The following is a 57,671-nucleotide window of genomic DNA, read 5'->3' on the forward strand; positions in this document are numbered from 1 at the left end:
TCTCTGCGCGCCGTGCGCTCCGGCGGCTTAACGCGCCCTCGCGCGGTCGAACAATCCGAGGGTTCGCCGTGATTTTTGGGAGGCTCCCACGGGCCTCCTGGGGGTCATGGGAGTAGTCGTCTCTGCAGTTTCTGACGGTTCGTCAACATTCATCCACCCGTCACTCGAACGTTGTCGTGTGCCCGCGTGCGGACGGCCAGACTTCCAAGTGGTGGGGTGCCCGTGCGCATCCGACCGGCATTTGATAGGAATCCGGGTATGCCTGTCTTCCCCGAGGAGCCGGAGATTCACGAGACGATCCCGGGCCCCGGCGTTCCCCTTCCCCACAAGTCGGACGCACCTGCCCCCCGTATGCCTTCCTCCACCGCCGTCGCCGCTCCGGTCCCGGGCCCTCGCCCCGGTCCGCCGCGCCCCACGCCGCCCCGTGCGGACCGCCCGATTCCCGGTCAGCGGCCCGCACCCCGACCCAAGCCCGGCCCCGCGTCGCGCCCGGGCCGGCCGACCGTCCAACTCCTGTCCGTCGCCGCGGCCGAGGCACTGGACCGTGCCGACGAAGCGGTCGACGCGCTGCTGGAGTCCGGCCGCCGCCCCGGCGACGTGCTGGTCCTGACGGTCGGTGCCGCGCACCCTTGGCAGGAACACGAGCTGAGCTTCGGCGAGGAGAGCTACTGGGCTCAACTCGCCGACGGCGGCGACGTGTTCTACGCCGACGCCGCCACCACCCGGACGCTGCGCCGGGACGTGGTGGTGCTGGTGGTCAACGAGAACCACACAGGGCGGGTGACCGCTGCGGCGCGCAAGGCGCTGGAGCGGGCCGCGAAGCTGCTGGTGGTCTGCGGCGAGACGGACACCGTCGCCCCGCTGTTCGCCTGACCGCCCGTCCGTCGTACCGATCCGGCTCCGCCTACGGGCGGGGCCGGGGCGTAGCCGTGTCCTGATGCCGTCGTGCCGCGGCGTCGCAATTGCCTTGGCGCCTACAGAGCGTTGGGGTGTTCGTGCTGCGGGCCTGGAGGCCTGGAGGCGTGGCCGTCCGGTTCGGTGAGTGGTCGCTGTGGACGAACGACTGCTCAGCGGGCGGCGGTTCGGCGGATCGCCCGGTTGTCGCGGGCGGTCTCCAGGGCGCGGATCGCCTCCAGCGACGTGACCGGGGCGACCGGCGGCTCCGACGGTGCTGATGGCGCTGACGGTATCGCCGCGAGTGACGATGCGGATCGTTCGGACTCGGACTCCGTGTCGGACGTGACCCGCGGCGGCAGTTCGGTGACGGTGTGGACCGGGCCGAGTGCCCACGACCCGGAGTGCGGGTTGCGCCCGCGTCGGCCGTCGCCGAGGGACCGCCAACCGGCGGGAGTCAGCGTCAGGTAGGAGCCGCAGCGCAGCCCGTGCAGTTCGGCGGCGGCGCGCAGGGCCCACATCCAGGCCCCGTCCTGTTCGGTCCAGTCCGGCCCGCCCTCCCGGCAGCGCAGCAGGACGGCGGTGCGACTCGGGGATATGCGCTTCAGGTCGTGCGGGGTGACCCGGCGGAGGTGGCCGAGCAGGGCGTTGCGGTGGTCCCAGCCGTCGCTGAACTGCGGACGGACGCCGAAGGAAGCGGAAGCCACCACCCGGTGCTCGGGGTCGAGCACCGCGACCACGGTGGTGCCCGGTTGCGGGAGGTGTCGCTGGTGAAGTTCGGTGACGAACTCTCGCGGTGTGCGAAGGAGGGGTACGCCGAGGCGCTCCCACTCCTGCAACGTGATGGTCCGGCGGCCGTCGTAGTGGGAAGGACCTCGGTCGATGCCGTTGATCACGATCCTCCTTCCCGTGCCCGCGTTCCCGAAGGTGTGCGGGCGTACGCCGAAGGCCGGGTCCGACGGACCGGGCGCTGGATACCTTCCAATTCTCGGGCGAGAGCGGCCGAGCGGCAATGATGAAATGACAAACGCCGCCCGGAACCCGCCTAACTGCCGGATATGTCCCGACCTTGAGGTGGAGCCATCCGGCTGACCTTGCAGTGGACGTGGCGTGTACGAGCAGAAAACGTCCAGTGAACGGGACCTGGCGTCCAAGCCTGCCTGTGCGCCGCGCCTGGCACTGAGCTCGGCCGAATCGCCCTCACCCCCGGACGGCCAGGACGAGGGGGAGCACTGCGGTGGCACCGGCCTGGCGGAGCAGGTGGGCCGCGACCGTCAGCGTCCAGCCCGAATCCACCAGGTCGTCGACCAGGAGGACCGGGCCGGGAGCCGCGGCCAGCGCGTCGGCCAGCCCTGGGGCGAGCACGAGAGCTCCGGCGACCGAGCGCAGTCGCTGGGCGCTGTTGCTGCGCGGCCCGTGCGGGGGCTCCCCGGTGGCGTACTGGACCCGGCCGAGCAGCGGCATCCGGCCGATCGAGGCGAGGCCGCCGGCGAGGTCGGACAGCAACTGCGGGCGGGTGGAGGACTCGAGGGCGACCACGCCGACCGGGCGCTCCAACCGGGTGCCGTCCGGACCGGCCGGGCCGGCCCAGCCGCCCGGGCCGCGTGCCCAGTCCGCCACCACGCCGACCACGGCGTCCAGCACCTCGCGCGGCAGCGGGCCGTCCGGGGAGCGTTCGTCGAGGAGGGTGCGCAGCCGGCTGCCCCAGCCGATGTCGGAGAGCCGGCCCAACGCGCGCCCCGGCTCTGCCTGCTGAGTGGCAGGGATGCGTCCCCTCAGCGGGATGCCGAGGGACTCCATGCCGGTCGGCCACATCCGCCTGGTCTCGAAGGAGACTCCGGGGCGGCCGAGGGCGGCGCGGGCCGCGCCGGTGGCTTCGGCCGACACCTCGGTCGAGTGCCGGGCATGGGTGCACCGGTCGCAACGGCCGCACGGGGCCGCCTCCGGGTCGTCGAGCTGGCGGCGCAGGAACTCCATCCGGCAGCCCTCGGTCGCGACGTACTCCCGCATCGCCTGCTGCTCGGCCTCGCGGGCCCGGGCGACCTTGGCGTACCGCTCGGCGTCGTACCGCCATGGCTGGCCGGTGGACTCCCAGCCGCCGCGCACCCGGCGGACCGCGCCGTCCACGTCGAGCACCTTGAGCATGGTCTCCAGCCGGGTGCGGCGGAGGTCGACCGAGGTCTCCAGCGCCGCCGTGGAGAGCGGGCGGCCGGCCTCGGCCAGTGCGGTCAGAGTGCGACGGACCTGCTCCTCGGCGGGGAAGCCGACCGAGGCGAAGTACCGCCAGATCGCCTCGTCCTCCCGGCCCGGGAGCAGCAGCACCTCGGCGCGGTCGACGCCACGGCCGGCACGGCCAACCTGCTGGTAGTAGGCGATCGGGGAGCTCGGCGAGCCGAGGTGGACCACGAAGCCGAGATCCGGCTTGTCGAAGCCCATGCCGAGCGCGGAGGTGGCGACCAAGGCCTTGACCCGGTTGCCCAGCAGGGCGGCCTCGGCCTCGCGGCGTTCGGCGTCCTCGGTCCGGCCGGAGTAGGAGGCGACCGGATAGCCGCGCTCGCGCAGGAACTCGGTGATTTCCTCGGCGGCGGCGACCGTCAGGGTGTAGATGATGCCGGAGCCGGGGAGATCGGCCAGGTGGTCGGCCAGCCAGGCCAGGCGCTGCGCCGGGTCGGGCAGCGACAGCACCGAGAGGCTGAGGCTCTCCCGGTCCAGCGGGCCGCGCAGCACCAGGGCCTGCGCGTTGCCGACGCCGGTGCCGAGCTGCTCCGCGACGTCCGCGGTGACCCGGGCGTTCGCGGTCGCCGTGGTCGCCAGCACCGGGACGCCGGGGGAGAGCTCGGCGAGCATGGTGCGCAGCCGTCGGTAGTCGGGCCGGAAGTCGTGGCCCCAGTCGGAGATGCAGTGCGCCTCGTCCACCACCAGCAGGCCGGTGGAGGCGGCCAGTTTGGGCAGCACGTGGTCGCGGAAGTCGGGGTTGTTGAGCCGCTCCGGGCTGACCAGCAGGACATCGACGCGGCTGTCGGCGACCTCCTGCTGGATCTCCTCCCACTCCTCCGGGTTGGCCGAGTTGATCGTCCGGGCGTGGATGCCCGCCCGGGCGGCCGATTCGACCTGGTTGCGCATCAGCGCCAACAGGGGCGAGACGATCACCGTCGGGCCGGCGCCGCGCGCGCGGAGCAGCGCCGTGGCGATGAAGTAGACGGCGGACTTGCCCCAGCCGGTGCGCTGCACCACCAAGGCGCGGCGACTGTCCACCACCAGGGCCTCGATCGCCTTCCACTGGTCCTCGCGCAGCCTCGCGGCGGGCCCGGCGAGGTCGTGCAGCACCGCTTCCGCGGCGGCCCGGACGGCGTCGCGGTCGGCTGGAGTGGTCGGGTGGAGTTCGCGCGTCTGCATGAGGTCATGGATACCGTGCTCCACGGACGGACCGCGAATGCCAGGCTGTGGACAACCTGGCTTTGATCCGGTGATATGCCTCCGGATCGCACTGTTCGGGCCGAAATTGTCCGCCATTCGGGGGAGCTGATGCTGAACCCCCCGGTTTATCCACAGGCCAGACGAAATATCCGTAGTCGTGGCGGAATCGGGTCCAGGCTTTCCGCCATGACCGCAGACGACCGCACCACCAAGCACTCCCCGCTCCCCGGCCACCTCCCGGTCCGGCTGCGCGGCCCCGCCGACATGGCGGAGATGCTCCCCTACCTGCTGGGCTTCTTCCCCGACGACAGCATCGTCGCGGTGGGCCTGCAGGGCCCCGCGCTCGACCAAGGCGGGGTGATCCGGATCGACATTCCGGCCGATCCGGAGTCCTGGGAGCGCACCGCCGAGGAATCCGCCCGGCTACTGGTCGAGCTGTCCGAACAGCGCGACCGCCGCCCCGTCCAAGTCCTGCTCTATCTGTGCCGGGATCCCGCCGACGGCACACCCGCGCCCGAGGGCGCTCAGGCCGTACTGGCGGAGCTCCGCCCGCTGGCGGCCGCACTCACTCAGGCCTTCCAGAACGAGCAGGTGATCGTCAAGGAGGCGCTGTGCGTCTCCGCGAGCCGCTGGTGGTCCTTCCTGTGCACCGGAGTCGACTGCTGTCCGCCGGACGGCACTCCGGTCCGCGCCGCCCACCAGCCCAGCCCGCTCGCCGTCGCGGCCACCTTCGCGGGCCTGGCCCCACGGGGCAGCCGCAAGGCAATCGTGGCCGGCCTGGCACCGGTGGGCCCGCCGCTCCGCGAGGTGCAGCGTCGCGCCTTGGAGGACGCCGGGCCGCCGTTCATCCGTGAGCTGGCCGGCCCCGACGGCCGCCATGCGGCGGTCGAGCGCACGGACGAGCTGCTGGCCAGCGCGATGGCCGAGTTCCGCAACGGCGCCCGGGAGCTCGACACCAAGCGCACGGCCCGTCTCCTGATCGGCCTGCAGGACAAACTGGGCCGTGATCGCGCCGCCGAATACGCCGAACCGCACGAACTCGCCACCGCCCAGAAGCTGTGGCGCTATCTCATCCAACGCTGCGTCGACCCGTTCGAGCACCTGGCCGCCCCGCCGATGACGTTGTTGGCCTGGACGTCCTGGCTGGCCGGCGACCCCGCCACGGCAAGGGTCGTGCTGGCCAGAGCACTGGAACTGGATCCCGGTTACACCCTGGCCCAGCTGCTCTACGAATCGTTGAACTCCGGAATCGCCCCGGAGGCCCTGCTCCGGGTGGTCCGGAGCGAACGCACCACCCGGTTGCGCGGAGCGGGGCTCCCGCCGGCCCCCGAACTCCCGCCGCCCGGCGGGCGGACAGGAGCCGAACGGCCCGGCGGCCCCTCAGGAGCCCCCGCTGTCCGGCCCGGGCCCACACCCCGGGACGGCACCGAGCCGGTGCGAGCCGCCGAGGCGGGGCTGGGCGAACCCGGGCCGGGCCGGGAGTGCTCCGAGCCCGGGCCGGGCAATTCCGAGCCCGGCGAGGACGGCAGCCCAGACGGCGGTCAGCCGACCTCCGCGCCTGGCGAAGCGTCAGCCGCTGCCGGCCGACCGGGCGGTGAGCACCGACGGCGCGCGCTCGGGGCCGCACCGCCACGAATCCCCAGGCCCCGCAGCAGAGCACCCCGACACCAGCAGTTCCTCGGAGGCTGATATGCGTACGTTCATCCCCCGCCCGCGCGGCGAGCGGCTAGATCTCGCCCCGCGCCATTCGCATCAGACGGTCCAGCACCCGGCGGCCGCTCACCCGCACCCCGTCGTGCTCCCACTCGTTGGTGATCCACGTCCGCACACCGGCCACCGCGTCCGCGGTCTCCAGCGAATGCGCCGTGTCCACGTACATGTCGTCGTGGTACACCGCCGCGTACACCGGTACCTGGTTCGTAGCCAGGCGCTGCGGGTCGTACAGGTCGGGCCAGTCGGTGCGCTCGGCCAGCAGCTGAGCCGTCTCGCGCAGCGGCTGCAGCGACGGGTCGGTCTCGAACATCCAGGGGTAGATCATCTCGCCGGTGAGCAGCACCGGTCGGTCCGCGGCCAGCGCCGCCGCGGCGTCGAACTCGGGAAACTCCTTGCGCACCCGCTCCGCCGACCAGTCGGTGGCACCGGAATCGACCGAGCGCTGCCCGTAGATCGACTCGTGCAGCACGGCGTACAGCGGCCCCTGGGCGAAGGACAGGTGCGTCTGCGCCCCCGCCAGGAAGGTGTCGGAGAGTTCCGACCCGTCCGGCCCCTCCACCCAGGCTTCCTCCAGCAGGTAGTGCAGGACGTAGGAACCGGTGCCGCTGCCCAGCATCATGCCCAGCGCCTGGAAGGCCTGGACGGTGAGCACCCCGCCGTCCGGAAGGGTCGCGGGCTGCTCGATCAGGTGCGTCGCGATTCGCCGTACCGCCGCCACGTCCTGGGGGAATCGCGCGTAGTGTCCGGCGTTCTTGCGGGCGACGCGAGGGTACGCCGCGCGGTAGACCTCGTCCGCCGAGCGGCGGAGATCGGCGAGGCCACCGGTGACGAACGCCTCGCGCAGGCCCTCCGGGGCCAGCGAGAGGTAGGTGAGGGTGCAGAAGCCGCCGAAGCTCTGTCCCAGCAGGCTCCACCGGCCGTCCTCGCCCAGCAGTTGGCGGCGGATCAGCTCGGCGTCCCGGACGATCGAGTCGGCGCGGAAGTGCGCCAGGTAGTCGGCCTGCCGGCGGGCGTCGCCGCGCCGGGCCAGCGTCTGCCGGTTGGCGGGGGTGGAACGGCCGGTACCGCGCTGGTCCAGCAGCAGCACCCGGTGGTCGTCGAGCGCCCGGTCCAGCCAACCGTCCCGGCCGAGCGGCCGGTTGGCCTTGCCGCCCGGTCCGCCCTGCAGGTACAGCATCCACGGAAGGTCGTCGTGCTCGCGTCCGGCTGCGACCACCTCGCGGGCGTAGACCTTGATCGCCTCGCCACTCGGAGTGCCGTGGTCCAGCGGCACCCGGAAGACATGGTCCGTGGTGACGATCCCGGGGATGCGGCTGAGGGAGGACATGCAACTCCTAGGTGTGAGCTGGTCACAGGCTGGTTGCGGCGCAGATCACCGAGGTCACCGGTGGTTCCGTCGTCGTGCTCGCACCGTATCCTGACGGCGGACAGGAGCCGCCGGGGGCTGTCCGTCACATGCGGAGAACCCCGAACGGCGCCACGACACAGCGGGCACCCCGGGTGTCGGCCGCAGACCGCCGAAGGGACGGCGGTGCGTGGCCGCATTCGACCGGAGGTCCGCCGGACAGGCGTGACCTGGGACAGGTGTGCTGCGTTCAACTTGCGGAACGCCGCCACTCGACCCGGCACCGCCGGGCCAGTAGCGGCCAGGGCGACCGTGTCGGGCACCGGTCACGTGTCGCTCGACCCGGCGCGACCGGGCCACGGGCGACCTTGGCGTCCGGGCCGGGACACCACCCCGGCCGGGGCGGGGCACCAGCAGTCGGGTCCTGCCCAGGTCAGAGCCGCGTGTTCCGGCGGCAGAGCAGCACAGTCCGCGATCGAGCACGCTCGCGGCCGGCCGGGCCCGCAGCCGTCGGCCGGCCGAGGGGAGGAGAGCCTGGTGACCGATTCAAGGCCACCCCACGCAGCGTCCCACCCGCTGCCGCCCACCAACCCGCCCGCACCGGGCGGCACTCCGGCACCCGTCGGAGCATCGGCTCCCCCTGTTCCCCCACACCCGGCCGGCCCATCGAACCCCCGTCAGGCCACGCCCCCGTACGGCACTCCCATCGGTGCGCCGACACCCGCCGGTTACGCCCCTGGGACGCCCGGCGCGGGCCCGGTGGTGTCCGGTGCCGCTGCCCCCGGCGTCCATGGGCCCGGAACCCCGGCGTACGGCACACCACTTGCGGGCTCCGCTGCCCAGCCGCAGGGAGTGCTGCTGAGCACACCTCCGTACGGCACGCCCACCGAGCCCACGCCGTACGCACCGGGGGCCACCCCGCCGTACGGCACCCTCACCACCCCCACGCCGTATGCGCCAGGGGCGGCTCCGTCCCACGGCACCCCGACTCCGCCGTATGGCACCCCGACCCCGCCCTACGGGACTGCCACGCCGCCCTACGGCACCCCGACCAGGCCGGGCCCAGGGGCCCCGGCTCCGGGGCGGGGCGGGGCGGCGCCACGCGCCGACTTCCCGTCAGCTCCGCTAGGTGCGTCGCCCGGTGGGCCGGGTGCTAGGTCGGAGCAGGTGGCCGGTGCGGCCGCGCCGGTGACGGCCCGTCAAGCGGCTCCGGCGGTGGTGCCTCGGCCGCAGCCCTCGGCGGCGCACGACATCCTGTGCGTCAACGCCCCGGGAATGGCGGCGTCCGGCCCGGACGGGCAGCTGCGGGGCCAGAGCCTCCACGGCTTCTTCCGGCACGGAGTGCGGACTCTGGCCAGGATGGAACTGCGGCTCGGTGGCATGGAACCGGTTCCGCTCCAGGGCACCTTGACGTCCGCGGCGGCGGCGCGCTTCCTCGGCTCGGTCCGGGTGCCGGGCGACCTCGACCCGGATCCGGCGCTGACGGTCGAACGGCTGCGGCACGCGGACGGTGCGGAGACAGTGACGGTTCGGAACACCGGTGCCCGGCCGGCCCGGATCCCGCTGGAGATCGCCCTGGGCACCGACCTGGGCCAGCTCACCGACATCGCGGCGGGCCGACGTTCGGCCGACCTGCCGGGCCAGGTCCAGTCCTCGGGCCTGCGTTGGGCCGGGCAGGGTCGCGCGGCCACCGTCAGCGCTCGCCCGTCGCCGCACGCGGTGCTGGCCGGCGCGGGCGTGCTCCGGTGGGACTTGGAGGTTCAGCCCGGAGCCCGCTGGTCCGTGGACCTGCAGGTGGAGCTGGAGACTCCGTCGACGGGCCGTCCACCGACGGGGCGCGGCCCGGGTGTGCCGCTGCCCTGGTCGGAGCCCGAGGTCCGGGCAGACGACCGTCGCGCTGCCCGCCTGGTCGGCCGTGCCCTGGACACACTGGGCGGGCTGCTGCTGGCGGACGCGGACCGTCCGACCGATCTCTACACCGCCTCGGGCGCACCATGGCGTTTCGGCCTCACCGCCGCGGATGCGCTCTGGGCGGCCCGGATGACGCTGCCGCTCGGCACCCGGCTCGCCGCCGGAACGCTCCGCGCGACGGCTCGCCGCCAGCACCTCGCACCCCAGCAGTCGGCGGGTGCCGCCCGGACGGCCGAGGGCAGCGCCGGTGCTGATGGTGCGTCAAGTCCGCCGCCGGTCGGCCCGCCCCAGGTCGGGAGCCCGGCGGGAGCCGGTGGTTCGTCCGGCCTCTCGGGCGGCGCTTCGGCAGCGCAGCCCGGTTCGGCCCAGGGCGCGGGCAGTTCGTCCGCTCCCGGCGCGGAGAGCGGCACGGCGGCGCAGGCGATGGACGGCGTGATCCCTGGGCCGTTGCGGCACGGCGGTCCCGAGCTGCCGGCGAGTTGCACGGCCACGGAGGCGACCCTGCTGTTCGTCACCGTGCTGGCGGAGGCTTGGCGTTGGGGACTGCCCCGGGCCGAGGTCGCCGAGCTGCTGCCGGCTGCGGAGCGCGCCCTCGGGGCGCTGCGCGCGGCGGTGGCGGAGGAGCCGGACGGACCGGTCGGGTTCGTCACCGACCTCGGCCGTTCGGCGGAGGAGCGGGCCGCGCGGCCCGGTCCGGCCAGGTGCGAGGTCCAGGCGCAGGCGCACCGTGCGGCGCTTCAGGGTGCGGACCTGCTGGAGGCGTTCGACCGTCCCGGAGCGGCGGAGTGGCGGGCCTGGGCGGCCGAGTTGAGGGAACGGTTCCGCGCGCAGTTCTGGATCGACGACCTGTCAGGAGGCCGCCCGGCGGCCGCGCTGCTGGCGTCGGACCGGCCGGTGCCGGCCCTCGCCTCCACTCTGGTGCACCTGTTCGACGTCGGTCTGGCCGCCGAGGGCGAGTTGCACGAGGGCCTGCTCGACCGGGAGCAGACCAGGCTGCTCGCACAGCGGCTGGTGGCACCCGAGCTCGACTGCGGGTGGGGCCTGCGGGCGTTGAGCGCGAAGTCCCCACGGTTCAACCCGCTCGGCCACCGCAGCGGCGTGGTGCGGGTGCAGGAGACCGCGCTCGCGGTGAGCGGGCTGGTGGACGCGGGCTTCGAGCGGGAGGCCGAGATCCTCCTGGAAGGCCTGCTGGAGGCGTCCGCGCACTTCGACTACCGGCTGCCGGAGATGTACGCAGGTGAGCAGAAGGTCACTGACTGCCCACCGGTGCCGCACCCGGCGGCCTGCCGTCCGGCCGCCATGTCGGCGGCCGCCGCCGTCCACCTGGTGCTCTCGCTGGCCGGTGTCCGGCCCGACGTCCCGTCCGGGCGGGTGGCCACCCGCCCGGCGAGCACCGCACCCCTGGGCGCACTGGAACTGACCGGCCTGCGGGTGGCCGGCGAGCCGTTCTCGGTCCGGGTCAGCCGGATCGGTGTCGCAGTGGTGGAGGAGGCTCCGTCGTTCCTGCAACTGGCCGCCAGCTGACGATCTGCGGGCGGTCTACAGGCCGCCTACGGGCGGTCTGTGGGTGCTCCGGCGGGCGGGAACGGGGACGGGAAGGAACGCCGGAGGAGACGGGAGCAGGGCTGTGGTCTGTGTTTATCGTCAAAGAGACGACTAAGATCGGCGGCATGTCGCGTTATGACCCGTCGGCCTTCCCCCCGTTCGCAGTCACGGTTGACCTGGTGGTGCTGACGGTGCGCGACCATGAGCTGTGCGCTCTGCTGGTGAAGCGTGGCGAGGCGCCGTTCAAGGGCTACTGGGCGCTGCCCGGTGGGTTCGTGCGGCCGGACGAGGGTCTGGCCGAGGCGGCGTCCCGGGAGCTGGCGGAGGAGACCGGGCTGCGGGCACAGTCCGCGCCGGGCCAAGTGCTGGCCGGGCAGAATCCGTTCGGTGCGCACCTGGAACAGCTGGCCACGTACGGCCACCCGCAGCGTGACCCTCGGATGCGGGTGGTGAGTGTCGCGTACCTGGTGCTCGCCCCGGACCTGCCCTCGCCCCGTGCGGGCGGTGACGCCAGCAGTGCCCGGTGGGCACCGGTCAGCGAGCTGTTCGGTGTGGACCGGAACGACGGCGAGCTGCTGGCGTTCGACCACGGCCAGATCCTCGCGGACGGCGTGGAGCGGGCCAGGTCGAAGATCGAGTACTCCTCGCTGGCGACGGCCTTCTGCCCGCCGGAGTTCACCGTCGGCGAGCTGCGCCGGGTGTACGAGGCGGTCTGGGGCGTGGTGTTGGACCCGCGGAACTTCCACCGCAAGGTCACCGGCACCCCGGGCTTCCTGCTGCCCTCCGGCGGCACGACGACCCGTCAGGGCGGCCGTCCCGCCCAGCTGTTCACCGCCGGCGGGGCGACGGTGCTCAACCCGCCGATGCTCCGCCCCGAGGCCTGACGCCCGAGTTCGGCGGGGCCGTACCCGCCGTCGCCGAGGACGAGTTGCTCGCGAGATGAGATGGGCCGGTTCCGTGCGGGCGGGACGGCGACGGCTCGTGGGGGAGGCGTCAGTGGCGTGAGATCACTGTCCCCTGTTCGGGTGAGCTAGGCGCTAACACCGTCCACGATGCATCCGGAATGCCTGGTTTCAACGCTTCCGCGTCCTACTGTGCAGGCTCAGGCCTGGCGGACGAACCCCGGTCTGTCGGCGGGCGAGGGAGCGGGCGGCGATGATCCAAATCACCGGACTGACCAAGACGTACCGAAGGGGCCACCCCCCGGCGGTGCTGGACCTGACCTTCGAGGCCCGGCCGGGGACGGTCACCACGCTGCTGGGGGACGAGGGGGCGGGCAAGTCCACTGCCTTCCGGCTGATGGTGGAGCTCGAACGCGGCCGCGGTTTGGCCCTGTTCGGCGGCCGCACCTACCGGCGGATCCGGCGTCCGGAGCGGGAGATCGGCGTGCTGGTCCCGTCCGGCAGGCCGGAGGCCGGGCACCCCGGCCAGCGGGCCCGGGCGCACCTTCGGATGTTGGCGGGGGCGGTCGGCGTCCCGGTGCGGCGGGCCGACGACCTGTTGGAGCAGGTCCGTCTGGCCCCCGTCGCCGACCACCGGATCGGCACCTTCTCGCCCGGCATGCACCGCCGGCTCGCCCTGGCTGCCGCCCTGCTCGGCGATCCCACGACGCTGCTCCTGGACGCCCCGACCGAGGGCCTTTCGCCGCGCAGCGAGGAGTGGTTGCACGGCTACCTGCGGTCCTTCGCGCTGACGGGCGGCACCGTGCTGATGTCCACCCGCAGCCCGGAGGAGGCCGCAGCGCTCGCCGACCGGGTGGTCACCCTGGACGCCGGTCGACTGGCCGCCGACCAGCCCGTGGTGGAGTTCCGCCGCACCCGGCTGCACCCCGAAGTCCTGGTCCGCGGCCCGCAGATGGCCCGCCTCGCGGACCTGCTGGTCGCCCAGGGCGCACAGGTCCGGCGGGAGGGCGGAGCCGGTCTCGCGGTGAGCGGCATCGGCCGCACCGAGGTCGGTGAACTCGCCTACCGCAACGGCGTCCTGCTGCACGAGCTGGCCGACCGGGTGGTGCAGCGCCCGATCTCGTTCCCGGCCGCTCTGCCCAGCGGCTCGGGCCGCTCCGGAGAGGTCGTGATCCGGACGGTCCGTCAGAACACCGGCGAGCGGCCCCGGATCGCCCCCGCCCCTGGAACCGGTCCTGTTCCCGCCCTCGGACCGGCGGCAGCCCCGGCCCCGGCCCCGGTCCCGGACTCCGACACCCCGAGGCCCGCCACCGTCGGCCGCCCGGCCGCCGCACCCGACGCCGAGTGCCGGACCGGCGAGCGCCGCACCCTCGACCATCGCGGCCTGCAGGCCGGTCGCTGGGCTGCTGCCGCCCTCGTCCCCGACCCGCCCGCGCCGCCCGCCCCGTCCGCTCCGGCCGAGGCCCCCGTCGACCTCATCCGCCGGACGCCTCGGGGCTCCTCCCCACTCCGCCGGATGCCCCCGGAGCAGTCGGCCGCACCCGCCGCGCCCACGCCGGTCGCGCCCACGCCGATCGTGCTCGATGCCGAGCAGCTGGCCGCCAACCCGACCGACGCGGAGCTGCTGACTCCCGCCCGGATCACGGGAGTTGGTCACGCCTCGGCTCCCGGGCGGACCGCCGGACGAACGCCCGCGCAGCCGCAGCCGCAGCCGCGACCGCAGCAGGCGCAGCCGGAGCCGGTGCCGGAGCAGGGGCGGTCGCATGTGCGTCTCCGGCCGGTCCATGCCGCGGAGTTGCGTTCGGCGGGGCAGGCCGGGAAGGCCGGGCCGGCGGTGGGGCGGATGCAGGTGGTGGCGGGCGAGAGCGGGGCGAGTGCGGTGCGCAGGCGCGCTGTCGGCGACGAGAACGGGAGTGAGTGAGACCGTGCGGTTGGTGGCTTGTGAGGTGCGTCGGTTGCGCGGGGTGCGCTCCACGTGGGTGGTGGTCGCGGCGGCGGTGCTGCTGAACGCGGCGCTGGCGGCGGTGGCGGTCCAGCGTTTCCCGGCAGGGAAGTTGGCGGTGCCGGGGGCGATGCACGCGATGGCCGGCGTGGTCCCGTGGCTGCCGCTCCCGCTGACCGCGCTGGCCGCGGCGGCGCTCGGCGCGCTGGCGTACAGCAACGAGATGCGCTGGCCGGGCCTGGCCGCGTCCCGGGTGGGCCTGGGACGCCGGCTCGGTGCGCTGGCCGCGAAGCTGGTGGTGGTCGGGGCGGCAGCGGTCCTGCTGGCGGTGCTGACGCTGGTGGTGAATGCCCTGCTGGTCCGGTTCGCGCTGCCCGGCACGGTGGACCCCTCGACGGTGTTCGCACAGCCGCGCCCCGCGGATCTGCTGGCCCTCCCGGGCCTGGCGCCCGCCCCGGCGGCGGGCCCGTTCGCGGTGGGCGGGATCGGTCGCCCGCTCCCGGCGTACCTGGCGCTGGTGGTGGCAGGCGGCTGGGCCGGCCTGCTGCTGGCGGCGTTGGTGCGCAGTGCCGTCGTGGGGTTCCTGCTCACCTGCGCGACGCCCGCTCTGCTGGAGCCCACCGCCGGTCTGCTGCTGCATCACTTCGGCCGGAACTGGCCGCTCTGGGTGGGGGAGTTGTTGCCCTTCCAGTACGGCCTGAACCTGGTCCACGAGGCGACCGACCGGACGGCGGCGGCGCTGGACAGAGTGGTCGTCGTCGCCCTGCTGGCCCCGGCCGCCCTGTTGGTGCTGGCCGTGCTGGCGTCCCAACTCCGCCGCCGCGCACTGTAGTGATCCTGGCGGCCCCGGCCCCCGGCGTGCCTGCGCACCGCAAGCACTGCAAGCACCTCACGTACCGCAGGCACCTTCCGCAAGCACCTCCCGCACCGCGGGCACCTCCGCAGGCACCTCGCGTACCGCGGAATTCGGTGACCGGCACTGACGGTGCGACAAGCTCCGCCGACCCGGCGTCAACCCTCACGCCGGGGCCGCGAAGCGCGGTCCTGAACCGTCGCCGAATTCGGGTCGGGATGAAGCCGGGATGACCGATATGCGCATTTCTGGCTGATAAGAAGTCAATTATCCAGACACTGCCGATCACCCTTTCGTGTGCTTTTCAGGAGAATGCTCAAGACGGCTCCGCCGATCGCCGACAAAGGATGGCGTGAGTACCCTTGCGCACCCCACCGTGACCGCCGCTCGCCAGGCCGAGTCGATCTCCGCCTCCGAGCTGGACCGCTTCCCGTACGCCGACCGCCCGATGCCACCCGCCCCCCGCTGGGAGGGGGCGGAGAACGAGCTCGCCCGGGCCGGTCGGAAGACCACCAGCAGCCGCGGCCGCGGCCTGCACGGCCAGCTGGTCCAGCAGCTCGGCCAGATGATCGTCTCCGGCGACCTGGGCGCCGACCGCCCGCTGGTGCCGGAGGAGATCGGCCAGCGCTTCGAGGTCTCCCGCACCGTGGTGCGCGAGTCGCTCCGGGTGCTGGAGGCCAAGGGCCTGGTCTCGGCCCGGCCGAACGTCGGCACCCGGGTCCGTCCGGTCAGCGACTGGAACCTGCTGGACCCGGACATCATCGAGTGGCGCGCCTTCGGCCCGCAGCGCGACGAGCAGCGCCGCGAGCTGTTCGAGCTGCGCTGGGCGATCGAGCCGCTGGCCGCCCGTCTCGCCGCCGGCCACGGCCGGGAGGACGTCCAGCACCGGCTGGTCGAGCTGACCGAGATCATGAGCCAGGCCGGCAGCCAGGGCGACCTGGTCAGCTACGCCCGCGCCGACGCCGAGCTGCACGGCCTGGTGCTGCAGATGGCGGGGAACCGGATGCTGGAGCACCTGTCCGGGATCGTGGCCGGCGCGCTCCAGGTGTCCGGCGGTTCCGGCACCACCTGCGAGCGCCCGTCCGAGTCGGCGGTCGGCCTGCACACCCGGCTGGTCGACGCGCTCGGCACCGGTGACGGCACCGCCGCCGAGGCCGCCGTCCGCGCGCTGCTCACCGTCCACCCGGACGTCGAGCACGCCGTCCCCGCCCCGCGGGAGCACTGAGCGGTCCAGCCCAGCCCGTTCCGAACGGATGGCCCTTCTGCTGCTCCACCCGCAGCCGGGGGGCCATCGGCGTGTCGCGTCCCACACAGTTGCCCGCGCCACACCCGTCGCCCACCCGAGCGGACCCGAGCGGACCCGAGCCGGACAGGCCCGAGCGGGCCCGCCCAGGCTGGGCGCGGACCGGCTCGTGAACAGCCGCAGAGGCCCCGAAAGGCCGATGGCAGGCCGGTGGCAGACCGGCCGACGGGCCGGTCTGCGATAGGCCGCCCGGGGCAGCCCGTACCGGCCGCCGGGTGGTGTGACGGGCGCCACGACGGGCATGCGTAACACTTGAGTGGCGGCAGCGATGTGTACGGAGCGGAAGCAGCTCCGGAATACCACCACAGACCAGACGGCTGTGTTGGTGCGCGGCGCTGCTGCCGTCCTGCAGACCCCGGTCACCGTCCAGCCACCCGAGTCCCTCGGGCGGTCGGTGCGGGATCGTCCACTCATCGTCCGAGAGGTTGTTCGTGTCGGCCAGCACATCCCGTTCGCTTCCCCCCGAGATCGCCGAGTCCGCGGCACTGCTGGCGCTCATCGAGCGGGGCAAGGCCCAGGGGCAGATCGCCGGTGACGACGTGCGCCACGCGTTCGAGGCGGACCAGATCCCGGTCACCAAGTGGAAGAACGTCATGCGCAGCCTCAACCAGGTGCTGATTGAGGAGGGGGTGGAGCTGATGGTCAGCGCGGCCGAGCCGGCCGGCGCCAAGCGCAAGAGCGTCGCGGCCAAGAGCACCACCAAGCGCACCGCGACCAAGGCGGTCACCACCCGCACGCCGGTCGCCCAGACCAAGCCCCCGGTGCGGATCGCCCCCAACGCGACCGTGTCCCCGTCGGTGGCCGTGGCCGCCGCCGTGACGACCGGTGAGGTCACCGTCGTCGAGACCATCGGTCTCGCCGAGGCCCGGACGGCCGCCAAGAAGGCCGCTCCGGCGAAGAAGGCGGTGGCCAAGAAGGCCGCCGCTCCCGCGAAGAAGACCGCCGCCAAGAAGACCGCGGCCGGCAAGCCCGGCGCCAAGGGCGACGAGGACATGGTCGGCGAGGAGGAGCTCCTCGAAGACGTGGCCCTGCCTGGCGACGGCAAGGAAGAGGGCCCCGAGGAGGAGTCGGACCAGGGCTTCGTGCTCTCCGACGACGACGAGGACGACGCCCCGGCGCAGCAGGTCGCGGTGGCCGGCGCCACCGCCGACCCGGTCAAGGACTACCTGAAGCAGATCGGCAAGGTCCCGCTGCTCAACGCCGAGCAGGAGGTCGAGCTCGCCAAGCGCATCGAGGCCGGCCTGTTCGCCGAGGACAAGCTGAGCCAGGCCGACAAGCTCGCCCCGAAGCTCAAGCGCGAGCTGGAGATCATCGCCGAGGACGGCCGCCGCGCCAAGAACCACCTGCTGGAGGCCAACCTCCGCCTGGTGGTCTCGCTGGCCAAGCGCTACACCGGCCGCGGCATGCTGTTCCTGGACCTGATCCAGGAGGGCAACCTCGGTCTGATCCGTGCGGTCGAGAAGTTCGACTACACCAAGGGCTACAAGTTCTCCACCTACGCGACCTGGTGGATCCGGCAGGCGATCACCCGCGCCATGGCCGACCAGGCCCGCACCATCCGCATCCCGGTGCACATGGTCGAGGTCATCAACAAGCTCGCCCGCGTGCAGCGCCAGATGCTCCAGGACCTGGGCCGCGAGCCCACCCCGGAGGAGCTGGCCAAGGAACTCGACATGACCCCGGAGAAGGTCATCGAGGTCCAGAAGTACGGCCGCGAGCCGATCTCGCTGCACACCCCGCTCGGCGAGGACGGCGACAGCGAGTTCGGTGACCTGATCGAGGACTCCGAGGCGGTCGTCCCGGCCGACGCGGTCTCCTTCACCCTGCTCCAGGAGCAGCTGCACTCGGTGCTGGACACCCTGTCCGAGCGCGAGGCGGGCGTGGTCTCGATGCGCTTCGGCCTGACCGACGGTCAGCCGAAGACGCTGGACGAGATCGGCAAGGTCTACGGCGTGACGCGTGAGCGCATCCGTCAGATCGAGTCGAAGACCATGTCGAAGCTGCGCCACCCGTCGCGTTCCCAGGTGCTGCGCGACTACCTGGACTGATCCTCCGTCAGCCCGAGTCACCTGGACGGGCCCCTTCGCCACCGGCGGAGGGGCCCGTTCGCATGTCCGGGCGTCGCCCGATGGAGTGGCTGGTGCACATATGCGCGGCACGTTGGGTGATCGGATGACTACGCTGGGCAGGTTGTCGCACTCCGACCGGTGCAACGTCCCACGCCTGCCCGCCGAACCCCTGGAGAACCGGTGCCCATCCTGGACCCGTCCGCGCCTCGGCTCCGCCGCAGGGCGGTCGCGCTCGTCGCCGTGGCCGCCCTGCCCGTCCCGCTGATCGCGCTGGGTGCGGCCGGCCAGGCCGTCGCGCAGCGGCGGATCGTCGGGGGGACGGGCGCGAGCACCGGTGACCATCCGTGGATGGTGGCGCTGTCCAGCCGGCCGCAGTTCGGCTCGTCCCGTTCGGGGCAGTTCTGCGGTGGGGCGCTGGTCACTCCGACCAAGGTGGTGACGGCGGCGCACTGCTTCTATGACGAGAGCACCGGTCGGCCGACCCAGCGGCCCTCGCTGCGGGTGATCGTCGGTCGGGACGACCTGCGGGGCAGTGCGGGGCGGGAGGTGGCGGTCAGCGGGGTGTGGATCGAGCCGAGCTACAGCTTCGCCGCGAACAGCCGCGATGTGGCGGTGCTCACGCTGGCCGAGCCGCAGAACGGCCGGCAGGTGCTGGAGATGGTGGATCCGGGCGAGAGCCGGCCGTACGCGGCGGGCACGCCGGCGACGGTGTTCGGCTGGGGCGACACCCGGGGCACCGGCAACTACTCGAACACGCTCCGGCAGGTCACGGTGCCGATCATCTCGGACGCCGACTGCGGGCACGCCTACCCGGGCGGCCGGGACAGCGCGTACGACGCGCGCAGCATGGTGTGCGCGGGAGAGGAACGCGGCGGCAAGGACGCCTGCCAGGGCGACAGCGGCGGCCCACTGGTGGTGGGCGGGCGGTTGGCCGGCCTGGTCTCCTGGGGGGCGGGCTGCGCGGAGGCCGAGCACCCCGGGGTGTACACCCGGATCTCGGCGGTGGCGGAGTCCGTGCAGAACGTGCTGTGACGTGCCCGACACGACCTGCCGCGGCGGCCGGGAAAACGCCACGGCCGGGTGGCCCGCCCCGAAGGGCGGGCCACCCGGCCGCTCAGGCAGCTCCCGGGTTCGAGCGGGAGCGTCAGCGCTCGCTCTCGGCAGCCGTCGCCGCGGTGCCGGAGAGGCGGTCGCTCTCGTCGTGTATCTCCACGGCGATCTTCTTGAGCTCGGGCTCGAACTTACGCCCGTGGTGGGCGCAGAACAGCAGCTCTCCGCCGCTGGAAAGGACGACGCGCAGGTAGGCCTGAGCGCCGCAACGGTCGCAGCGGTCTGCCGCGGTGAGCGGGCTCGCAGGGGTCAGAACAGTAGTCACGTCGCCTCTTCTCTAGCTCGACGAGCTGTGTACCAGGATCAACATCCAACCAGGTCGAATTCGTTCCCGCTCGTGGCTTTTCTCTTTGAGGATTCTGCTGTCTCGTTGATGAGGGCGTGCCCCGGGCACCGGTGGTTCATGCGTACCGATTCCGATGGTCCGCCAATCACCTCGAACGCCCGATCGGGCCGGGGTGCGAGGTCCGCGTAGCATAATCCTCCGCTGGGTTGGAGCATAAGCCCCGTCCCGAACCCCGTTTGACCGCATCACAGCAGCTCCGCCGCCCTCTCCGGCCGCCCCGGTCCGCCAGGACCCGTGGTGTCGGCAGGAGATGGCAGGGTGGGGGCCGCGTCCGCGGTGGGAGTCGTGTTCGCGCAGCGCGTACAAGGCGCGCGGGCCTCGGCGGCCGAAGTCTCAGTTGCTGAGAGCATGCGGGGTGTCCGTCAACATCATGGAGGAGTGCAGAGCGTGAGTGGAGAAAAGACCGTCCCGTCCTCTCTGGTGACCGGTGAGGGCGGGTCCGACTACACCGCGCGGCATCTGCTCGTCCTCGAGGGGCTGGAGGCGGTCCGCAAGCGGCCGGGCATGTACATCGGGTCGACCGACAGTCGCGGTCTGATGCACTGCCTGTGGGAGATCATCGACAACTCGGTGGACGAGGCCCTCGGCGGCTTCTGCGACCACATCGATGTGCTGCTGCACCAGGACGGCTCGGTCGAGGTGCGGGACAACGGCCGCGGCATCCCGGTGGATGTGGAGCCCAAGACCGGGCTGTCCGGCGTCGAGGTGGTGATGACCAAGCTGCACGCGGGCGGCAAGTTCGGCGGCGGCTCGTACGCGGCCTCCGGCGGTCTGCACGGCGTCGGCGCCTCGGTGGTGAACGCGCTGTCCGCCCGGCTGGACGTCGAGGTGGACCGGTCCGGCACCACGCACGCGATCAGCTTCCGGCGCGGCACCCCCGGCGCGTTCGCCGAGGACGGCCCGGACGGGAAGTTCACGGCCGGCAGCGGCCTGACCAAGAAGGGCCGGTTCGCCAAGACCCGCACCGGCACCCGGATCCGCTACTGGGCGGACCGGCAGATCTTCCTCAAGGAGGCCAAGCTCTCGCTGGAGTCGCTGCACGCCCGGGCCCGGCAGACCGCCTTCCTGGTGCCCGGCCTGACCATCGTGGTCCGTGACGAGCGGCTGACCGAGAGCGAGCAGGTCCAGGAGGAGACCTTCCGCTTCGACGGCGGCATCAGCGAGTTCTGCGAGTTCCTCGCCCCCGACCGCCCGGTCTCCGACGTGCTGCGGTTGCGCGGCGAGGGCACCTTCAAGGAGACCGTCCCGGTGCTCGACGAGCTCGGGCACATGACCCCGACCGAGGTCACCCGGGAGCTCGGGGTGGACATCGCGCTGCGCTGGGGCGCCGGTTACGACAGCACGCTGCGGTCCTTCGTCAACATCATCGCCACTCCCAAGGGCGGCACCCACGTCAACGGCTTCGAGCGGCAGCTCGCCAAGACCGTCAACGAGGTGCTGCGGTCCAGCAAGCTGCTGCGGGTCGCCGAGGACGACATCACCAAGGACGACGCGCTGGAGGGCCTGACCGCGGTGGTCACCGTCCGGCTGGCCGAGCCGCAGTTCGAGGGGCAGACCAAGGAGGTGCTGGGCACCTCGGCGGCCAACCGGATCGTGGCGGCGGTGGTGGCCAAGGAGTTGAAGAACTTCCTGACCTCTGCGAAGAAGGACGAGAAGCTCCAGGCCCGGGCCGTGCTGGAGAAGGTCGTCGCCGCCGCCCGGACCCGGGTCGCCGCCCGGCAGCACAAGGAGGCGCAGCGCCGGAAGACCGCGCTGGAGACCTCCTCGCTGCCCGCCAAGCTGGCCGACTGCCGCACCGACGACGTGGACCGCAGCGAACTGTTCATCGTCGAGGGCGACTCGGCGCTGGGCACCGCCAAGCTGGCCCGCAACTCCGAGTTCCAGGCGCTGCTGCCGATCCGCGGCAAGATCCTGAACGTCCAGAAGGCCTCGGTGAGCGACATGCTCAAGAACGCCGAGTGCGCGGCGATCATCCAGGTCATAGGAGCAGGCTCCGGCCGCACCTTCGACATCGACCAGGCCCGGTACGGCAAGGTCATCTTCATGGCCGACGCCGACGTCGACGGCTCGCACATCCGCACCCTGCTGCTGACGCTGTTCCACCGCTACATGCGGCCGATGGTCGAGCAGGGCCGGGTGTTCGCCGCGGTGCCGCCGCTGCACCGGATCGAGCTGACCAACCCCAAGCGCGGCCAGGAGAAGTACCACTACACCTACTCGGACGCCGAACTGCGGCGCACCCTGCTGGAGTTCCAGGGCAAGGGGCTGCGTTGGAAGGACCCGATCCAGCGCTACAAGGGTCTCGGTGAGATGGACGCCGACCAGTTGGCGGAGACCACCATGGACCCGCGGCACCGGATCCTGCGCCGGATCAACCTGGGCGACCTGGAGTCCGCGGAGAAGACCTTCGACCTGCTGATGGGCAACGACGTCGCGCCGCGGCGGGAGTTCATCGTGGACTCGGCGGCCACCCTGGACCGCTCCCGGATCGACGCCTGAGCGAGCCGCGCGGAAGGGCTCTCCACCCACGGGTGGAGAGCCCTTCCGGCTTTGGGTTCCACCCTCGCTCCGAGGAGTCGGCGGCCCGTTCTCCGTAGCGTTCGGGGTGTCGAAAGAACCCCGTCCAGGAGGCACCCGAAATGACCGCCCTGTCCAACGTCCTGATCGCCGTCGCCGTGATCGTCCTGGTGGTGGGCCGGCAGCTGCGGGCCCGCCGGCTGGACACCGAGCGTCGGTTCTGGCTGCTGCCGGTGATCCTCGCCGCGGTGGCGCTGCGCGACCCGGTGCTGATCGACCCGGCCCACAAGGGCGCCGCCGCGCTGATCCTGGCCGGTTCGCTGGTCACCACGCTCGGCATGGGGTGCGCCTGGGGCTGGACCATGCGGATCTGGCGCGACGGTGACGGCGCGCTGTGGACCCAGGGTTCCACCGCCACCGTGTTCGCCTGGGTCGGCGCGATCGCGATCCGGATCGGCTGGTACGCGCTGGGCACCGCGCTGCACGTCCACCAGTCCACCAGCGTGCTGATGCTGTCGCTCGGCCTGCTGCTGCTGGTCCGCTCGTCGGTCGTCGCCTGGCGGGCCCACCAACTGGACGACAAGCACGCCCTGGCCGCCTGACGAAGCGTCAGCACGGTGCCGCCGACCCCCACCGGGTGTCGGCGGCACCGGCATTGAGAGAGGATCATCCGGTGAGCACCCTGGAACGCTGGACCCGTTGGCCGGCCGGAGACGTCCCGATCCGGGAGAGCCGCTCGCGGGCCCGGATGGCGCTGTGGCTGTTCGGCCGGATCGCCCTGCTGTCGACGGTGGCCTTCGGCACCTTCGCCGAACAGCACTACACGGGCTGGCGGCTGCTGCCGCCGATCCTCTGGATCGCCTCCGCTGCCGGGCTGTTCACCGGCTGGTACGTCACCTGCCGGGCGAGGAGGCTGTGGCCCGCACTGGCGTGCGCGGCCGGGCTGCTGGTGTTCGCCGAACTGGCCGACGAGGGCGGGGCCAGGACCCTGGCCTCGGTGATCTGGTGCGGCCTCGCGGTGCTCGCGGTGATCCGGCTGCCGCTGGCCGCGGGTCTGGCCACCGCCGGTGCGGCGCTGGTCGGTTACGGCCTGCGGTCGGGCGACTCGCTGCTGGTGATGCTGGCCGTGGCGGGCGGCCTCGGGCTGCTCGGCTACCTGCTGCGGCTGGACAGCCAGGCCCGGTCCGCGCAGCGCGCGCTGCTGGCGCAGGAGCGGGCCGCGCAGGTGGCGCGGGCGGAGTCCGCAGCGCTCGCCGAACGGGCCAGGATCGCCCGGGAGATCCACGACGTGCTGGCGCACAGCCTGTCCGCGCAGTTGGTGCACCTGGAGGCGGCCCGGCTGATGCTGGACGCCGGCGCCGAGCGGGCCGAGATCCGCGAACGGGTGGTCGCCGCCCGGCGGATGGCCCAGGACGGGCTGGCCGAGACCCGGCAGGCGCTGTCCGCGCTGCGCGGCGAGTTCGCCCCCGTCGCCGAGTTCGTGGCCGAGCTGGCCACCCAGTCCGGGGCCGAGCTGACGGTGGACGGGGTGCCCCGGCCGGTGCCCGCGGAGGCCGGGCTGGCGGTGCGCCGCACCGCGCAGGAGGCGCTGACCAACGCCCGCAAGCACGCGCCGGGCGGCCGGGTCGCGGTCCGGCTCGGCTACCTGGACGGCGCGGTGGAGCTGACGGTGCGCAACGCGGGCGCCCCGCGCGGGGCGGACCCGATGCTGGGGGACAGCGGAAGCGGGTACGGTCTGCTCGGGATGCGCGAACGCGCGGAGTTGCTCGGCGGCGAACTGCTGGCGGGCCCCGAGGACGGAGGGTGGCGCGTGCTGCTGCGGGTGCCGGCGTGACGGGTTCGGAGATGACGGGCGGGCCGATCCGGGTGGTGGTCGCCGACGACCAGACCGTGGTCCGCGAAGGCATCGTGATGCTGCTCGGCCTGCTGCCGGGCATCACGGTGGTCGGCTCGGCGGCGGACGGCGAGGAGGCGGTGCGGCTGGTCGCCGAACACGCCCCCGACGTGGTGCTGATGGACCTGCGGATGCCGCGCTGCGACGGGGTGGAGGCCACCCGCCGGGTCCGCGCCGAGCACCCGGGCACCGAGGTGGTGGTGCTCACCACGTACGCCGACGACGACTCGCTGTTCTCCGCGCTGCAGGCCGGGGCGCGGGGCTTCCTGACCAAGGACGCCGGAGCGGAGGAGATCGCCCGCGCGGTGGCGGACGTCCGCTCGGGCGCGGCCGGGCTCTCCCCGCAGGTCCAACTGCGGCTGCTGGAGCGGCTGTCGGGCGCGCCGGCCGCCGCCGAGCCGGCGCAGCCCGTCGCGGAACCGGGGCCGATGGTGGCCGCCGCGCCCGCGAAGCCCGAGGCCGGGCGGCCGGTTCGGGTGGCGCTGCCGGACGGGTTGACCCAGCGGGAGGCCGAGGTACTGGCGCTGATCGCGTCCGGGCTGTCCAACGCGGAGATCGCCGAGAGGTTGTTCGTCAGCCCCGCCACGGTGAAAACCCATATCAACAACCTCTTTGCCAAGACGGCGGTCAGGGACCGGGCGCAAGCCGTCGCATACGCCTTCAAGCATGGAATTTCAGAAAGTTGGTAGGCGTACAGCACTGTTGATTGCTGGGGAGAACGTTTCTCCACGGGTTTCGTTGTGTGGTTTGTGACACTCCATCATGGTTCGGTCGGAGTGACCGAAATGATGAGGTGTCGGCAAAGTGGCGCAGCAGGAGAGAGTCGACTGGTGGGTCGGGGCGCCCCCCCAGCCCCGGGTGGTGGCGCCGCGGCGCAGCGTGGAAGCGGAAGCGGCGCCGCCGGAGGACCGGATCGGCGGCGCGGTGTACCGGAAGGTCCAGGAGAGCGAGGCCTTCCAGGAGATCCGGCGGGGCTACCGCTCGTTCGTGTTCCCGGCCTGCGCCGGGTTCCTGGCCTGGTACCTGCTGTTCGTGACGGCCGAGGCGTTCATGCCCGACCTGCTGGGCCGCCGGATCGCCGGGCCGCTGAACGTGGCCTGGGCGCTCGGCCTCGGCCAGTTCGCCTCGACCTTCCTGCTCACCTGGCTCTACGCCCGTAATGCCCGCACCAAGCGCGATCGAGCCGCCCTCGAACTGCGCTGGGACACCCAGGACCAGCTGCGATGACTGCTCACCACCCCAACCACGGCCTCGCCGTCGCCCTGTTCGCCGTCGTCGTCGCGGTGACGCTGACCATCACGGTCTGGGTCGGCCGCCGCGGCCACGCCGCCGAGGACTTCTTCGCCGGCGGACGCGACTTCTCCCCGTTGCAGAACGGTTTCGCGCTGTCCGGCGACTACCTGTCGGCCGCCTCCTTCCTCGGCGTGACCGGCCTGATCGCGCTGTACGGCTACGACGGCGTGCTCTACAGCATCGGCTTCCTGGTCGCCTGGCTGGTCGTGCTGATGCTGGTGTCCGAACTGGTCCGCAACGCGGGCCGGTACACGCTGGCCGACGTGCTGGCGCTGCGGATGCGCCAGCGGCCGGTGCGGGCCGCGGCCGGCCTGTCGTCGATGGTCGTCACGCTGATGTACCTGATCGCGCAGATGGTCGGCGCGGGCAGCCTGGTCGCCCTGCTGCTGGGCACCAACAGCGGGGCCGCCAAGGCGTGGACCATCATCGCGGTCGGCGCCCTGATGATCGTCTACGTGACGGTCGGCGGGATGCGCGCCACCACCTGGATCCAGATCGTCAAGGCCTTCCTGCTGGTGGGCGGCTCGGTGCTGCTCACGGTGCTGGTGGTGGCCCGCTTCCACGGCGACCTGGGCGCGCTGATGGAGACCGCCGCGCGGCGCAGCGGTGCGGGCGAGGCGTACCTGCGGCCGGGCCTCAACTACGGCTCCAGCGCACTCGACCGGCTGGACTTCGTCAGCCTCGGCCTGGCGCTGGTGCTCGGCACCGGCGGCCTGCCGCACATCCTCAGCCGGTTCTACACGGTGCCGACCGCGCGGGCCGCCCGGCGCTCCACGATGTGGGCGATCGGCCTGATCGGCTCCTTCTACCTGATGGCGATCGTGCTCGGGCTCGGCGCGGGCGCGGTGGTCGGCGGGCACGACCTCCGGGTGTCCAACTCGGCGGGCAACACGGCGGTGCCGCTGCTCGCCCTGGACCTCGGCGGCGGCGACGGCTCCACCGGGGGCCTGCTGCTGTTCGCGGTGATCTCGGCGATCGCGTTCGCCACCATCCTGGCGGTGGTCGCCGGACTCACCCTGGCCTCCTCCGCGGCCTTCGCCCACGACCTGTACGCCCGGGCCTGGCGGCGGGAGGGCGGCCGGCAGGTGTCCGAGCGCGAGGAGGTGATCGCGGCCCGGGTCTCCGCCGTGGTGATCGGCGGCCTCGCGATCGTGCTCAGCCTGTACGCGCAGCGCCTGAACGTCGCCTTCCTGGTCGGCCTGGCCTTCGCGGTGGCCGCCTCGGCGAACCTGCCGACGCTGCTGTACTCGCTGTTCTGGAAGCGCTTCTCCACCCGCGGCGCGGTCTGGTCGGTGTACGGCGGCCTGATCCCGGCGGTGGTGCTGGTGCTGTTCTCGCCGGTCGTCTCCGGGTCGAAGACCTCGGTGCTGCCCGGCATGGACTTCCACTGGTTCCCGCTGGAGAACCCCGGCCTGGTCTCCATCCCGCTCGGCTTCCTGGCCGGCGCGATCGGCACCTGGCTGGACCGGGAGCCCGCCGACGAGGACGGCTACGCCGAGCTGGAGGTACGCGCCCTGACCGGCGCAGGAGCCGCCTGACGGAGCGTCGCAGGACGGGCCCCGCACCGGGTGGTGCGGGGCCCGTCCGCGTTCATCCGGCGAGGGCATCGAGGGCGGTGACATCCATCCGGGGCGGGGTGCCCGGGGCCTTGCCGCAGCTCTCCGGCCGGGGCGGCTCGCTCGCGGACTCCGCCACGGTCGCCCGCCAGCGGCGGCCGTCGGTGTGCGCCACCTCGACCGTCCAGCCGTCGCCGTCCGGGACCTGACGCATGGTCAGCGCATCGGCGGCGGCCTCCCCGGTCAGTTCGCGGACGGCCTGCTCGGCGGCCTGGGACGGGCGGGGCCAGTACGAGCGGCCGCGCGAGTGGGCGGGAGTGGTGTGGCCGGCGGCGGTGGCGGCCAGCACCTCCTTGGCGGACTCCGCGGTGAGCCGGCCGTACGCGTAGCCGTGCGGCAGCACCAGCATGGTGGGGGAGAAACGGTGGCCGCCGAGGTGGGTGACCTCCCAGACCTCGCTGTGGCCGGCGGAGGCCAGGTCGGCGGCGAGCGGGCGGCCGAGCAGCGCGCAGCAGCGGTCGCGTCGGCCGTTGGTGCACACCAGGGCGATCGGGCCGCCGACGTGCTCGGCGCCGAAGCCGTCGTGGCGGCCCGCGCCGAGGGCGGCGAAGTCGAGGTCGAGCAGCGCGGCGGGGGAGTCCAGGCGGGCCCGGCGCACCCACGGGTCGGCGGGCGAGGTGTGCGCGATCAGCACCTCGTGCCGGGCCGCGGTGTCGGCGTGCCGGCCGGGCCGGCGGATCAGCGCGATCCGGACCCCGGTGCCTTCGGCCGCCCGGTCCAGCGCGGCCCCGAGTTCGGGGTCGAGGTGGCTGGCCGTGAGCGCCTGGGCGCCCCACGGGCCGGGCTGTTCGAGCAGCAGCCAGGTGGTGGCGGTGGCCGCGGTGGCGGCCAGCGGCTCGGTCAGTTCGCGCGACAGCGTCGTACAGGTGCTCACTTGCCCCACCCTAGTGCGAGCGGGTTTCCCGGCCACCGAGGGCGGCCCGGGAGGTCGGGCAGCGGGTCCGGGGGCGGCGAAGGCCGGCACCGCCGAACCCGTCGACGGCAGGTCGGCTGGCGTCGGGCTGGACCCCGTCGTGCCGAGCCGCTCTCACCGCTGACCCTCGCCCGCGAGACCTCCGGTCGGTGCGGTAGTGACCGTCGTCGCGCCGATTCGCCGATCCGATCGGTGGCCCGGAGCATGCGGAACGGCGGGGACTCTCCAGGGAAGTCCCCGCCGCTCCGACCGGCTGACGCACTGTCAGGCAGCTCTCACATCCGGCCGCCGACCGCAGCGATCTGCGCCGACACCGGGGTGCCGGAGCCGTCGCGGCGCGGGTCGCGCTCCGGGAGGGTGACGGGCTGGCCGTTGGCGGTGGCGCCCAGGGCGGGCACCGGGCCGACCCAGGCGAACGCCAGGCCGTCCTCGCCGCGCAGGAAGCGCTGGCAGCGGACGCCGCCGGTGGCCCGGCCCTTGCGCGGGTACTGGTCGAACGGGGTGAGCTTCCAGCTGGTCTGCTGCTCGCCGTCCAGCGTGCCGGTGGCGGCGGCCACCGAGAGCACCACCGCGTCCTCGGCGGGGTCGACGGCGGTGAAGGACAGCACCCGGGCGCCGTCGGCCAGCTTGATGCCGGCCATGCCGCCGGCCGGGCGGCCCTGCGGGCGGACCTGGCCCGCCGGGTAGCGCAGCAGCTGGGCGTCGGAGGTGAGGAAGACCAGGTCCTCCTCGCCGGTGCGCAGCTCGATCGCGCCGATCACGGTGTCGCCGTCCTTGAGCGCGATCACCTCGAACTCGTCCTTGTTGGCGGGCCATTCGGGCACCACCCGCTTGACCGTGCCCTGCACGGTGCCGAGCGCCAGGCCCGGCGAGGACTCGTCCAGGGTGGTCAGCGCGAGGGCCTTCTCGTCCTCCTCCAGCCGGAGGAACTCGGAGACCGCGGCGCCGCCGGACAGCGCTGTGGTGCCCGGTGGCAGTGCCGGCAGGTCGATCACCGGCAGGCGCAGCACCCGGCCGGCCGTGGTGACCACGCCGACGTCGCCGCGGGCGGTGGCGGGGACGGCGGAGGCCAGCACGTCGTGCTTGGCCCGGGACGGCTCCTCGGTGACCGGCTCCAGGTCGAAGGTGCGGGCGAGCAGGCCGGTGGAGGACAGCAGCACCCGGCACGGGTCGTCGGCGACCTCCAGCGGCACCGACAGCGCCGCCGAGGGCGCCGCCCCGGCCTCCAGCAGCACGGTGCGCCGCTCGGTGCCGAACTGCTTGGCCACCGCGCCGAGTTCGGAGGACACCACGGAACGCAGCCTGGTGTCGGACTCCAGGATCTCGGTCAGCTCGGCGATCTCCTTGAGCAGCTTGGCCTGCTCGGCCTCCAGCTCGACCCGGTCGAAGCGGGTGAGCCGGCGCAGCGGGGTGTCCAGGATGTACGCGGTCTGCGTCTCGGAGATGCCGAAGCGCTCCATCAGGCGTTCCTTGGCCTGGGTCGCGTCGTCGCTGCTGCGGATGAGCGCGATCACCTCGTCGATGTCGACCAGGGCGATCAGCAGGCCCTCGACCAGGTGCAGCCGGTCCTGGCGCTTGCGGCGGCGGAAGTCGCTGCGCCGCTTGACCACCGTGAAGCGGTGGTCGACGTAGACCTCCAGCAGCTCCTTCAGGCCGAGCGTCAGCGGCTGGCCGTCCACCAGCGCCACGTTGTTGATGCCGAAGGTCTCCTCCATCGGCGTCAACTTGTACAGCTGCTCCAGCAGTGCCTCGGGGACGAACCCGTTCTTCACCTCGATGACGAGGCGCAGGCCGTGCTCGCGGTCGGTGAGGTCCTTGACGTCGGCGATGCCCTGGAGCCGCTTCGCGTTGACCAGGTCCTTGATCTTCGCGATCACCTTCTCCGGGCCGACCGCGTACGGCAGTTCGGTGACCACGATGCCCTTGCGGCGGGCGGTGACGTTCTCGATCGTGGCGGTGGCGCGGATCTTGAAGGTGCCGCGGCCGGACTCGTACGCGTCGCGGATGCCGGACAGGCCGACGATCCGGCCGCCGGTCGGCAGGTCCGGACCCGGGACGAACCGCATCAGGGTTTCCAGGTCCGCGTTCGGGTGCTTGATCAGGTGCCGGGCGGCGGCCACCACCTCGGACAGGTTGTGCGGCGGCATGTTGGTGGCCATCCCGACCGCGATGCCGGTGGCACCGTTGACCAGCAGGTTCGGGTACGCCGACGGGAGCACCCGGGGCTCCTGCTCGGAGCCGTCGTAGTTCGGGTCGAAGTCGACGGTGTCCTCGTGGATCGACTCCACCATGGACATCGCGGCCGCCGTCAGCCGGGACTCGGTGTAGCGCATCGCGGCCGGCGGGTCGTCGTTGCCGAGCGAACCGAAGTTGCCGTGGCCGTCGATCAGCGGCAGCCGCATCGAGAACGGCTGCGCAAGGCGCACCACGGCGTCGTAGATCGAGGCGTCGCTGTGCGGGTGCAGACGGCCCATCACCTCGCCGACCACGCGTGCGCACTTGACGTGGCCGCGCTCCGGGCGCAGGCCCATCTCGTTGGCCTGGTAGAGGATCCGGCGGTGCACCGGCTTCAGGCCGTCGCGGGCGTCCGGCAGGGCCCGGGAGTAGATCACCGAGTAGGCGTACTCCAGGAACGATCCCTGCATCTCGTCCACGACATCGACATCGAGGATGCGCTCCTCGAAGTCACCGGGCGGCGGGGTGGGCGAACTGCGGCGGGCCATCGCTGCGGGGCTCCCTTGCGGTACTGGGGTGGGCGGGCGGACGCGGGCGTGAACGCCCCCCATTGTGGACCCTCGGTGGGACACCGCCCGTCACCCGGGCCGCTTCCGCCACCGGCGAACGCGCCTGCCACCCGGACACCTGACGGCGGCTCGGTGCGTTGCACCACAATGGGGGACGTCACAAGCCCCCGGCCCGGACACTCCGGAACCGACGACGGGAAGGACCCCCGCATGGCCAACCCCGGCCCCGCCAGCGGCCTCGCCATCACCGAACACCGCCTGGCCAACGGCCTGCGCGTCGTGCTCTCCGAGGACCACCTCACTCCGGTCACGGCCGTGTGCCTGTGGTACGACGTGGGCTCCCGGCACGAGGTGAAGGGGCGCACCGGACTCGCCCACCTCTTCGAGCACCTGATGTTCCAGGGCTCGGCGAACGTCTCCAACAACGGGCACTTCGAACTGGTCCAGGGCGCCGGCGGCTCGCTCAACGGCACCACCAGCTTCGAGCGCACCAACTACTTCGAGACCATGCCCGCGCACCAACTGGAGCTCGCGCTCTGGCTGGAGGCCGACCGGATGGGCTCGCTGCTGGCCGCCCTGGACGACACGTCCATGGAGAACCAGCGCGATGTGGTGAAGAACGAGCGCCGCCAGCGCTACGACAACGTGCCCTACGGCACCGCGTTCGAGAAGCTCACCGCGCTGTCCTTCCCCGGCGAGCACCCCTACCACCACACCCCGATCGGCTCGATGGCCGACCTGGACGCCGCCACGCTGGAGGACGCCCGGGCGTTCTTCCGCACCTACTACGCGCCCAACAACGCGGTGCTGTCGATCGTCGGCGACCTCGACCCCGAGCAGACCATCGCCTGGGTGGAGAAGTACTTCGGCTCCATCCCCGACCACGACGGCAAGCAGCCGCCGCGCGACGGCTCGCTGCCCGAGACCATGGACGCCGAGGCCCGCGAGCTGGTCCTGGAGGACGTCCCGTCCCGCGCGCTGATGGCCGCCTACCGGCTGCCGCACGACGGCACCCGGCAGGCCGACGCCGCCGACCTGGCGCTCACCATCCTGGGCAGCGGCGAGTCCTCCCGGCTGTACAACCGGCTGGTCCGCCGCGACCGCACCGCCGTCGCGGCCGGCTTCGGCCTGCTGCGGCTGGCCGGCGCGCCCTCGCTGGGCTGGCTGGACGTCAAGGCCGGCGCCGGCGCCACCCTGGAGCAGATCGAGACCGCCGTCGACGAGGAGCTCGCCCGGTTCGCCGCCGAGGGCCCCACCGCCGAGGAACTCGAGCGCGCCCAGGCGCAGATCGAGCGCGAGTGGCTGGACCGGCTCGCCACGGTGGCCGGCCGCGCCGACGAACTCTGCCGCTACGCCGTGCTGTTCGGCGACCCGAAGCTGGTGAACGAGGCACTCCCGAAGGTCCTCGACGTCACCGCCGAGGAGGTCCGCGAGGTGGCCGCCGCCCGGCTGCGCCCCGACAACCGGGCGGTGCTGGTGTACGAGCCGACCCCCGACGACAGCACCGACGACGACAGCTCCGAGAACGAGGAGGCGGCGGCATGAGCGACACCCCCGCGCAGTACACCCCGGCGATGGACTTCCACCCGCAGCCGCAGCCCGGCACCCCCACCCCGTGGGCGTTCCCGGCGCCGGAGCGGCTCACCCTGGCCAACGGCCTGACGGTGCTGCACTGCCACCGGCCCGGCCAGCAGCTGGTCGCCGTCGACATGGTGCTGGACGCGCCGCTGGCCGCCGAGCCCGAGGGCCTGGACGGCGTCGCCTCGATCCTGTCCCGGGCGATCTCCGAGGGCACCGACACGCTCACCGCCGAGGAGTTCGCGGCCGAGCTGGAGCGGGCCGGCGCCACCCTGGACACCCACGCCGACCACCCGGCGCTGCGGGTCTCGCTGGAGGTCCCGGCCTCCCGGCTGGAGCGCGGCCTCACCCTGCTGGGCGACGCCCTGCGGGTCCCGGCGCTGCCCACGGAGGAGATCGAGCGGCTGGTCGCCAACCGCCTCGACGAGATCGTCCACGAGCAGGCCAACCCGTCCCGGCGGGCCGCCAAGGCGCTGTACGCCGCGCTGTTCGCGGACGACGACCGGCTGTCCCGGCCGCGGGCCGGCTCCACCGATAGCGTCAAGCGGATCGACCGGGACGCGGTGAAGGCGTTCTACGACGCCCACCTGCGCCCGTCCACCGCTACCGCCGTGGTGGTCGGCGACCTCACCGGCGTCGACCTGGCCGCGCTGCTGGAGTCCACCCTCGGCCGGTGGACCGGCGAGAGCGTCGAGCCGTCGGTGCACGGCCCGGTGGTCGCCGACGACACCGGCCGGGTGGTCATCGTCGACCGGCCCGGCTCGGTGCAGACCCAGCTGCTGATCGGCCGGATCGGCCCGGACCGGCACGACCCGGAGTGGGCCGCGCAGGTCCTCGGCATCTACTGCCTCGGCGGCACCCTCACCTCCCGGCTCGACCGGGTGCTGCGCGAGGAGAAGGGCTACACCTACGGCGTCCGGGCGTTCGCCCAGCCGCTGCGCTCCGCCGCCGACGGCTCCGGCCGCGGGCTGCTGGCGATCAGCGGCTCGGTGGACACCGAGTCCACCGCGCCCGCGCTGGAGGACACCTGGACCATCCTGCGCACGCTGGCCGCCGAGGGCCTCACCGACGCGGAGCGCGAGGAGGCCGTGCAGTTCCTGGTCGGCGTCGCGCCGCTGAAGTACGAGACGGCCGGCTCGGTCGCCGCCACCCTGGCCGACCAGGTCGAGCAGTACCTGCCCGACACCTACCAGGCCGAGTTCTACCGGCAGCTGGCCGAGCTGGACACCGACACGGCCGCCCGCGCCGTGATCGCCGCCTTCCCGCCGGACCGGCTGGTCACCGTGCTGGTCGGCGACGCCTCGGTGATCGCCGAGCCGGTCAAGGCGCTCGGCATCGGCGACGTCACGGTCATCGCCAACTGACCGCGCTGCTCACGAGGGTCCGACGGGGCGTCAGCTCCGCCGGGCCCTCGGCGTTTTAATCGATTGCACGGCCGTCGCCGGGTGTGGGTAGATGTCCCCGGCCGGGCGAGAGGCGCGGTCACGACGAATGCGGAAGGAGGCGGTCACCATGCGGGTCGAGCCACGACGACGCTCCCCGAGGCTGCCCTTCCGTTGTTCGTACCGAACTGCCTGAGCAGTCGCCGCGCAGCACCGTCTGCCGCCCGCGGCCCCGCCCTGTCGGGCCGCCCCGATCTTCCCCGCCGCCGCACCGGGCGTCTTCGTGCGGCACCCTGGAAAACAGCGACCCAGGAGGTCGAATCACCATGTCGTACACCGAGATCCCCGGCGCCCGGGTGCCGATCCGGATGTGGGCCGACCCGGCCACCGTAGAGGGCCAGGCCATGCAGCAGCTGCGCAACATCAGCACCCTGCCCTGGCTGCACGGCCTCGCCGTGATGCCGGACGTCCACCTGGGCAAGGGCGCCACCGTCGGCTCCGTCATCGCCATGAACGGCGCGGTCTGCCCGGCCGCGGTCGGCGTCGACATCGGCTGCGGAATGACGGCCGTCAAGTCCTCGCTGACCGCGAAGGACCTGCCGGACGACCTGTCGCACCTGCGCCACCGGATCGAGCAGGCCATCCCCGTCGGCCGCGGCCTGCACAAGGACCCGATCGACCCGGGCAAGCTGCACGGCCGGTCCACCGCCGGCTGGGACGACTTCTGGCAGCGCTTCGACGACATCGCCCCCGACGTGCGGTGGCGGCGCGAGCGGGCCGCCCTGCAGATGGCGACGCTCGGCTCCGGCAACCACTTCATCGAGCTCTGCCTGGACGACGACGGCGCGGTCTGGCTGATGCTGCACTCCGGCTCGCGGAACATCGGCAAGGAACTCGCCGAGCACCACATGACGATCGCCCGCTCGCTGCCGCACAACCAGGGCCTGATCGACCGCGACCTCGCGGTCTTCATCGCCGACACCCCGCAGATGGCCGCCTACCGCTCCGACCTGTTCTGGGCGCAGGAGTACGCCAAGCACAACCGGGCGCTGATGATGGCCCTGTTCCAGGACGCGGTCCGCCGCGAACTGCCCAAGGCCCGGGCCACCTTCGGCGAGATGATCTCCTGCCACCACAACTACGTCGCCGAGGAGCGCTACGACGGCGTCGACCTGCTGGTCACCCGCAAGGGCGCGATCCGGGCCGGCTCCGGCGAGTACGGGATCATCCCCGGCTCCATGGGCACCGGCTCGTACATCGTGAAGGGCCTCGGAAACGCGGCCTCCTTCAACTCGGCCTCGCACGGCGCCGGCCGCAAGATGAGCCGGACAGCGGCGAAGAAGCGCTTCACCACCGCGGACCTCGTCCAGCAGACCGCGGGCGTCGAGTGCCGCAAGGACGCCGGCGTGGTCGACGAGATCCCGGGCGCGTACAAGCAGATCGAGAAGGTCATGGCCCAGCAGCAGGACCTGGTCGAGGTGGCCGCCCACCTCAAGCAGGTGATCTGCGTCAAGGGTTGACGCAGCGTCAGAACCCTGGTGGTGCCTGGAAGCCGGGCGCCACCAGGCCGGACTCGTACGCGATCACCACCGCGTGCGTCCGGTTCTGCGCGCCGAGCACCGTGGCGCTGCCGACCTCCCCGGTGGTGGTCGGCGGCGCGCTCGGCGTGGTCCTCGGCCCGTTCGCGGTGCGGACCGCCCGCCGGACCGGCGCCGGCCGGGGCATGGCCCTGACCGGCACCGGGCTGTCCGCCCTCGCCGTCGTGGCGGCCGCCGTGACGGCGGTCTTCGCCGTGTGGTTCGCGGACCTGACCCGGGACTGCTAGGAGTACCGCGAGGTCGGGCAGTGGACGCAGCGCGTCCAGCAGCAGTTCGACCGGCGCTGACCGGGCGGCCCGGCTCACCGCGCGTCCGGGGCGACCAGCGCGCGGTAGCGGTCGTCCCACAGGTCCTCGTGCGCCTCCGGCAACAGCAGGACCCGGTCCGGGCGCAGCGCGCTGAGCGCGTCCGGGTCGTGGGTGACCATCACCATCGCGCCCGGGTACTCGGCGACCGCGCGCAGGACCTCGTCCCGGGACGCCGGGTCGAGGTTGTTGGTCGGCTCGTCCAGCAGCAGTACGTTGGCGCCCGAGTGCACCAGGCAGGCCAGGGCCAGCCGGGTCTTCTCGCCGCCGGACAGCACCCCGGCCGGCTTGTCCGCGTCGTCCCCGCCGAACAGGTACGACCCGAGCACCGAGCGCACCTCGCCGTCCGTCAGCCTCGGTGCGGCGGCCGACAGGTGCTCGAACACGGTGCGCTCCGGGACGAGGGTGTCGTGCTCCTGCGCGAAGTAGCCCAGCCGCAGGCCCGGCCCCGCCACCGTCCGGCCGCCGTCCGGGAGTTCACGGCCGGCCAGCAGCCGCAACAGGGTGGTCTTGCCGGCCCCGTTCGGACCGAGCACCACCAGCCGGCTGCCCCGGTCCACCGCCAGGTCCACCCCGGTCAGCACCCGGTGGCCGCGGTACTCCTTCGCCAGGCTGATCGCGCCCAGCGGGATCCGCCCGCACGGCGCGGGCTCCGGCAGCCGGATCCGCGCCGTCCGCTCCGCCTTCCGCACCGGCTCCGTCCCCGCCAGCAGCCGGTCCGCCCGCTTGGCCATCGACTTCGCGGCCGAGGCGGTGTTCGTGTTCGCCTTCATCCGCTCCGCCTGCGCGTGCAGGCTGGACGCCTTGCGCTCCGCGTTCGCCCGCTCCCGGGCACGCCGCCGCTCGTCCGCCGCCTGCTGCGTCAGGTACGCCGACCAGCCGGTGTTGTGCACGTCCAGCGCGGCCCGCCGGGGATCCAGGTGGAACACCCGGTTCACCGTCGCGCCGATCAGCTCCAGGTCGTGGCTGATCAGCACCAGCCCGCCCCGGTGGGACGCCAGGAAGCCGCGCAGCCAGGCGACCGACTCGGCGTCCAGATGGTTGGTCGGCTCGTCCAGCAGCAGCGTGTCGTGCCCGGCGAACAGGATCCGGGCCAGCTCGACCCGCCGCTTCTGGCCGCCCGACAGGTCGCCGACCGGCTGTTCCAGCAGCCGCTCGGGCAGGCCCAGGCCCGCCGCGACCCGGGCCGCCTCGGCCTGTGCGGCGTACCCGCCGGACCGCTCGAACGCGGCTTCGGCGCGGGCGTAGGCGCGCAGCGCCCGATCGAGCGCCGCCCCTTCGGCCGTGGCCATCGCGGCCTCGGCCGTGCGCAGCGCCCGCTGCGCGTCGTCCGACCCGCGGGCGGACAGGATCCGGTCCAGCACCGGGACGGCCGGATCCGCGACCCGGGAGTCCTGCGGCAGGTACCCGGTCGAACCGGCGTGCGCGACGGTGCCGGCGGCGGGCTCGGCCAGGCCGGCCAGCGTGGAGAGAAGGGTGGTCTTCCCCGCGCCGTTGCGGCCGACCAGGCCGACACGGTCGCCGGGGGCGAGGTGGAAAGAGACATCGTGCAACAGCAGACGCGCGCCGATGCGCACGTCGAGACCACAGACGGTGATCATGAAAGGACGCTCCGAAACAGCAAGAGGACACACGGGTGGCGTGGAAGCTGGTCCGCTTGCTAGGACATACGGGGCGTCGACATGGCGCCGACGCTACGCCGCCGCGCGGGCCGCCCGCATCCGAATTTCCGGCGCCTTCCCGTCTCCGCAGGTCAGGAGAGGTGGAGCGCCAGCATGTAGACGGCCGTCCCCGCGATGATCGACAGCAGGGCACTGCGCCGCCACAGGTGCAGCCCCAGCGTCGCGGCCAGGCCGGCGGCGGCCGGGCCCGCGCCGGCGAGCGGGACGTCCCGCAGGGTGTAGACGGTGAGGATCACCATCACCCCGGCCGGCATGGTCGCCGCCAGGAACCTCAGCAGCCCGGACTCCCGCACCCGGCCCAGCAGCACGAACGGCGCGGCCCGCAGCAGCACCGTCACCGTGAACATCACCAGCAGGCCGGCCAGCACGTACCGCCACTCAGGCACGACGCCCCCTCAGCAGGTAGCGGACGGTCAGCGCCGCCACGTACAACCCGAGCGCCACCACCAGCAGTTGGCCCTTCGCCACCAGCAGCGCGGCCAGTGCGCTCAGCAACGCGAGGATCGGCCCCGGGACGTCACGGGTGGCCCGCCAGCCGTCCACGGCGAGGACCGCGAACAGCGCGGTGAGCGCGAAGTCCAGCCCCCGGACGGTGCCCGGCAGGGCGGCCCCCAGCAGCGCCCCCGTCACTCCGCCCAGCACCCAGTACGCCTGGCAGAACGCCTGGATCGCCACGATCCGCCGACCCGTGAGGTGCGGGCGGGCGGCGGCCAGGGCGTACGCCTCGTCGGTCAGCGTGTAGACGCTGTACGCCTTGGCGGCGCGACCGCGAACCCGGTGCAGCGGGAAGGAGAGTCCGTAGAAGACGTGCCGGAAGTTCACCAGGAAGGTGGTGACGGCGACGGACGCGAGCGGCGTCACCGCGAGGAGGAGGCCGATCGCCAGGAACTCCAGCGAGCCCGCGTAGATCAGCGACGAGAACACCGGCGCCCACCACCAGGCGAACCCGCTCTGCACCAACAGCACTCCGAACGCGACGCCCAGGGGGTACAGGCCCAGACCCACCCCGAGAGTGTCCGCGGCGGCGGACCTGACAGCGTGCGGGTCTTCGACGTCGGTTGAGATCACCACACCGGGACATTAATGCAGGCGGGAGCCCTGCCGGGGGCGGGTGAGGGCGAATTCGGCGGGCTCAGGGATGCGGCGGGTCGAGGACGGGGCCCGAAAAAGTCACGCAGCCGGGAGCTCGTCCAGGCCTTCCTGAACCATCTTGGCGACCCGGTCCAGCGCGGCTTCAGCGCCCTCCGCGTCGGCCGACAGGATGACGGTCTCGCCGCCCTCCGCGCCGAGGGCGAGCAGGCCGAGCATGGAGCCGGCGTTGACCGGGGCGCCGGTCTCCTTGGCGATGGTCATGGGGACGCCGGTGGAGGTGACGGCCTTGACGAAGATGGAGGCGGGACGGGCGTGCAGGCCCTCGGCCCAACCGATGGTGACGCGGCGCTCAGCCATGAGAGGTGCCTTTCAGGTGGTGCAGGGTGGTGCAAATGTTGTCTAGACCAGTGTTGCACGCCGGTGTGTCTGCGACCCGGCGCGAGCAGGGCCAGCGTGCCGTGCCCGGCAGGGGCGGCGCCATCAGGCTCGCCGACGACTACCCTGACGACCGTGGAGCACGACACCGTCAAGCACGCCATGGCGCGCGAAGAGGCCGAGCACGGTTATCCGCAGCACTGGGAGGCCGACGTCCTGCTGCGTGACGGCGGCACGGCCCGGATCAGACCGATCACCGCGGACGACGCGGACCGGCTGGTGGAGTTCTACGAGCAGGTCTCCGACCAGTCGAAGTACTTCCGGTTCTTCGCCCCGTACCCGCACCTGTCCGACAAGGACGTGCGCCGGTTCACCCACCACGACTACGTGAACCGGGTGGGTCTGGCGCTGGTGGTGCGGGACCGGTTCATCGCCACCGTCCGGTACGACCGGATCGACAAGGCGGGCATGCCGTCGACCACCGGGACGGACGCCGAGGTGGCGTTCCTGGTGCAGGACGCGCACCAGGGGCGGGGCATCGCCTCCGCGCTGCTGGAGCACATCGCGGCGGTCGCCCAGGAGCGCGGCATCCGCCGGTTCACCGCCGAAGTGCTGCCGGAGAACCGGAAGATGGTGAAGGTGTTCACCGACGCCGGCTACACCCAGCGGCGCAGTTTCGCCGACGGCGTGGTGCACCTGGAGTTCGACCTGGAGCCCACCGCCGCGTCGCTCGCGGTCATGCGGGCCCGTGAGCACCGTGCCGAAGCCCGGTCCGTGCAGCGGCTGTTGACGCCCCGGTCGATCGCCGTGATCGGCGTGTCGCGCAACCCGCAGTCGGTCGGCCGGGCGCTGCTGCGCGACATCCGGACGGGCTTCGACGGCCCGGTGTACGCCGTGAACCGCACCGTCGAGCCCGGCACCGAGCTGGACGGCGTCCCCACCCACCGTTCGGTGCTGGACATTCGCGGCCCGGTCGACCTGGCGGTGATCGCGGTGCCGGAGCCCGCCGTCCCCGCCGTGGTCGCCGAGTGCGGCGCGCACGGCGTGCAGGGCCTGGTGGTGGTCACCGCCGGGTACGCCGAGACCGGCCCGGACGGGCGTGACCGGCAGCGCGAGCTGGTCCGGCAGGCCCGGGCCGCCGGCATGCGGGTGGTCGGCCCGAACGCCTTCGGGCTGATCAACACCGACCCCGAGCACCGGCTGAACGCCTCGCTCGCACCGGTGCTGCCCGGCCGCGGACCGTTCGGCGTGTTCTGCCAGTCCGGCGCGATCGGCGTCGCCCTGCTGGAGGCCGCGCACCGGCGCGGCCTGGGTGTCTCCTCGTTCGCCTCGGTCGGCAACCGGGCCGACGTCTCCGGCAACGACCTGCTCCAGTACTGGGAGGAGGACGCCGCCACCGGCGTGGTGCTGCTGTACTTCGAGTCGTTCGGAAACCCGCGGAAGTTCACCCGGATCGCCCGCCGGCTGGCCGCCGCCAAGCCGGTGGTGGTGCTCAAGGGCGCCCGGCACACCGGCAGCCTGCCGCCCGGCCACGCCGTCCAGCCCGCCGCCACCCGGCTGCGCGACGCCACCGTGGACGCGCTGTTCCAGCAGGCCGGCGTGATCCGGGTGGACACCATCACCGAGCTCTTCGACACCGGCGAACTGCTGGCCGGCCAGCCGCTCCCGGCCGGCGGCCGGGTCGCCATCGTCGGCAACTCCGACTCGCTGGGGCTGCTCACCTACGACACCTGCCTGAGCTCCGGCCTGCGCCCGCGCACCCCCGTCGACCTGACCACCGGCGCCAGCGGCGAGAACTTCCGGATCGCGCTGGACACCGCACTCGGTGACCCGAAGGTGGACGCGGTGATCGCCGTCGCCATCCCGCCGATCGGCGTGCAGGGCCCCGAGTCCGCGCCCGAACTGGTCGAGGACGCCCCGGAGATCGCCCAGGCACTGCTGGACGCCGCCGAGCGCGGCCGGGAACTCGGCAAGCCGCTGCTGCTCGCCCACCTCGCGCTGCCCGCCCTGGTCACCCGGCTGCGCGTCGGGGGAGTGCCCGCCTACCCGGCCCCGGAACGCGCCGTCCACGCGCTCGCCGACGCCGTGCGCTACGCCAAGTGGCGACGCCGCAGCGCCGAGGCCGAGGAGACCGCCCGGGTCCCCGAACTGGAGGGCGTGCACGAGGGCGCCGCCCGCGACCTGGTCGAGCAGGCGCTGGGCAGCCGCGAGGCGGTCGCCGCCCGGCTGCAGTCCGGCGGGGCCCGGGTCACCCTGCCCGACCTGGACGCCGCCGCGCTGCTCGCCCACTACGGCATCGAGGTCAGTCCGACGCTCGCCGCACCCGACGAGAGCAGCGCCGTCAAGGCGGCGGCGACGCTCGGCTACCCCGTTGCGCTGAAAGCCACCGCCGAGCACCTGCGCCACCGGCCCGACCTCGGCAGCGTCCGGCTCGACCTCACCAGCGAGGCCGAGCTGCGCCGCGCCCACCGCGAGCTGGACGCCCTGCTGGGCGGCGCCGCGCAGGCGGAGCTGGTGGTGCAGCGGCTCGCCCCGCGCGGCGTGGACACCGTGATCGGCGCCGCCGTGGACCCGGCGGTCGGCACCATCCTGTCCTTCGGCCTGGCCGGCGCCCCCGCCGAACTGCTCGGCGACGTCGCCCACCGGCTGGTCCCGGCCACCGACCGGGATGTCGCCGAACTGATCCGGGAGGTCCGGGCCGCGCCGCTGCTGTTCGGCTGGCGCGGCGCCGAGGCGGTGGACACCGGCGCGCTGGAGGAACTGCTGCTCCGGGTCTCCCGACTGGTCGACGACCTGCCGGAGATCGCCGCCGTGGACCTGGAGCCCGTGGTGGTCGCCCCGCACGGCCTGACCGTGCTCGGCGCCCGGGTGCGGATCGCCCCGCTGCCGGTCCGCACCGATCTGGGACCGCGCGCCATGAGCACGCTGTAATCTTGCGTGGTTGCCCGCCCGGCAGGAGCGGGCAGCCGCCGGGCCCGGCAGCAGGACGACGGGCCGGGCGACCCGGCGCAGTGCCACCCGCCGGAGCGGCGGGACATGCCAGGATGGAGATATGGCGAAGACCGGTACCACCACGCAGGACCTGCGGTCCGCGATCGAGCGCAGCGGCTACTACCCGGCGCTGGTCTCCGAGGCGGTGGAGTCCGCGGTGGGCCCCGAGCCGATCAGTTCGTACCTGGTGCACCAGGAGACCACCTTCGACGCGAACGAGGTTCGCCGGCACGTCACCGTGCTGGTGCTCACCGCGTCCCGCTTCGTGGTCAGCCACACCGACGAGCAGAACGGCGACGCGGCCACGCCCGTGCCGTACGCCACCACCTCCACCGAGACGGTCCGGCTGGACCGGATCAACTCCGTGGTGATCAGCCGCATGGTCGCCAACCCCGAGACGTACACCCCCGGCACCCTGCCCCGCGAGGTCGTCCTCACCATCGGCTGGGGCGCCGTGCAGCGCCTCGACCTGGAGCCGGCCGGCTGCTCCGACCCGAACTGCGAGGCGGACCACGGCTACACCGGCTCCGCCACCGCCGACGACCTGTCGCTGCGGGTCAGCGAGGCCGGGGACGGTCCGGAGACGGTCGCCCAGGCGCTGGTGTTCGCCCGGGCGCTGTCCGAGGCGACCGTGGCCAACGGCTGAGCCCGGTATGCATCACGGTTACGACGCGTTCCACCCGCTCGACCCCGCCGACGCACCCGCCCCGCGCTACGGCTGCGCCGCCCTCTCCGACCTGCTGCCCACCTTGGCGGCGGGCCTCGGCGTGCCCGGCTACCGCGCCACGCTGCCGCTGGAGCCCGCCGACCGGGTGTGCGTCTTCCTGGTGGACGGCCTCGGCTGGGAGCTGATCCGCCGCCACCCCGACTGGGCGCCGTTCCTGAACTCGCTGACGGCCGCCGGCCAGCCGATCACGGCCGGCTTCCCGTCCACCACCGCCACCTCGCTGGCCTCCGTCGGCACCGGCCTGCCGCCGGGGCAGCACGGCCTGGCCGGATACACGGTGGCGATCCCCGGCCGCGGCCGGCTGATGAACCAGCTGCGCTGGCAGCCGCCGGTGGACCCGCACGGCTGGCAGCCGTACCCGACCGTCTTCGAGCAGGCGCACCTCGCGGGGGTGGCCACCGCCCAAGTGTCCTCCCCGCTGTTCGCCACCACCCCGCTCACCCAGGTCGCGCTCTCCGGCGGCACCTTCCTCGGCCGCACCACCGGCGAGGAGCGGATGGACCGGGCGGCCGCCTGGCTGGCCGAGCACGACCGCGCCCTGGTCTACACGTACCTGAGCGAACTCGACGCCGCCGGGCACCGGTTCGGCGTCGACTCGGACGAGTGGCGGCTCACCCTGTCCACCGTCGACCGGCTCGCCCGCCGCCTCGCCGAACAGCTCCCGCCGCGCTCCGCGCTCTACGTCACCGCCGACCACGGCATGATCGACGTCACCCCGGAGAATCGGATCGACTTCGACGAGGACTGGGAGCTCTCGGCCGGCGTCGCCCTGCTCGGCGGCGAGGGCCGCGCCCGCCACGTGTACGCCCACCCCGGCGCGGCCGGCGACGTGCACGCGGTGTGGAGCGAGGTCCTCGGCGAGCAGATGTGGGTCGCCACCCGCGACCAGGCCATCGCCGCGGGCTGGTTCGGCCCCGAGGTGGACGAACGGGTCTACCACCGGATCGGCGACGTGGTGGCCGCCGCGCGCGACGACATCGCGATCATCGCCAGCCGCAACGAGCCCGGCGAGTCCCAGATGATCGGCCTGCACGGCTCGATGACCCCCGTCGAACAACTCGTCCCGCTGCTCGAAGTCCGTGGCTGAGACCGGCCCGTCAATCACCCACGCCCGAAAGGCTGACGCTCCACCCATGGCTGAACTGGTGTTCTTCTCGGGCACGATGGACTGCGGCAAGTCGACGCTCGCCCTCCAGATGGACCACAACCACACCGCCCGCGGCCGGCAGGGCATCATCTTCACCCGCCACGACCGGGCCGGCGCCGCCACCATCTCCAGCCGCCTGGGCCTGCGCGCCGACGCGGTCGAGGTCGGCGACGAGTTCGACTTCCAGGCGTACGTGGTCCACCTGCTCTCGGCCGGCGGCAAGGTCGACTACCTGATCTGCGACGAAGCCCAGTTCTTCTCCGCCGGACAGATCGACCAACTCGCCCGCATCGTGGACGAGTTGGGCATCGACGTGTTCACCTTCGGGATCACCACCGACTTCCGCACCAAGCTGTTCCCCGGCTCCCAGCGCCTGATCGAACTCGCCGACCGGGTCGAGGTCCTCCAGGTCGAGGCACTCTGCTGGTGCGGCGCCCGCGCCACCCACAACGCCCGCACCGTCGGCGGCGTCATGGTGGTCGAAGGCGCGCAGGTTGTGGTCGGCGACGTCGCCGTCAACGAGGACGAGATCGGCTACGAGGTGCTCTGCCGCCGCCACCACCGCCGCCGCCTCACGGCAGCCACCGCCCGGGTCGCCGTCCTCTCCCCGGACGTTCTTCCGTTCGAAGGCTGATGCCGCGTCAGGTCGGTTGCCGCCACAATGGCAGCATGACCTCGCCGCTGATCACCGCCGCCGAACTCGCCGCCGCGCTCGACTCCCCGCACCCGCCGGTGCTGCTCGACATCCGCTGGCAGCTCGGCGGCCCGCCCGGCGCCGAGGAGTACGCCAAGGGCCACTTGCCCGGCGCGCACTACCTCGACCTCGACCGGGAACTCGCCGACCCGCCCGGCACCGCCGGCCGCCACCCGCTGCCCGGAGTCGAACGCCTCACCACCGCGCTGCGCCGGGCCGGCGTCACCACGAGCCGCCCCGTCGTCGCCTACGACGCCGGCCCCTCGCTCTCCGCCGCCCGCGCCTGGTGGCTGCTCCGCTGGGCCGGCCACCCCGACATCCGGGTCCTCGACGGCGGCCTCGCGGCGTGGCTCGCCGCCGGGCAGCCGCTCAGCATTGAGACGCCCGCCGTCGGGAACGGGGACTTCACGGTCGACCCCGGCCACCTTCCCACCGTCGACGCCACCGGCGCCGCCGAACTCGCCCGCACCGGAGTCCTGTTGGACGCGAGGGCCGGCGAACGCTACCGCGGCGAGACCGAGCCCGTCGACCCCCGGGCCGGCCACATCCCCGGCGCGGCCTCCGCCCCCACGACAGAGAATCTCGCGACGGACGGACGCTTCCTCCCCGCCGCGGATCTCGCGTCCCGGTTCGCGGCCCTCGGCGTCACCGACCCCGCCCACACCGCCGTCTACTGCGGCTCCGGCGTCACCGCGGCCCACCAACTCCTCGCCCTCGAACTCGCCGGCCACCAGGGCGCTGCGCTGTACCCCGGTTCCTGGAGCGAGTGGTCCGCGAACCCGGCGAACCCGATCGCTTAGGGTACGAAACCAGGGGCTCGGGGGTGCGAAACCAGGGGCTCGGGGAACGGCGAGGCCCTGTTGCCGGCGGCCAGAGACAGCGGTCGGCCATGGCTGCGGCGGGTCAAAGACAGGGACCAGAAACGGCGGAACGCTCAGCGCCCTGTTGATCACCAGCAGACATGGCCTCGCCGTTCTCCCCCAGCCTTGGCGGCTGGGAGGTGCCCCCACGAGCCCCTGTCGGGGCTCCCGCCGTTCCCCCCGAGCGTCTGTCGGGACTCTCCCACTTACTCGGGCTTCTTGCGGCGCGAGCCGAAGACGATCTCGTCCCAGCTCGGCACCGTCGCCCGCCGCCCGGGTCGGACGCCGTCCGCCTCGGCCTGGCGGTCGGTCGCGCCGACCATGCGGTCGCGGTGCGGGGAGACCGACCGCGGCATCAGGATGTCCGCGTACGCGGAGCCCGCGCCGACGCTCGCCGCAGGGGCACTCGCGGGTTCCTCGATCTCCTCGGGCTCCTCGGTGACCGTGGTCTCCACGCTCGGCCCGACCGGCGTCAGGTCTCCGCGGTAGGAGGGCACGACGTCCAACAGGCTGGTGAGGGAGTCCCGTTCGGGGGAGACCGCGGCGACCGCCTCGCGGTGCATGATGCGGTCGGCGGAGGGACGCTCGATCATCGGGCGCGTCGGGCGGTCGTGGGGGAGCCGGGCGATCCGCGGGATGAACGGGAAGACCGAGTCCTCCTCGCGTTCCACGTTCTCGCCGATCAGCGCGCGTGCCTCGTCGTCGTTCGGCTGCACCAGCCGCCGCGGCGGGTCGTACGACCAGGCGGCACGGCGGTGTTCGCCCTCGGCGCGGTAGGTGAGGATGACTTCCCAGGTGCCGTCGTCGCGGCGCCAGGAGTCCCAGCGTTCGGTGTCCTTCTCGGCGCCGCGCAGCGCGAGCCGCTCGGCGACGGCCTCGCCGAGCTGGGGGCCGGTGGACTCGCCGTGGCGGCGGATCGCCGTCTTGCGGGCCCGCTCGGCCATGAAGGCGCGCTCCGCCAGCACGGGACCCTCGAAGCGGCGTACGCGGTCGACCGAGATGCCGGCGGCCTGGGCGACCTCCTCGGCGGAGGCACCGGCTCGTATCCGCGCCTGGATGTCGCGCGGGCGGAGGTGGCTCTCCACCTCGATCTCGATCTGGCCCAGCCGCGGCCGGTCACCCCGGACGGCGGCGCGCAGCCGCTCGTCGATCGGAAGGGTGTACTCCGTGCTGTCGGCAGCCTTGAGCACCAGCCGTGTGCCGTCGTTGCTGACGGCCACGACGCGCAGTTCGGGCACGGTTACCTCCCGGGTGGTGCCTGCCGACGTCACCTGCGTCGCTGCTCCCGTACTGAGTGTGGCCTGCCCGCTGGCGAGTGGCCACAACCTTGCAGAGTTACCCGGCGTGTCGGGCTTTCACCCGGGCGCGCCGCTGTGGCACGGTTGCCTGTTTGCCACGTCGCCGTCGACATCGCACCCGGGCGCCCGGGCCGTCGTCTGACGGAGTGTCGACAGGCGGGACCGAAGGCTCAGGCTCCACGAACAGTACTCCATTCGTGGCATCCAGAGGGGCGGCTCGCCGCTCAAGTCTCCCGCGAATCATCGGAATCTCAAGAGTGTGCACCCCATAGGACGTCCGGTGATCGGCGGACGGTGATCATCTTCACATATATCGACCGGGGAGAACCGGATTTTCGACCCTTGTGTCCTTCTTTGGGCAAGATGGAGAGACTTGTTCGAAATTCCGACACGCCGACCGAGGGACAGTGATGCCGCAGCAGAGGGAGCAGTTCGCGCACGGAGCGGCCGGTGCCGAGGAGAAGGGCGAACGCAAGCGGCTTGATCTGACGATGACTCAGGTCGCGGCGAGCGCGCTGGCGACGGTGGTCGGTGCGGTCCTCGCCTCGGAACTCGGAGTGTACGGAACGATACTCGGCGCGGCCGTCGTCTCGGTGGGGGCGACGACCGGAAGCGCGGTCTTCCAGCACCTGTTCAAACGCACCGGGGAACGACTGCGCAATCGCGGCGCCGAATCCGCGCCCGCCGAACCTCCCCGGCCGGCTCCGGCGGGCGGAATCAGCCAGGACTGGAACACGCCGCGGTTGGTGCGGGCGAAACGTCGGTGGACCTGGAAGTCCTACACGGCGGTATCCGCACTGGTGTTCGCTATTGCGATGGTGCCGATCGTCGCGGTGGAACTCGCCGCCGGAAAACCGCTGCACGACATCACCACCGGCCAGGACGGCAGCGGCACTTCGTTCAACCCGTCCCGCCCGTCCGTCGGCGGCGGCGACAAGGGTGTCGACGACGGCGGCAAGCAGGACCGGCAGCAGCCCGCTCCGGTGCAGTCGCCGAGCAGCGATCCGTCCCGGTACTGGCCCAGTGACCGTCCCTCGTCCGGGAGTTCCGGCTCGCCCGCGCCCAGCACCTCGGCCCGGCCGTCCACCACGCCCGAGCCGACCGCGTCGCCCAGCGCCGGCGGCTCCCCGGCGGCCACCGGGGAGGCCCACCCCGGCCCCGCCTCGGGCGGCACGGTCGGGCCGGACGCCGCGCCCGGCGCGGGCGCGGCGGGCTGACGGGCGGTCAGGCGCCGAGCACCCGGCGCAGGTAGTCGTTGGCGAACCGGCGCTCCGGGTCGACCTTGTCGCGCAGCGCGGTGAAGTCGCCGAAGTGCGGGTAGACGGACGACAGGTACTCGGCGTCCCGGGTGTGCAGCTTGCCCCAGTGCGGACGACCCCGGTGGGCCGTCATCAGCTTCTCCACCTCGGTGAAGTAGCCCAGTTCGCGGGTGCCCCGGTACAGGTGGACGGCGATGTACACGCTGTCCCGGCCGTTCGCGGTGGACAGCCACAGGTCGTCCGCCGGGGCGGTCCGGACCTCGACGGGGAAGCTGATCCGCCAGTCGGAGCGCTCCACCAGCGCCTTCAGCTCGCGCAGCACGGTGGTGGCCGCCTCGCGCGGCACCGCGTACTCCATCTCCACGAAGCGGACCTTGCGGGGGCTGGTGTAGACCCTGTACGCCTGGTCCGTGAAGCGGCGCTCCGACCAGGCGCGGCTGGCGACCTGGGCGATGGTCGGGATCGAGCCGGGGAACGTCCGGCCCACCCGGCAGACGCCCTCCCACACCGTGTTGGAGACGAAGTCGTCGTCCAGCCAGGCCTTGAACTTCGGCAGCGGCGCGGCCGGTCCCTGGCTGCGGTTGTTGCGCTTGGTCGAGCAGCGGTCGGTGTGCGGGAACCAGTAGAACTCGAAGTGCTCGTTGACGGCGGTCAGTTCGTCGAAGTCGCCGAGCACCTCGTCGAAGCCCATCGGCTTCTCGTGCGCGCTGAGCAGGAACATCGGCTCCACCGCGAAGGTCAGCGCGCTGATCACGCCCAGCGCGCCCAGGCCGAGGCGGGCGCCCTGGAAGAGCTCGGGGTTCTCGGTGGCCGAGCAGGTCTGCACCGAGCCGTCGGCGAGGACGATCTCCACCGCCCGGATCTGCGCCGCCAGCGAGCCGGAGTCCCGGCCGGTGCCGTGGGTGCCGGTGCTGGTGGCGCCGGCCACCGTCTGCACCTCGATGTCGCCCATGTTGGTCAGCGACAGGTCGGCGGCCGCCAGCAGCCGGTTCAGCCGGTGCAGCGGCAGGCCCGACTCGACGGTGACGGTGCCCGCCGCGCGGTCGATCCCGCGCACCGCGGTCAGCCGGTCCGGGCGCACCATCACGGCGTCGCCGGCGGCGGCGATCGCGGTGAACGAGTGGCCGGAGCCGACCGCCTTCACGGGGCGGTCGGCCTCGGCGGCCGCCTTGATCGTCGCGGCGAGCTCCTCGACCGAGCCCGGCGCCGTCACCTGCGCGGGCCGCGCACTCTGGTTCCCCGCCCAGTTCCGCCAGACCTCGGTCATCTCCAGAGCCCTCCCGCTCGCACGTACCGCCTGCCGGTTCTACCGGCGGGTAGGGGGAGCGTAGTCACTGCCTGCGTGCAGGTCCATGGTCCGAAGGACCCAACATGAGGGCGGCTCACATCGTGGACGTCAGGAGGCGACGGACTCCGCCGGCGCGGCCGGCTGCTCGGCCGCGGCCAGCTGGTGGCGCAGCCGGGACATGCCCGCGTACGCGGCCAGTGCCCCGAAGCCCGCGGCGGCGACCGGCACCCAGTAGCCGTTGGCCGCGCCACTGGCGTCCACCACCAGGCCCGCCGCCGAGGAGCCGACCGCCACGCCCAGCGCCATGCCGGTGGTGGTCCAGGTCATGCCCTCGGTCAGCTGGGCGGCCGGGACCAGGCGCTCGACCAGCGCCATCGCGGTGATCAGGGTCGGCGAGATGGCCAGACCGGAGAGGAACAGCGCGGTGCCGACGCCGATCAGCGCGGCGGTGCCGTCCATCAGCTGGGCCGCGAGGATCAGCGGCACCATGCCGACGGCCATCACCGTCACCCCGATCAGGAACCTGCGGGCCATCGAACCGGCCGGCTTCAGGGTGCCGAACACCGCGCCGGCCAGGCAGGAGCCGAGCGCGTAGACGGCCAGCACCGGGCCGGAGGCGCCGGTGTGCTGCTGGGCCTTGGCGAACGCGACAGTGACCACCTCGACCGAGCCGAACACGCCGCCGGTGGCGACCAGCGTCATCACCAGGATCTGCAGGCCCCGGTTGGCGATCACGCTGGGCCCGGCCTGATGCGCGGCCGGATGCACCGGCGGCTCGGTGCGCCGCTGGCCGGTGAACAGCAGGACGCCGACCACCAGGAAGACCGCGGCCAGCAGCACGCCGGACTCGGGGAACACGGTGGTGGCCAGCGAGACCGCGAGTATCGGGCCGACGATGAAGCAGATCTCGTCCGCCACCGCCTCGAAGGAGTACGCGGTGTGCAGCTTCGGCGGCTCGTCCCGGTACAGGTGTGCCCAGCGGGCGCGGACCATCGACCCGGTGCTCGGCATCACGCCCATGCCGGCCGCGAACACGAACAGCGTCCAGTCCGGCAGGCCGGTCCGGGCGCCGAGCAGCAGGCCCGCCGCCGCCAGGACGGTGCCCAGGGTGGCGGGCAGTGCGATCCGGCGCTGGCCGTGCCGGTCGACCAGCCGGGAGATCCACGGGCCGAGGATCGCCGCGGAGACCGCGAGGGTGGCGGACAGTGCGCTGCCGAGCCAGAAGGTGCCCTTCATCTCGGCGAGCATGGTGACGGTGCCGATGCCCGTCATCGAGATCGGCAGGCGGGCGATCAGCCCGGAGGAGGAGAAGGCCAGACTGCCGGGAGCGGCGAATATCTGGCGGTAGCTGGACAGCACGGGGTGGCTCCGTCGGACGGGTGCGGCACGGGATGGGCGGTCGGACATCGAGGTAAGGCACAACTATCGCCCGGACAGCTTACGAACCGTGATCCATCATCCGCACCCGGGATAATCCGGACACCGTGCCGCCGACAGCCGTGCGCGGGCCGCACCGCCACGGGTGGCAGGATCGGAGCCATGCCCGACACGCGCACCCTCACCGACCCCGCGCCGTACGACGCGCTGCTGCTGCTGTCCTTCGGCGGGCCGGAGGGCCCCGAGGACGTGGTGCCCTTCCTGGAGAACGTCACCCGGGGACGCGGCATCCCGAAGGAGCGGCTGATCGAGGTCGGCAAGCACTACTTCCTGTTCGACGGGATCAGCCCGATCAACGGGCAGAACCGCGAGCTGCTGGCCGCGCTCCGCAAGGACTTCGCCGACCACGGCCTCGACCTGCCGGTCTTCTGGGGCAACCGGAACTGGGCGCCGTACCTGGTCGACACCCTGCGGGAGATCGCCGACGCCGGGCACCGCCGGGTGCTGGTGCTCGCCACCAGCGCCTACGCGGGTTTCTCCGGCTGCCGGCAGTACCGGGAGAACCTGGCCGACGCGCTGGCGCAGCTGGCCGCCGAGGGCCGGCCCGAGCTGACCGTCGACAAGCTGCGGCACTTCTACAACCACCCCGGCTTCGTCCGGCCGATGATCGACGCCACCCTCGCCGCACTCGCCGAACTCCCCGACGGCGCACGGGAGAACGCCCGGCTGGCGTTCACCACGCACTCGATCCCGACCGCCATGGCGGAGACCTCCGGCGCCCCCGACGACCCGGCCCGCGGCACCCCCGGCGGCGCCTACGTCGCCCAGCACCTGGACGTCGCCCGGCTGATCGTCGACGCGGTCGCCGAGCACACCGGCGTCACCGACCGGCCCTGGCAGCTGGTCTACCAGAGCCGCAGCGGCGCCCCGCACGTCCCGTGGCTGGAACCGGACATCTGCGACCACCTGGAGGCCCAGCACGCCGACGGCGCCGCGGCCGTGGTGATGGTGCCGATCGGGTTCGTCTCCGACCACATGGAGGTCAAGTACGACCTGGACACCGAGGCGGTGGCCAGGGCCGCCGAACTCGGCCTGCCGGTCGCCCGGGCCGCCACCGTCGGCGCCGACCCGCGGTTCGCCGCCGCCGTCCGCGAACTCGTCGTGGAACGGGCCGCCGCGCAGCGCGGCGAGCCGGTCACCCGCTGCGCGCTGGGCGCCCTCGGCCCCAGCCACGACGTGTGCGCCACCGCCTGCTGCCCCAACCCGCGCGCACCCCGCCCCGCCGCCGCCGAAGCCTGAAGGATCTGATCGTGGAACTGCTGGACGACCTGCTCGCCACCGCCGTCGAGGCCGCCACCCGTGCCGGTGAACTGCTCCGCGACGGCCGGCCCGAGGACCTCGGCGTCGCCGCCACCAAGAGCAGCCCGGTGGACGTGGTGACCGAGATGGACCTGGCCTCCGAGAAGCTCGTGCTGGAGCTGATCTCGGCCCGCCGCCCCGACGACGGCTACCTCGGCGAGGAGGGCGCCGACCGCCCCGGCACCAGCGGCGTGCGCTGGGTGGTCGACCCGCTCGACGGAACGGTCAACTACCTTTACGGGCTTCCCTCCTGGGCCGTCAGCGTGGCCGCCGAACTGGACGGCGAAGCGGTGGTCGGCGTGGTCTCGGTGCCCGCCCGGGGCGAGCTGTTCCAGGCGGTGCGCGGCCGCGGCGCCCAGCTGAACGGCCGCCCGCTCGCCGTCCGCGCGGCCCCCGTCTGGGGCCAGGCGCTGGTGGCGACCGGCTTCGGCTACCTGCGCGAGCGGCGGGTGCACCAGGCCGAGGTGCTGCACGCGCTGATGGGCGAGGTCCGCGACATCCGCCGGGCCGGCGCGGCCGCCGTCGACCTGTGCGACCTGGCCGCCGGCCGCTTCGACGGCTACTTCGAGCGCGGCCTGGCCCCCTGGGACCGGGCGGCCGGCGTGCTGATCGCCCGCGAGGCCGGCGCGCTCACCGGCTCCCGCCCCGGCCTGCCCGCGGACGGCGAGCTCACCGTCGCCGCCCCGCCCGGCGTGTTCGAGCCGCTGCAGGCCCGACTGGAGGAACTCGGCGCCTGGCACGACTGAGCCCCGGGCGCCCGGACAGCGAAAAGCCCCGGTACGGGAGACCGTGCCGGGGCTCGCTGGTGCGTTGAAGGTGGGATCAGGCGGCGGAGCGGTGCGTTCCGAGCATCGGGTCCACGCCGTGTTCGGCGGCGAGACGCTGAAGGTCTTCCAGCTCGGACTGCTCGACCTCGGCCAGGAACTCGTCCCCGGATTCGATCGCGCGGTGCAGATCCTGCTCGGCGTTCTGGATCCGCTGAAGGATTCCGGCAGTGAAGGCGTCCATACGGGCCCCCTTTTCCTGTGTCGGACGGGCACGGTCCCGAGCAGCCCCCCGGCACGGAATCGGATGAACCCCGGACGGACACCTGACGACCGGTGCAGGATCCGGTCGGGTGCTCGGGCGGCGCGCGGGCCGCGACCCGGTGGCTCTCGATTCACAGCCGGTGCGGATGGGGCACTCGGCGGGTGGTGGCCGTGAAGAACCGCCACGGGACGGCATCACGGTGTGCACGTGTCCTCCCCACCCCCAGGGCCGGGAAACCTCAACTCGCCGGAAAGTTGCCCGAGTCACAGTCCAAGCGGCATCCGGCGCCTCCGGTTTCGCCGTCGGCGCACCGGGCTTATGACTGCTTTACCGCGCGACCAGGCAGGATGGAGGCACCGTCGGATCCGCATGCCCGGATCCGCGCCCGGCGCATCACGGCCCGCACGGGCAGCACGGCCTGGGCCGCTCCAGGAGAAGGGACACCACCGTGCGGGTACTCGTCGTCGAGGACGAGCAGCTGCTCGCCGAGGCCGTCGCCACCGGTCTGCGCCGGGAGGCCATGGCGGTCGACGTCGTCTACGACGGGGAGGCCGCGTTGCAGCGGATCGCCGTGAACGACTACGACGTGGTGGTGCTCGACCGGGACCTCCCGCTGGTGCACGGCGACGACGTCTGCCGCCGCATCGTCGAGCAGGGCCTGGCCACCCGGGTGATCATGCTGACCGCCTCCGGCGACATCAGCGACCGCGTCGAGGGCCTGGAGATCGGCGCCGACGACTACCTCCCGAAGCCGTTCGCGTTCAGCGAGCTGGTCGCCCGCGTCCGCGCCCTGGGCCGGCGCGCCACCGTCCCGCTGCCGCCCGTGCTGGAGCGCGCCGGGATCAGCCTCGACCCGGGCCGCCGCGAGGTGATCCGGGAGGGCAAGCCGGTCCAGCTCGCCCCCAAGGAGTTCGCCGTGCTGGAGGTCCTGATGCGGGCCGGCGGCGCGGTGGTCTCCGCCGAGCAGCTGCTGGAGAAGGCCTGGGACGAGCACACCGACCCGTTCACCAACGTGGTCCGGGTCACCGTGATGACGCTGCGCCGCAAGCTCGGCGACCCGCCGGTGATCGTCACCGTCCCCGGCTCCGGCTACCGGGTCTGACCCGCCCCGTCGCAACCCCCACCGTCGTCTGAGAGGACTTCCGGCCATGACCACCCCGCCACCGCCCGGCGGGGCCCCCGGCGTGCCCACCCCGGGCCCGGGCCAGGTGCCCCCGCGTCCGAACCACCCCCCGCGCCGGCCCGGCCCGGGCCGCGACGACGACGCCTACCGCCCAGGCGACGGCCTGTTCGCCTGGCTGTCGCTGCGACCCACCATCCGCATCCGCCTCACCCTGCTGTACGGCGGGATGTTCCTGATGGCCGGCGTGGTGCTGCTGCTGCTGATGTACTACTTCGTCCGCTCGGCCTTCCAGACCGACCTGGTGCCGCACTTCACCCTCGGCCAGGGCGTCACACTGCGGGCCTACGACGGCGCCACCCTGACCAACCAGGGCGAGCTCGACCGGTGGCTGGCGCACTTCCAGGCCACCCGGAGCGACGAGGCGCTCTCCACCCTGCTGCGCAAGGCGCTCACCGCGCTGGTCTGCCTGGCCGTGATCGCCTTCGCGGTCGGCTACACGGTGGCCGGCCGGGTGCTGCACCCGCTCGGCCGGATCACCCGCACCGCCCGCGAGGTGGCCGGCTCCGACCTGCACCGCCGGATCAACCTGGACGGCCCGGACGACGAGCTCAAGGAACTCGCCGACACCTTCGACGAGATGCTGGAGCGCCTCGACCGCGCCTTCGACTCCCAGCACCGGTTCGTCGCCAACGCCTCGCACGAGCTGCGCACCCCGCTGGCGATCAACCGCACCCTGCTGGAGGTGCAGCTCTCCGACCCGAACACCTCGCCCGACCTGCAACAGCTCGGCAAGACCCTGCTGGCCACCAACGAGCGCAGCGAACAGCTGGTGGAGGGCCTGCTGCTGCTGGCCCGCAGCGAGAACGAGCTGACCGAGCGCCGGCCGGTCGACCTCGCCGAGGTCGCCCAGCGCGCGCTGGAGCAGATCCGCCCGGAGGCCGGCAACCGCGAGGTGGAGCTGCGCCCCGAGCTGGCCGCCGCGCCCGCCCACGGCAACGGCGTGCTGCTGGAGCGGATCGCGCTCAACCTGGTGCAGAACGCCGTCCGCTACAACAGCCCCGGCGGCTGGGTGGAGATCACCACCGCGGCGGTCCGCGGCGGGGGCGGCGAGCTGGTGGTGAGCAACACCGGCCCGGTGGTGCCCGGTTACGAGCTGGACCACATCTTCGAGCCGTTCCGCCGGCTGAAGAACACCGACCGCACCCGCAGCGACAAGGGCGTCGGTCTCGGCCTGTCGATCGTCCGCTCCGTGGTGCGCGCCCACGGAGGCACCCTGGAGGCCACTGCCCGCCCCGGAGGAGGCCTGCGCATCCAGGTCCGCATTCCTTAGTCGCCGGGCCGCCCTCCGGGCCGCCTGTGCCCGCCCACGGCGTTTTCCGGTGCCGGGACGCCCTCAGCCGCCCCTGCTCAGCCTTTGTCGGAACGACATAAGCGCTGGACAGGGGCGGCTTGTCATTTGCGGGCGAGACAACTTACGGTGTCGTAACCTACGCAGCCGTAGGTCCGCCCGCACATCAGCAGGAGCAACGCCGTGACCATCGCCCCCGTGCAGCGCACCGCAACGACCGCCTGGACCGACGCCAGGCTGATCCTCGCGCTCGAAGAGGTCGTGGAGACCGAGCTGAATCGTCACCTCAAGGCGGCCAAGGAGTGGATGCCGCACGAGTACGTGCCGTGGAGCCGGGGGCGGGACTTCGACGGCGTGCTCGGCGGCGAGGCCTGGTCCCTCGACCAGTCCAAGGTCACCCCGCTGGCCCGGATCTCGTTGGTGGTCAACCTGCTGACCGAGGACAACCTCCCCAGCTACCACCACGAGATCGCCAGCATGTTCGGCCGCGAGGGCGCCTGGGGCACCTGGGTGCACCGCTGGACCGCCGAGGAGGGCCGGCACGGCATAGCGATCCGCGACTACCTGCTGGCCACCCGGGCCGTCGACCCGGTCGAGCTGGAGCGGGCCCGGATGGCGCACATGTCGGAGGGCTTCGAGTCCGACAACGCGCACAGCATGCTGCAGTCCGTCGCCTACGTCGCCTTCCAGGAGCTGGCCACCCGGATCGCCCACCGCAACACCGGCCACCACTCCGGCGACGAGCTCTGCGACCAGCTGCTGGCCAAGATCGCCAACGACGAGAACCTGCACATGGTCTTCTACCGGAACCTGCTGAAGGCCGCCCTGGAGATCGCCCCCGACCAGGCCATGCGCGCCGTCGCCGACGTGGTGCTGAACTTCAGGATGCCCGGCCACGGCATGCCCGGCTTCGAGCGCTCGGCCGCCCAGATCGCCATCGGCGGCATCTACAACCTGCGGATCCACCACGACGACGTGCTGCAGCCGGTGCTGCGCCACCTGAAGGTCATGGAGATCACCGGCCTCGGCCCGGTCGGCCAGCACGCCCAGGACGAGCTGGGCGCCTTCCTGGACGGTCTGAACGACCAGGCCACCCGCTTCGACGAGCGCCAGGCCGCACTGCTCGCCCGCCGCGCCGCCGCGGCCGCCGCCCGCGCCTGAGCCCGATCGCCGCCGGGGCCGAGTCCGATCACCGCTGGGGCCCGAGCGTGGCCGTCGGAACACGGAACGCTTCCGTTCGATTCCGGTCGGTATGCGGACAATCCGACCGCGCACGACCGGGTCGAAAGGCCCGTTTTCACGGGAAACGCCCGCACTCGCGCCGGATGTGACGAACATCACACCTCGCCGGGCGGCTTGATCGCGCCACTCGTCGGGGTGATCACCCGTTCGGGTTGGTCGGTAGCGGTGAGTCACCGTTCGGGGCGATCCCCGGCAGCTCGACCGATCGTCAAGAACCTTTACTCCCCGTCGAGTTGTCGCCCCGGCCGCCGGACGGCCGCCACCCACCGTCACGATCAACGGCCCGCGGCCCCGACCGGTTCACTCGCGCGGTGGACCGTGTTCGGACCCCGTTCGATCATCCCAACGGGCCTCGGGCCGGGTGTCGATTGAGTAACAGGGCTTGAAGTAAGGCACAATCTCGGCCTCGGGTCGGGCACAAGACCGGCCCCCCAGGCGTTACGTGCGCTGGAGATACCGCACACACCCAAAGGGGGAGAGCGAAACATGGCAACGGACTACGACACCCCACGCAAGACCGATGACGACCTCAACGAGGACAGCATCGAGGAACTGAAGGCCCGCCGGAACGAGAAGGCTTCCGGTTCCGTCGACGTCGACGAGTACGACGCCAACGAGGGTCTGGAGCTCCCCGGCGCCGACCTCTCCAACGAGGAACTCTCGGTCCGCGTGCTGCCCCGGCAGGCCGACGAGTTCACCTGCATGAGCTGCTTCCTGGTCCACCACCGGAGCCAGCTCTACAGCGAGAAGAACGGCCAGCCGATCTGCCGGGACTGCGGCGCCTGAAAACGGCGCGGCACTGGCCCGGGCGGGCGAGACCCCTCCGCCGGCCCGGTACGCCGCCCCGTCCGGCCTTGAGCAGCGAGGCCGGAGGCAGAAGCAGCGACCGTCCCGAGCGGTCGCACCCGGCAGAGCGCGAACCGCGCGCCTGCACCCGCAGTGCACGCAGACAGACCGAAAGGGACGGCCCCACCACAGGGGCCGTCCCTTTCGGTCTGTTCGTGCTCTCGCGTTCGCTGTGTTCTCGGGGTCGGCGCGCGGGTCTGCCGCGCGGCGGCCTCCGGACCGGTCAGCGGCTCCGGCTGCCCGCCGCCGCCTCGTCCAGGGCGTCCGCCAATCGCTGCGGAGACCGGGTCGACAGGTACAGGTACGGCGTCGGGTCGGCCGGGTCCGTCACCGCGACCTTCAACGCCGTCGGGACGTAGCTGCGCAGCAGCATGAACGCCCGAGGGTCGGCCTTCACCGAACGCCAGGCCACGGCCTCCTTCGGGTTCAGCACCTCGGCCTCGCCCAGCGCGCTCACCGGGATCCGGGCCTGCCCGGCCACCAGCGACCCCTGCACCACCCGGATCCGGGGCGAGCCGTAGCTGCTCAGGGCCGCCGCCCCGGCGGCCACCCCCACGACCAGCCCGATCAGGGCGCCCAGTCCGCTGAACCGGAGCAGGATCAGCCCGAACGAAAGCCCGAGCGCCACGGGCAGCAGCCACCAGGACCGCGGGACGGTGAGACGTTCCTCGTACATGCCTCCCATTGTGGGCGCAGCACACGCCGGGCCCGGTGGCCGGGGCCCCTCGGCGCGCCTGTCCCGGG

Annotated in this window: 46 protein-coding genes; 31 read left to right on the top strand and 15 right to left on the bottom strand. The window is 72.9% G+C overall.

Annotation, left to right across the window (positions count from 1 at the left end):
• Positions 1-351 precede the first annotated feature (351 nt).
• Complete coding sequence (locus tag IEZ12_RS21905) at positions 352-873, top strand: hypothetical protein (protein WP_308431063.1); 522 nt, start codon at positions 352-354, stop codon at positions 871-873.
• Positions 874-1,067: 194 nt separating this feature from the next.
• Here IEZ12_RS21905 and IEZ12_RS21910 read toward each other — a convergent pair whose 3' ends face one another.
• Complete coding sequence (locus IEZ12_RS21910) at positions 1,068-1,790, bottom strand: hypothetical protein (protein WP_189273844.1); 723 nt, start codon at positions 1,788-1,790, stop codon at positions 1,068-1,070.
• Between the two features lie 304 nt (positions 1,791-2,094).
• Entirely contained in the window at positions 2,095-4,290 is a 2,196-nt protein-coding gene (locus IEZ12_RS21915) for a RecQ family ATP-dependent DNA helicase (protein ID WP_189273846.1), read from the bottom strand.
• 207 nt (positions 4,291-4,497) lie between these two features.
• Between IEZ12_RS21915 and IEZ12_RS40135 the strand changes: the two genes are divergently transcribed.
• The gene (locus tag IEZ12_RS40135) at positions 4,498-6,000 is read left to right on the top strand and encodes a DUF4192 domain-containing protein (RefSeq protein ID WP_189273849.1); all 1,503 of its coding nucleotides are present in this window, start codon (positions 4,498-4,500) and stop codon (positions 5,998-6,000) included.
• Between the two features lie 37 nt (positions 6,001-6,037).
• On the opposite strand, the gene IEZ12_RS21925 is transcribed toward IEZ12_RS40135, so the two are convergent.
• Positions 6,038-7,351 carry an alpha/beta fold hydrolase gene (locus tag IEZ12_RS21925; RefSeq protein ID WP_189273852.1) on the bottom strand — a complete coding sequence of 438 codons (1,314 nt, stop codon included), beginning with the start codon at positions 7,349-7,351 and terminating at the stop codon, positions 6,038-6,040.
• Positions 7,352-8,557: 1,206 nt separating this feature from the next.
• Here IEZ12_RS21925 and IEZ12_RS21930 point away from each other — a divergent pair.
• The 7 genes from IEZ12_RS21930 to IEZ12_RS21960 all read left to right on the top strand — a co-directional run bounded on the left by IEZ12_RS21930 (position 8,558) and on the right by IEZ12_RS21960 (position 18,926).
• Positions 8,558-10,804 (top strand): amylo-alpha-1,6-glucosidase, encoded by a 2,247-nt coding sequence (locus IEZ12_RS21930; protein ID WP_229847759.1) that lies wholly within the window; start codon positions 8,558-8,560, stop codon positions 10,802-10,804.
• A gap of 146 nt (positions 10,805-10,950) precedes the next feature.
• Positions 10,951-11,709, top strand: coding sequence for an NUDIX hydrolase (locus IEZ12_RS21935; RefSeq protein ID WP_189273856.1), 759 nt, complete (start codon positions 10,951-10,953; stop codon positions 11,707-11,709).
• A gap of 271 nt (positions 11,710-11,980) precedes the next feature.
• Positions 11,981-13,648: an ATP-binding cassette domain-containing protein gene (locus IEZ12_RS21940; protein ID WP_189273858.1), complete on the top strand. Its 1,668-nt coding sequence runs from the start codon at positions 11,981-11,983 to the stop codon at positions 13,646-13,648.
• A gap of 34 nt (positions 13,649-13,682) precedes the next feature.
• Complete coding sequence (locus IEZ12_RS21945; protein ID WP_189273863.1) at positions 13,683-14,501, top strand: hypothetical protein; 819 nt, start codon at positions 13,683-13,685, stop codon at positions 14,499-14,501.
• A gap of 373 nt (positions 14,502-14,874) precedes the next feature.
• Positions 14,875-15,747 (top strand): FadR/GntR family transcriptional regulator, encoded by an 873-nt coding sequence (locus IEZ12_RS21950; RefSeq protein ID WP_189273865.1) that lies wholly within the window; start codon positions 14,875-14,877, stop codon positions 15,745-15,747.
• Between the two features lie 503 nt (positions 15,748-16,250).
• On the top strand, positions 16,251-17,873 hold the full coding sequence (locus IEZ12_RS21955; protein WP_083462151.1) for an RNA polymerase sigma factor: 1,623 nt from the start codon (positions 16,251-16,253) through the stop codon (positions 17,871-17,873).
• A gap of 201 nt (positions 17,874-18,074) precedes the next feature.
• Positions 18,075-18,926: a S1 family peptidase gene (locus IEZ12_RS21960; protein ID WP_189273867.1), complete on the top strand. Its 852-nt coding sequence runs from the start codon at positions 18,075-18,077 to the stop codon at positions 18,924-18,926.
• A gap of 112 nt (positions 18,927-19,038) precedes the next feature.
• Here the strand turns inward: IEZ12_RS21960 and IEZ12_RS21965 are convergent, their stop codons facing one another.
• Complete coding sequence (locus IEZ12_RS21965) at positions 19,039-19,269, bottom strand: DUF7455 domain-containing protein (protein WP_100589805.1); 231 nt, start codon at positions 19,267-19,269, stop codon at positions 19,039-19,041.
• 429 nt (positions 19,270-19,698) lie between these two features.
• Here IEZ12_RS21965 and IEZ12_RS21970 point away from each other — a divergent pair, with 429 nt between their 5' ends.
• From IEZ12_RS21970 to IEZ12_RS21995, 6 genes are all read left to right on the top strand, one after another.
• Complete coding sequence (locus IEZ12_RS21970) at positions 19,699-21,849, top strand: DNA gyrase/topoisomerase IV subunit B (RefSeq protein WP_373295511.1); 2,151 nt, start codon at positions 19,699-19,701, stop codon at positions 21,847-21,849.
• A 140-nt stretch (positions 21,850-21,989) separates the two neighbouring features.
• Entirely contained in the window at positions 21,990-22,469 is a 480-nt protein-coding gene (locus IEZ12_RS21975) for a CcdC protein domain-containing protein (protein ID WP_189273870.1), read from the top strand.
• Positions 22,470-22,540: 71 nt separating this feature from the next.
• A complete protein-coding gene (locus IEZ12_RS21980) occupies positions 22,541-23,701 on the top strand; it encodes a sensor histidine kinase (protein ID WP_229847760.1) in 1,161 nt (386 codons plus the stop codon).
• Positions 23,702-23,712: 11 nt separating this feature from the next.
• Positions 23,713-24,450 (top strand): response regulator transcription factor, encoded by a 738-nt coding sequence (locus tag IEZ12_RS21985; protein ID WP_189273921.1) that lies wholly within the window; start codon positions 23,713-23,715, stop codon positions 24,448-24,450.
• A gap of 115 nt (positions 24,451-24,565) precedes the next feature.
• Positions 24,566-24,988, top strand: coding sequence for a DUF485 domain-containing protein (locus IEZ12_RS21990; RefSeq protein ID WP_189273872.1), 423 nt, complete (start codon positions 24,566-24,568; stop codon positions 24,986-24,988).
• Entirely contained in the window at positions 24,985-26,592 is a 1,608-nt protein-coding gene (locus tag IEZ12_RS21995) for a monocarboxylic acid transporter (protein ID WP_189273874.1), read from the top strand. The genes IEZ12_RS21990 and IEZ12_RS21995 overlap by 4 nt, the downstream gene beginning before the upstream one ends.
• A gap of 52 nt (positions 26,593-26,644) precedes the next feature.
• On the opposite strand, the gene IEZ12_RS22000 is transcribed toward IEZ12_RS21995, so the two are convergent.
• The gene (locus IEZ12_RS22000) at positions 26,645-27,544 is read right to left on the bottom strand and encodes a ferredoxin family protein (RefSeq protein WP_189273875.1); all 900 of its coding nucleotides are present in this window, start codon (positions 27,542-27,544) and stop codon (positions 26,645-26,647) included.
• 314 nt (positions 27,545-27,858) lie between these two features.
• A complete protein-coding gene (locus IEZ12_RS22005) occupies positions 27,859-30,306 on the bottom strand; it encodes a DNA gyrase/topoisomerase IV subunit A (protein ID WP_189273877.1) in 2,448 nt (815 codons plus the stop codon).
• A 231-nt stretch (positions 30,307-30,537) separates the two neighbouring features.
• Between IEZ12_RS22005 and IEZ12_RS22010 the strand changes: the two genes are divergently transcribed.
• The 4 genes from IEZ12_RS22010 (at position 30,538) to IEZ12_RS22025 (ending at position 35,112) form a co-directional block, all read left to right on the top strand.
• On the top strand, positions 30,538-31,872 hold the full coding sequence (locus IEZ12_RS22010) for a M16 family metallopeptidase (RefSeq protein ID WP_189273879.1): 1,335 nt from the start codon (positions 30,538-30,540) through the stop codon (positions 31,870-31,872).
• A 29-nt stretch (positions 31,873-31,901) separates the two neighbouring features.
• Positions 31,902-33,269 (top strand): M16 family metallopeptidase, encoded by a 1,368-nt coding sequence (locus tag IEZ12_RS22015; protein WP_189273925.1) that lies wholly within the window; start codon positions 31,902-31,904, stop codon positions 33,267-33,269.
• Between the two features lie 344 nt (positions 33,270-33,613).
• Entirely contained in the window at positions 33,614-34,807 is a 1,194-nt protein-coding gene (locus IEZ12_RS22020) for an RtcB family protein (RefSeq protein WP_189273881.1), read from the top strand.
• On the top strand, positions 34,804-35,112 hold the full coding sequence (locus IEZ12_RS22025) for a hypothetical protein (protein ID WP_189273883.1): 309 nt from the start codon (positions 34,804-34,806) through the stop codon (positions 35,110-35,112). The genes IEZ12_RS22020 and IEZ12_RS22025 overlap by 4 nt, the downstream gene beginning before the upstream one ends.
• Positions 35,113-35,186: 74 nt before the next feature.
• Here the strand turns inward: IEZ12_RS22025 and IEZ12_RS22030 are convergent, their stop codons facing one another.
• The 4 genes from IEZ12_RS22030 to IEZ12_RS22045 form a co-directional block, all read right to left on the bottom strand.
• Entirely contained in the window at positions 35,187-36,791 is a 1,605-nt protein-coding gene (locus tag IEZ12_RS22030) for an ABC-F family ATP-binding cassette domain-containing protein (protein WP_189273885.1), read from the bottom strand.
• A gap of 152 nt (positions 36,792-36,943) precedes the next feature.
• Positions 36,944-37,258, bottom strand: coding sequence for a branched-chain amino acid transporter permease (locus tag IEZ12_RS22035; RefSeq protein ID WP_229847762.1), 315 nt, complete (start codon positions 37,256-37,258; stop codon positions 36,944-36,946).
• Complete coding sequence (locus IEZ12_RS22040) at positions 37,251-37,943, bottom strand: AzlC family ABC transporter permease (protein ID WP_229847763.1); 693 nt, start codon at positions 37,941-37,943, stop codon at positions 37,251-37,253. The genes IEZ12_RS22035 and IEZ12_RS22040 overlap by 8 nt, the downstream gene beginning before the upstream one ends.
• A gap of 99 nt (positions 37,944-38,042) precedes the next feature.
• A complete protein-coding gene (locus IEZ12_RS22045) occupies positions 38,043-38,321 on the bottom strand; it encodes an HPr family phosphocarrier protein (protein WP_189273887.1) in 279 nt (92 codons plus the stop codon).
• 180 nt (positions 38,322-38,501) lie between these two features.
• Here IEZ12_RS22045 and IEZ12_RS22050 point away from each other — a divergent pair, with 180 nt between their 5' ends.
• The 5 genes from IEZ12_RS22050 to IEZ12_RS22070 all read left to right on the top strand — a co-directional run bounded on the left by IEZ12_RS22050 (position 38,502) and on the right by IEZ12_RS22070 (position 44,698).
• Positions 38,502-41,270: a bifunctional acetate--CoA ligase family protein/GNAT family N-acetyltransferase gene (locus IEZ12_RS22050; protein WP_189273930.1), complete on the top strand. Its 2,769-nt coding sequence runs from the start codon at positions 38,502-38,504 to the stop codon at positions 41,268-41,270.
• Positions 41,271-41,391: 121 nt separating this feature from the next.
• Positions 41,392-41,976 (top strand): DUF5998 family protein, encoded by a 585-nt coding sequence (locus IEZ12_RS22055; RefSeq protein ID WP_100589817.1) that lies wholly within the window; start codon positions 41,392-41,394, stop codon positions 41,974-41,976.
• A 7-nt stretch (positions 41,977-41,983) separates the two neighbouring features.
• Entirely contained in the window at positions 41,984-43,144 is a 1,161-nt protein-coding gene (locus tag IEZ12_RS22060; protein ID WP_100589818.1) for an alkaline phosphatase family protein, read from the top strand.
• A gap of 46 nt (positions 43,145-43,190) precedes the next feature.
• Positions 43,191-43,838: a thymidine kinase gene (locus IEZ12_RS22065; RefSeq protein WP_043909870.1), complete on the top strand. Its 648-nt coding sequence runs from the start codon at positions 43,191-43,193 to the stop codon at positions 43,836-43,838.
• A 35-nt stretch (positions 43,839-43,873) separates the two neighbouring features.
• On the top strand, positions 43,874-44,698 hold the full coding sequence (locus IEZ12_RS22070) for a sulfurtransferase (RefSeq protein WP_189273890.1): 825 nt from the start codon (positions 43,874-43,876) through the stop codon (positions 44,696-44,698).
• Positions 44,699-44,964: 266 nt separating this feature from the next.
• Here IEZ12_RS22070 and sepH read toward each other — a convergent pair whose 3' ends face one another.
• The gene (gene sepH, locus IEZ12_RS22075) at positions 44,965-46,029 is read right to left on the bottom strand and encodes a septation protein SepH (protein WP_189273892.1); all 1,065 of its coding nucleotides are present in this window, start codon (positions 46,027-46,029) and stop codon (positions 44,965-44,967) included.
• A gap of 437 nt (positions 46,030-46,466) precedes the next feature.
• Here sepH and IEZ12_RS22080 point away from each other — a divergent pair, with 437 nt between their 5' ends.
• Positions 46,467-47,273 (top strand): hypothetical protein, encoded by an 807-nt coding sequence (locus IEZ12_RS22080; protein ID WP_189273894.1) that lies wholly within the window; start codon positions 46,467-46,469, stop codon positions 47,271-47,273.
• Between the two features lie 7 nt (positions 47,274-47,280).
• Here the strand turns inward: IEZ12_RS22080 and IEZ12_RS22085 are convergent, their stop codons facing one another.
• Both IEZ12_RS22085 and IEZ12_RS22090 read right to left on the bottom strand, forming a co-directional pair.
• Positions 47,281-48,582: a D-arabinono-1,4-lactone oxidase gene (locus tag IEZ12_RS22085; protein ID WP_189273897.1), complete on the bottom strand. Its 1,302-nt coding sequence runs from the start codon at positions 48,580-48,582 to the stop codon at positions 47,281-47,283.
• 129 nt (positions 48,583-48,711) lie between these two features.
• The gene (locus IEZ12_RS22090; protein ID WP_189273899.1) at positions 48,712-49,962 is read right to left on the bottom strand and encodes an MFS transporter; all 1,251 of its coding nucleotides are present in this window, start codon (positions 49,960-49,962) and stop codon (positions 48,712-48,714) included.
• 180 nt (positions 49,963-50,142) lie between these two features.
• On the opposite strand from IEZ12_RS22090, the gene IEZ12_RS22095 reads away from it, so the two are divergent.
• Complete coding sequence (locus tag IEZ12_RS22095) at positions 50,143-51,279, top strand: ferrochelatase (RefSeq protein ID WP_189273900.1); 1,137 nt, start codon at positions 50,143-50,145, stop codon at positions 51,277-51,279.
• 5 nt (positions 51,280-51,284) lie between these two features.
• The gene (locus IEZ12_RS22100) at positions 51,285-52,085 is read left to right on the top strand and encodes an inositol monophosphatase family protein (RefSeq protein ID WP_189273932.1); all 801 of its coding nucleotides are present in this window, start codon (positions 51,285-51,287) and stop codon (positions 52,083-52,085) included.
• A 76-nt stretch (positions 52,086-52,161) separates the two neighbouring features.
• Here the strand turns inward: IEZ12_RS22100 and IEZ12_RS22105 are convergent, their stop codons facing one another.
• Positions 52,162-52,347 (bottom strand): hypothetical protein, encoded by a 186-nt coding sequence (locus IEZ12_RS22105; protein WP_043909885.1) that lies wholly within the window; start codon positions 52,345-52,347, stop codon positions 52,162-52,164.
• Between the two features lie 469 nt (positions 52,348-52,816).
• Here IEZ12_RS22105 and IEZ12_RS22110 point away from each other — a divergent pair, with 469 nt between their 5' ends.
• The 4 genes from IEZ12_RS22110 (at position 52,817) to IEZ12_RS22125 (ending at position 56,867) form a co-directional block, all read left to right on the top strand.
• Positions 52,817-53,470 carry a response regulator transcription factor gene (locus tag IEZ12_RS22110; RefSeq protein ID WP_043909888.1) on the top strand — a complete coding sequence of 218 codons (654 nt, stop codon included), beginning with the start codon at positions 52,817-52,819 and terminating at the stop codon, positions 53,468-53,470.
• A 46-nt stretch (positions 53,471-53,516) separates the two neighbouring features.
• Positions 53,517-54,821, top strand: coding sequence for a sensor histidine kinase (locus IEZ12_RS22115; RefSeq protein WP_189273902.1), 1,305 nt, complete (start codon positions 53,517-53,519; stop codon positions 54,819-54,821).
• Positions 54,822-55,022: 201 nt separating this feature from the next.
• The gene (locus tag IEZ12_RS22120) at positions 55,023-56,000 is read left to right on the top strand and encodes an acyl-ACP desaturase (RefSeq protein ID WP_189273903.1); all 978 of its coding nucleotides are present in this window, start codon (positions 55,023-55,025) and stop codon (positions 55,998-56,000) included.
• Positions 56,001-56,567: 567 nt separating this feature from the next.
• Entirely contained in the window at positions 56,568-56,867 is a 300-nt protein-coding gene (locus IEZ12_RS22125; protein WP_043909894.1) for a DUF4193 domain-containing protein, read from the top strand.
• A gap of 283 nt (positions 56,868-57,150) precedes the next feature.
• Here the strand turns inward: IEZ12_RS22125 and IEZ12_RS22130 are convergent, their stop codons facing one another.
• Complete coding sequence (locus IEZ12_RS22130; RefSeq protein WP_373295512.1) at positions 57,151-57,603, bottom strand: DUF3093 domain-containing protein; 453 nt, start codon at positions 57,601-57,603, stop codon at positions 57,151-57,153.
• Positions 57,604-57,671: the final 68 nt, after the last annotated feature.

This window comes from Kitasatospora griseola (assembly GCF_014648555.1).
Taxonomy (GTDB): domain Bacteria; phylum Actinomycetota; class Actinomycetes; order Streptomycetales; family Streptomycetaceae; genus Kitasatospora; species Kitasatospora griseola.

Bases quoted from the DNA above. Each gene is read 5' to 3' on its own strand.
- IEZ12_RS21905 (WP_308431063.1), top strand. From the start codon at position 352: ATGCCTTCCTCCACCGCCGTCGCCGCTCCGGTCCCGGGCCCTCGCCCC.
- IEZ12_RS21915 (WP_189273846.1), bottom strand. From the start codon at position 4,290: ATGCAGACGCGCGAACTCCACCCGACCACTCCAGCCGACCGCGACGCC.
- IEZ12_RS40135 (WP_189273849.1), top strand. From the start codon at position 4,498: ATGACCGCAGACGACCGCACCACCAAGCACTCCCCGCTCCCCGGCCAC.
- IEZ12_RS21925 (WP_189273852.1), bottom strand. From the start codon at position 7,351: ATGTCCTCCCTCAGCCGCATCCCCGGGATCGTCACCACGGACCATGTC.
- IEZ12_RS21935 (WP_189273856.1), top strand. From the start codon at position 10,951: ATGTCGCGTTATGACCCGTCGGCCTTCCCCCCGTTCGCAGTCACGGTT.
- IEZ12_RS21940 (WP_189273858.1), top strand. From the start codon at position 11,981: ATGATCCAAATCACCGGACTGACCAAGACGTACCGAAGGGGCCACCCC.
- IEZ12_RS21970 (WP_373295511.1), top strand. From the start codon at position 19,699: ATGCGGGGTGTCCGTCAACATCATGGAGGAGTGCAGAGCGTGAGTGGA.
- IEZ12_RS21975 (WP_189273870.1), top strand. From the start codon at position 21,990: ATGACCGCCCTGTCCAACGTCCTGATCGCCGTCGCCGTGATCGTCCTG.
- IEZ12_RS21985 (WP_189273921.1), top strand. From the start codon at position 23,713: ATGACGGGCGGGCCGATCCGGGTGGTGGTCGCCGACGACCAGACCGTG.
- IEZ12_RS21995 (WP_189273874.1), top strand. From the start codon at position 24,985: ATGACTGCTCACCACCCCAACCACGGCCTCGCCGTCGCCCTGTTCGCC.
- IEZ12_RS22005 (WP_189273877.1), bottom strand. From the start codon at position 30,306: ATGGCCCGCCGCAGTTCGCCCACCCCGCCGCCCGGTGACTTCGAGGAG.
- IEZ12_RS22010 (WP_189273879.1), top strand. From the start codon at position 30,538: ATGGCCAACCCCGGCCCCGCCAGCGGCCTCGCCATCACCGAACACCGC.
- IEZ12_RS22015 (WP_189273925.1), top strand. From the start codon at position 31,902: ATGGACTTCCACCCGCAGCCGCAGCCCGGCACCCCCACCCCGTGGGCG.
- IEZ12_RS22020 (WP_189273881.1), top strand. From the start codon at position 33,614: ATGTCGTACACCGAGATCCCCGGCGCCCGGGTGCCGATCCGGATGTGG.
- IEZ12_RS22030 (WP_189273885.1), bottom strand. From the start codon at position 36,791: ATGATCACCGTCTGTGGTCTCGACGTGCGCATCGGCGCGCGTCTGCTG.
- IEZ12_RS22045 (WP_189273887.1), bottom strand. From the start codon at position 38,321: ATGGCTGAGCGCCGCGTCACCATCGGTTGGGCCGAGGGCCTGCACGCC.
- IEZ12_RS22050 (WP_189273930.1), top strand. From the start codon at position 38,502: ATGGCGCGCGAAGAGGCCGAGCACGGTTATCCGCAGCACTGGGAGGCC.
- IEZ12_RS22055 (WP_100589817.1), top strand. From the start codon at position 41,392: ATGGCGAAGACCGGTACCACCACGCAGGACCTGCGGTCCGCGATCGAG.
- IEZ12_RS22060 (WP_100589818.1), top strand. From the start codon at position 41,984: ATGCATCACGGTTACGACGCGTTCCACCCGCTCGACCCCGCCGACGCA.
- IEZ12_RS22065 (WP_043909870.1), top strand. From the start codon at position 43,191: ATGGCTGAACTGGTGTTCTTCTCGGGCACGATGGACTGCGGCAAGTCG.
- IEZ12_RS22070 (WP_189273890.1), top strand. From the start codon at position 43,874: ATGACCTCGCCGCTGATCACCGCCGCCGAACTCGCCGCCGCGCTCGAC.
- IEZ12_RS22080 (WP_189273894.1), top strand. From the start codon at position 46,467: ATGCCGCAGCAGAGGGAGCAGTTCGCGCACGGAGCGGCCGGTGCCGAG.
- IEZ12_RS22085 (WP_189273897.1), bottom strand. From the start codon at position 48,582: ATGACCGAGGTCTGGCGGAACTGGGCGGGGAACCAGAGTGCGCGGCCC.
- IEZ12_RS22095 (WP_189273900.1), top strand. From the start codon at position 50,143: ATGCCCGACACGCGCACCCTCACCGACCCCGCGCCGTACGACGCGCTG.
- IEZ12_RS22105 (WP_043909885.1), bottom strand. From the start codon at position 52,347: ATGGACGCCTTCACTGCCGGAATCCTTCAGCGGATCCAGAACGCCGAG.
- IEZ12_RS22115 (WP_189273902.1), top strand. From the start codon at position 53,517: ATGACCACCCCGCCACCGCCCGGCGGGGCCCCCGGCGTGCCCACCCCG.
- IEZ12_RS22125 (WP_043909894.1), top strand. From the start codon at position 56,568: ATGGCAACGGACTACGACACCCCACGCAAGACCGATGACGACCTCAAC.
- IEZ12_RS22130 (WP_373295512.1), bottom strand. From the start codon at position 57,603: ATGTACGAGGAACGTCTCACCGTCCCGCGGTCCTGGTGGCTGCTGCCC.